Source organism: Janthinobacterium sp. GW823-FHT03B06, from assembly GCF_058796955.1.
This window is the reverse complement of sequence record NZ_JBXAJE010000005.1, coordinates 57672-113499: the sequence shown is the minus strand read 5'-3', so window position 1 is coordinate 113499 and position 55828 is coordinate 57672. Positions and strand designations below refer to the sequence as shown.

Below are 55828 nucleotides of genomic sequence, written 5' to 3'. Positions count from 1 at the left end.
GATGCCTTCGATATTGTCGACCCGGGGCAAGCCGGTCTTTTCCAGGTCCAGCAGCAATCGCTTGCGCGCCGGCACATAAGCCGCGCCCGCCAGGGCCGGGATGGCCTGGATATCGGTGGCGCCATCCGTCTCCATTTCGTAGATGCGCACGTGATTCGTGTACAGGCCGTTCGCGTTGGCCACGCCGGCCCGCTCCACCACGAGCACCTGATGGCCGTTCACGGCGAGGATTTCCGACACGCCATTGTCCGCCTCGCGCCCCGGCGCGGGCCGCGACGCCACGGGCTCAATCGGATACGCATACTGGCCCAGCACCTTGCCGGCGCGGTCCAGGCGCGTGATGCGCACCACGGAGCCGTTGTCGGGCGTGGCCAGCGGGCCGTCCTGGTACAGGGCCGCTTCCATGCCCAGCCACAAGCTCTTGCCATCGCTGGCAAACGACAGCGCTTCAAACGTCATGTTGTTGCGCGAGCCGATTTCTTCCTTCGAGACATTGAACATGGCGGGCGTGGGCAAGGTGGCCAGGAATTTTCCATCGCGGTCCGCGTGGCGCACGAACGGGTGCAGGCCCACCTTGCGGTTGCCTTCGCTGCCGTACCACAGGCTGCCGTCCCGCGGATCGACGCGGATGGTTTCGATGTCGGGCACCTGGTCGCCCCGGTCCAGCTTTGCATGGGCCAGGTTCGGGTAGCGGCTGCCATCGGGCTGCGTGAAGAAATGCACGCTGTTTAAGGTCACGCCAGAGAACGCCTTGCTGTCGTAATTCAAGGCAGCACGGTAGAAGCGGGCCGGATTGATTTCCGAGCGGTCATCGCTTTCCATCACCCAAGTATTGCTCGCCGCATCGTAGTCGATGCCCGACAAGCCGCCCACCGTGGTGCCCTCGAACGCGTACTTAAGCGCGATGCGCTGCTCGCCGATCAGGCGCAGGCCGGTAATCGGCGCGTCGTGGGGAAAGCTGGCGCAGGCGGAGAGGAGGATAGTGCTGGATGCCAGGACAAGCGCGGTACGGAAAATTCGATGCATGACAGGTATCAGTGAGTTGCGTAGGTCGGCTTAGCGCGAAGCGCGTAAGCCGACAACATTGTTGGCTTCGAAATTCAGGGGTCAGACCCGCCGGGTCTGACCCCAGCTTTAATTCTGTCGGCTAAGAATGAATCACACCACCCCATCGGCCTTCAGTTGCGCGATGGCGGCGGCGTCATAGCCGAGCGACGCCAGCACCTCGTCGTTATGCTGGCCCAGGGTCGGTCCCAGCCATTGCGTCTTGCCCGGCGTCGCCGACAGTTTCGGGCTGATGGCGGGCAGTTTCACAGGGGTACCGTCGGCGAAATGGTGCTGTTCGAACATGTCGCGGGCGAGAAATTGCGGATCGCTCATCATGTCGCGCACCGAGTAAATCTTCCCGGCCGGTACGTCGGCGGCCTTCAGCACGGCCAGCGCGCTGGCTATCGTGTGCGTGGCGCACCAGGCGCCGATGGCGTCGTCGATTTCCTGCGTGCGCGCCACCCGGCCGTCGTTGCGCGCCAGTTGCGGGTCGCCCGCCATGTCGATGCGGCCCATGGCCAGCATCAGGCGCTTGAAGATGGCGTCGCCGTTGCCCGCAATCACGATGTTTTCGCCGTCGCCCGTCGTGTAGGTATTCGAGGGCACGATGCCGGGCAGCGAGCCGCCCGTGCGCTCGCGCACCACGCCCGCCTGGTCGTATTCGGGCACCAGCGACTCCATCAGGTTGAACACGGATTCATATAGGGCCACGTCGACCATCTGCCCTTCCCCGCCGTCCCGCCCGCCCGTCACGTCGCGGTGGCGCAAGGCCATCATGGCGCCGATCACGCCGTGCAGGGCCGCCACCGAGTCGCCGATCGACACGCCGACCCGCACGGGCGGACGGTCGGCAAAGCCGGACACATAGCGCAAGCCGCCCATCGATTCGCCGATGGCGCCGAAACCGGGCAGATCCTTCATCGGTCCCGTCTGGCCAAAGCCGGACAGGCGCACCATAATGAGCGAAGGCTTGTCTTTCTTCAGTTGTTCGTATCCCAAGTCCCACTTTTCCAGCACGCCGGGGCGGTAGTTCTCAATGATGATGTCCGCTTCCAGGGCCAGCTGGCGCGCGATGGCCCGGCCCTCGGGCGTCTTCAGGTTCAGCGTTAAACTTTTCTTGTTGCGCGCCTGCACCGACCACCACAGCGAGGTGCCGTCCTTCAGCACGCGCCAGGTACGGATGGGGTCGCCGCCATCGGGCGACTCGATCTTGATCACGTCGGCGCCGAATTCGGCCAGCATGCGGGCGCAGAACGGCCCCGCGATCAGGGTGCCCAGTTCCAGCACTTTAATGCCTTGCAATGGACCAGTGGTCGCGGAGGATTCTGTCATGTTGTGCTCAGGTTGCCCTGCGGTCGAGCATCGCGCGGGCAATCGTGCCCGCATCGACGTATTCCAGTTCGCCACCCACGGGCACGCCGCGGGCCAGGCGGCTCACGCGCAAGCCCCGCGCCTTCAGCATTTCGCTGATGTAATGGGCCGTCGCTTCGCCTTCATTCGTGAAATTGGTGGCCAGCACCACTTCATTCACTACGCCATCGTTGGCGCGGTTCAGCAATTTTTCGAGGTGGATATCTTTCGGGCCGATGCCGTCCAGCGGAGAGAGCCGCCCCATGAGGACGAAATACAGGCCCTTGTAGGTGAGCGTCTGCTCGATCATCAGCTGGTCGGCGGGCGTTTCCACCACGCACAGCAAGCGCTTGTCGCGCTCTTCGTCGAGACAGGTCTCGCACACTTCATGTTCGGTAAAGGTGTTGCACAGGCCGCAGTGATGCACGGCATCGACGGCCTGGAACAAGGCGCGCGACAGCATGGCCGCGCCTTCCCTGTCGTGCTGCAACAAATGAAACGCCATCCGCTGCGCCGACTTGGGGCCGACGCCGGGCAGGCGCCGCAGCGCCTCGGTCAGGAATTCAAGCGACTTGGACATGGATCAACCTTGCCCTGTGCCACAGATCGAGCGCATGCGGCTGTGCATCAGAATGGCATTTTGAAGCCGGCTGGCAAGTTCATGCCGCCGGTCAAGCCTGCCATTTTTTCCGCGGACGTCGCTTCCGCCTTGCGCACGGCGTCGTTGAAGGCGGCAGCCACCAGGTCTTCCAGCATGTCCTTGTCGTCGGCCAGCAGCGACGGGTCGATGGACACGCGCTTGACGTCGTTCTTGCACGTCATGACGATTTTCACGAGGCCGGCGCCGGACTGGCCTTCCACTTCCACCAGCGCCAGTTGTTCCTGGGCCTTTTTCATGTTGTCTTGCATTGCTTGCGCCTGCTTCATCAGGCCAGCCAGTTGATTTTTCATCATAAGAATGCTCCGTTAATTCAGTTTGTGAGTGTGTTAATCATCAATGCAGGGTCGGCGCGGCGGAGCCGGCCGGTGCAGGGGTAATCGTTCCCGGCACGACAAAAGCGTCGAATGCACGCTTCATGTCGAGCACGAAGGGATCGCTGGCGATGGTTGCTTCCGCGGCAAGCTGACACGCCTCGCGGTGGGCCTGCGCTTCCGCGCTGGCCGTGTACCAGACGGCGCCCAGTTCCGTATCGACATTGACCTTGCGGCCGAAGCGCTCGCTCAGCGCGGCCGCCAGTTTTTCCACGTTGGCCGGGCTGCGCCACGTGTCGATCGGCACGCGCAGGCGGAACGTGGTGCTGTGGCCGTCGTGCAGGCATTCGATCAGCTCGGCCTGCACGGCCAGCTGCTGGGCCACGCCGCGCAGCGGCAGCACGGCGGCCACGGCCGGCCAGTTGCCGTCCCAGTCCAGGCCGGGAACGGGCGTGATCACATACGGCCCGCTGGGCGCGGCTTGCTTGGCGGCACGCTGCGGCATGACGACGGCCGGTTGCTCGCTGCCCTGCGCGGCGGGCGCCGACACGGCGGCCGAGGCGCTGTCGTCGGAAAATTCGGTGACCCACGGCGGCAAGTCGTCATCGGCTTGCTGCTGTGGCGGCGGCGCGGCGGGACGTGCCTGCTGCACGGGCGCAAGCGCGGGCGCTTCCATCACGGCCACTGGCGGAGCATCGTCCCACGGCGCCGGCGCTTGCGCGGCGGCCGGCGGCGGTGCTGCCTGGACGGGTGCTGCCGGGGCTGGCGTAGCGACTACGGCGGCCGGTGCGGGAGCGGCCGGCTTGGGCGCCGACGATGGCGCCGACGGTGCGCTGCCCGGACGGCCTTTCGAGGCGGCACGGGCCGCTTCCAGCGCCGCATTGATGGCGGCGCGGGCGGAACTGATCGGGGCGCCCGATGCTGCCGGGGCAGCCGCAGGAACAGGAGCGGCGGGCGCCGGCGCCGCTGGTACGGCTGCCGGGGCTGCTGCAGGTGCGGGTGCGGGTGCGGGTGCGGGTGCGGGTGCCGCTGCGCGTGGCGGCGGCGCTTCGCTGCGGGCCATGCTGGCGGCGGCTGCGGCCACAACGGCGGGCGGTGTCACGGCGGCATGGCTGGCCACGCTGTTCGTGGCGGCGCGGGCGGCCGGTGCGGATGCGCCAGCGGCGGCGCGCGCGGCGGCCACGGCGGCGGGACGATTGCCAGGAGCCGACGCAGGTGCGGCAGCCGGCACGCCTTCGGCGCCGCCTATGCCGGGCCGAAAGGCCAGCATGCGCAGCAAGGTCATGGTAAAGCCTGCGTATTCATCGGGCGCCAGGCCCAGTTCATTGCGGCCATGCACGGCGATCTGGTAAAACAGCTGCACTTCTTCCGCGTCAAACGCGGCGGCCAAACGCACGATGTCCGCGTATTCGGGCAAATCCTGCGGCAAGGCGGCGGGCACGGTTTGCGCCAGCGCAATGCGGTGCAGCAAGGTGCCCAGGTCTTGCAGGGCGCCGTTATACGACAGGCTGCGCGAGGCCATCTCGTCGGCCACGGCCAGCAAGTCGGCGCCATCCTGCTGCGCCAGCGCGTCGAGCAGGCGCACCAGGTACGATTGGTCGAGCGCGCCCAGCATGCCTTGCACGGCGTCGAGCGTGACTTCGCCGGCCGCATACGCGATGGCCTGGTCCGTCAAGGACAGCGCATCGCGCATGGAACCGTGGGCGCCCTGGGCCAGCAGGCGCAAGGCCGGCTGTTCGAAGGCGATGCCTTCCTGCCCCAGGATATTGTCCAGGTGGCTGATGATGTGGCCGGGCGGCATCTGCTTGAGGTTGAACTGCAGGCAGCGCGACAGCACGGTCACGGGTATCTTTTGCGGGTCCGTCGTGGCCAGGATGAACTTGACGTGCTCGGGCGGCTCTTCCAGCGTCTTCAGCATGGAATTGAAGGCGTGATTGGTCAGCATGTGCACCTCATCGATCATATAGACCTTGAAGCGCGCATTGCTGGGCGCGTAGACCGCCTGCTCCAGCAGTTGCGCCATTTCATCGACGCCGCGGTTCGACGCCGCATCCATCTCTATATAGTCGACAAAGCGTCCCGCATCGATCGCCGTGCACGCTTCGCAGACGCCGCAAGGCTGGGCCGTGATGCCGCCCGTGCCGTCGGGGCCGATGCAATTGAGCGATTTGGCCAGGATGCGCGACAGGGTCGTCTTGCCGACGCCGCGCGTGCCCGTGAACAGGTAGGCGTGATGCAAGCGGCCGCTGTGCAAGGCATGCGTGAGCGCGCGCACGACGTGCTCCTGGCCGACGAGCGTCTCGAAATTCTTGGGGCGGTATTTACGGGCGAGGACTTGATAGGACATGCTGAGATTTTACCATGCGATTTTGCGGGTGATCCTGCGCGGCGGGCGCAAGCCTCATGGCCGGGCCAGGCAAACCTGGCAAACGCGGCAAAGCAGCAATTGTATAACATGGCCAGCTGGAAATATGGAAAACACGGCAAGCCCGGCAATGTCGCGACCCAGCAAGAAAATGGCGCCGCAAAAGCAAAAAAGCTGCCCATGGCAGCTTGATTGTTGATCCTGATAAAACATTCCCGAAGGAGGCGAGCCTGATCTGCGGCACTCATGGTTAATAGCCGTGGCTGCTTCGTTCCCGACCTGACCAGGTTAGCCATGCCACGATGCGCAGGGGCCCGCCGGGGACAATTATAACCGGTCTGCGCCAGATTGGGAAATTGCCGTGTCAATGCTGTGTGCGTCGGCGCAGGTCGGCGCAGGTCGGCGTAGGTCGGCGTAGGTCGGCTTAGGCCGCAGGCCGTAAGCCGACACTGCTAAGTACGCGGCCGACACTGCCGAGCCACAACGTCGGGTTACGCGCCAGCGCTAACCCGACCTAGCCCGACCTACCCAATACCTACAAACCCAGCTCTTGCCAGATGCCATCCACCTTGGCCTTCACTTCCGGCGTCATGGCGATCGTCGTGCCCCACTCGCGCGTCGTTTCGCCCGGCCATTTATTTGTCGCATCGATGCCCATCTTGCTGCCCAGGCCACTGACGGGCGAGGCGAAGTCCAGGTAATCGATGGGCGTATTGTCGACCAGGGTGGTGTCGCGAATCGGGTCGACCCGCGTGGTGATGGCCCAGATGACTTCTTTCCAGTCGCGGATATTCACGTCTTCGTCGACGACGACGATGAACTTGGTATACATGAACTGGCGCAAAAAGCTCCATACACCGAACATCACGCGCTTGGCGTGGCCCGCGTACTGTTTCTTGATCTGCACCACGGCCATGCGGTAGCTGCAGCCTTCGGGCGGCAGATAGAAATCCGTGATTTCGCTGAACTGCTTTTGCAGCAGCGGCACGAACACTTCGTTCAGGGCCAGGCCCAGCACGGCCGGCTCGTCCGGCGGTTTGCCTGTATACGTGGAGTGGTAGATCGGGTCGCGGCGCATCGTGATGCGGTCGATCGTGAACACAGGGAAACTGTCCTGCTCATTATAGTAGCCCGTGTGGTCGCCATACGGCCCTTCCAGCGCGTGCTCGTAGCCGCTCGGATGGTTTTCGTCCGGGTAGATATGGCCTTCGAGCACGATTTCGGCCGAGGCGGGCACGCGCAGCTCGCTGCCGATGGCTTTCACCAGCTCCGTGCGGCTGCCGCGCAGCAAGCCGGCGAACTGGTATTCGGACAGGCTGTCCGGCACCGGCGTGACGGCCCCTAATATAGTAGCGGGATCGGCACCGAGGGCGACGGCGATCGGATACGGCTTGCCCTTGCTCTGGATCGCATGCTCGCGGAAGTCCAGCGCCCCGCCCCGGTGCGCCAGCCAGCGCATGATGACCTTGTTGCGTCCCAGCACTTGCTGGCGGTAGATGCCCAGGTTTTGCCGCTTCTTGTTCGGGCCCTTGGTGATCACCAGGCCCCAGGTGATCAGGGGAGCGACGTCGCCGGGCCAGCAATGCTGGATCGGCAGGCGCGCCAGGTCGACGTCATTGCCCTCCCAGACGATTTCCTGGCATTTGGCGCCGCGCAATTCCTTCGGCGACATGTCCCACACGGATTTCACCAAGGAACCCAGGCCCAGCAGATCCTTGAAATCCTTCGGCGGTTCCGGTTCCTTCAGGCGCGCCAGCACATGGCCGATCTTGCGCAATTCGCTGACGTCTTCCGCGCCCATGCCCAGTGCCACGCGGCGCGTGGTGCCGAACAGATTGCCCAGCACCGGCATGTCGTATCCCGTCGGATTGTTGAACAGCAAGGCCGGTCCGCCCGCGCGCAGGGTGCGGTCGCACACTTCCGTCATCTCTAAAATCGGTGAAATGGGGGTCGAAATGGGCTTAAGTTCACCCATTTGTTGCAGTTGAGAAATAAAATCTCGTAAATCTGAATATTTCATGTGTTTTTAATTTTTTTTGACGTCGGACGCCGTTGCTGAAGGATCTATGCCAAGTAATTGATTTTATTGGCTTTTGGCACAATGCAAGTCAAAAAATAAGACATAAAAGTAATAAAGAAACGATTCGTTAGTATTGACTTGATATAAAACGGCTTCTACAATTCGCCCAACTTGAAAGAGCACGCCGGCCCAGAGCTTGATTTTAGCGTTTCTCTTTCATTCACGGAGTCGGGGCTCCACATGACATTTTAAGGAGTGTTTTCAAAAGGCGTCTGCCTTACCCCCGGTAAAAGTTGTATTGCGACTGATCCAATACCAGCATGGGACCGATCAGCTCAAGCAAGCAATGACGGCGTTTCTCGCACGCATCCATACGCGGCGGAAACGATGATATTTCTGATGCACGGCATTGGCAGTACCCACAACACCGCGACACCGCGGAGGGACTGCCTGTTGACGCGACATTTCGGGGAACTCTATGACTCATCGTAGCACTGAAGCAGCATTGCCTGCTTCAACCGTGGCTGGCCAGCCAGCGTTGGCGCGTTTGCGCGCCCGCGCACAAGCCATTTCGGCACGTGGTGTTTTGACCACCGCGCAACACACACTGACAGTCTTCGGCATTTCCGCCCTGGCACTGATCGCCCTGCTGATGTTCCGCCCGGACCTGGGCAAGCAACTGACGCACAGCCTGTTCCCGCTGCCGATGACAGAAGCGCAAGCCGTCGAAGCGCCGGCCCTGTCGGCACTGATGGAAGCGCCTGCATCCGTGCAAACGGCCGCCGCCAGCGAAGCACCTTTGACCAAGGAAGAAAAAGCCTTGCTGGGCACGCAAAAGCAGCAGCAATGGGTCACCAACTGGCTCTCCAAGCGCTATCGCGTGGCCAACGACGCGACCAATATGCTCGTCTCGACGGCCTACCTGACGGCCCGCGAAATCAAACTGGACCCGCTGCTGATCCTGGCCGTGATGGCCATCGAATCGGGTTTGAACCCGTTCGCGGAAAGCCCCGTCGGCGCGCAAGGCTTGATGCAAGTCATGTCGAAAGTGCACCATGAGCGCTTCCAGGAAATGGGCGGCGTGCAGGCAGCGCTGAATCCCGTCGCCAACATCCGCGTCGGCTCCCTGATTCTGAAAGACTACGTCACGCGTGGCGGTTCCGTCGAAGCGGGCTTGAAAACCTATGTAGGCGCCGCCAACTTCGCCACCGACTCGGGCTACGGCTCGCGCGTGCTGGCCGAATACCGCCGCCTGAAACAAGTATCGGCCGGCCAGCGCGTGCCGACCACGACGCCAGTGATGGCATCGAACACGCCGGCGCCAGCCAAGGCGCCTGCAGCGGAAAGCGGCAACATTACCATCAAGATTGCACCGCACAACGAGATCGCCGGCCTGTGACCCTTTAAAAGCCCTCACAGGGGCATCCGAAAAGCAGCATCCAATGAAAAAGCCACCGCACGCAAGTGCCGGTGGCTTTTTTATTGCCCTGCGGCATCAGCCGCAGGATCTCCTACGTTATTACTTGCGCTTGTTGGCGTTGACTTCTTCCTCACGGAATTTCACTGCCAGCTTGTCCAGCACGCCGTTCACATATTTGTGACCGTCGATGCCGCCAAACGACTTGGCCAGCTCGACCGCTTCGTTGATGACGACGCGGTACGGAATTTCCATGTTGTTCTTCAGCTCGAACGCGCCGATCAGCAGGATGCCGTGTTCGATGGGCGACAGTTCCGCGATATTGCGGTCGATCAAGGGTGCCATGCTGTCGCGCAGCGCCAGCGAATCCTTGATGGTGCCGTACAGCAGCACCGTGAAATGATCGCCATCGGCCTTGTCGAAGCCGTGGGCCGCGCGAATATTGTTCACGACGGTGGTCGCGTCTTCATTGTTCAGCAGCCACTGGTACAAGCCCTGCAGCGCGAACTCGCGCGCGCGGTGACGCGGCGTGCGGTTTTTGCTGGGGTTGGCGAGCAAATTTTTCTCAGTCATGATTGTTACCTGTTCTTAAGTACGTGTTCACTACAAATTCCGGCGAGACAGCACGGCGCGCTTTTCAACGCGCCGCAGCCAACCGCGTGTCAGAACGTTCGAGAAAATGCTCAGAGCAAGGCGCGAGCCCGAAGACAGTACGAATGTACGGCGAGGGCTTGCAACGCAGCTATGGGCGTTTTATCGGACGTTCACTACACGGCTAGTCCTCCTCGGATTCTTGCAACTCTTCTAGCGCTTGCGCTAAATTAGCCATTTCCACTGCCACGCGTGCCGCTTCAGCCCCTTTGACCAGCATGCGCACTTCCGCCTGCTCGTCGTTTTCCGTCGTCAACACTGCGTTGGCGATGGGGATGCCGTAATCGAGACCGACGCGCGTGATGCCTGCGCCCGATTCATTCGATACCAGCTCGAAGTGGTAGGTTTCACCGCGAATCACGGCGCCCAGTGCGATCAGGGCGTCGAATTGCTCGGTTTCTGCCATTTTTTGCAGAATCAGCGGGATTTCCAGGGCGCCCGGCACGGTCACGTGCAGGATATCTTCATCGGCCACGCCCAGCTTGCTCAACTCTTCCAGGCATGCCGACAGCAAGCCACCGCCGACGATTTCATTGAATCGTGCCTGGACGATACCGACGCGCAAACCTTCGCCGGCAAAATTGGTTTCATAGGTTCCTACGGTCATCATATGCCTCTTTAATCTGGTGGTTCAGGGCGGCATGCACATGCCGCCATCGTTTACTCTTACATCGACGTCTGGCCTGGATGGCACTGAAAACCCGTGACTTCCAGGTCGAAACCGACCATCGACGGCATCTTGCGGGGGCTGGCCAGCAATTGCATCTTGCTCACGCCCAGGTCGCGCAGGATTTGCGCGCCGATACCGTAGCTGCGCAAGTCCATGCTGGCGGCACGGCCTTTCGGCTTGGCTTGCGGCGTATCGAGCGCGGCGAACTGGGCAAACAGCTCGCTCGAGGTCTCGCCGCAGTTCAGCAAGACCATCACGCCCCGCTCGGACTGCTTGATGGCGGCCATCGAGGCGGCCACCGTCCACGAGTGGGTGGTCGCTTCGCTTTCCAGCACGTCCAGCAGGGAAACGGGCTGGTGCACGCGCACCAGCGCTTCCAGGCCGGGCGCCAGGTCGCCATGCACGAGGGCCAGGTGGGCCGACGCGCTAGGCTTGTCGCGGAAGGCGATCAGGCGGAATTCGCCATGCGCCGTGTGCAGGGTACGCTCCGCAACGCGCTCGACCAGGGACTCCGTCTGGCTGCGGTAATGGATCAGGTCGGCAATCGTGCCGATCTTCAGGCCATGCTGCTCGGCAAACACCAGCAAGTCCGGCAGGCGCGCCATGGTGCCGTCGTCCTTCATGATTTCGCAAATCACGGACGCGGGCGTCAGGCCGGCCATGGCCGTCAGGTCGCAACCGGCTTCCGTATGGCCTGCGCGCATCAGCACACCGCCTTTTTGCGCTTTCAGGGGAAAGATATGGCCAGGCTGGACGATATCGCTGGGCTGCGTGCCCTTGGCCACGGCTACCTGGATGGTCTTGGCGCGGTCGGCAGCGGAAATGCCCGTCGTCACGCCTTCGGCCGCTTCGATCGACACGGTGAAGTTGGTGCCATACGCGGTGCCGTTGCGCGACGTCATCATCGACAGGTTCAGCTCGTCGCAACGCTCTTCCGTCAGGGTCAGGCAGACCAGGCCACGCGCATGCGTGATCATGAAATTGATGGCTTCAGGCGTCACGAAATCGGCGGCAAGCACCAGATCGCCCTCATTTTCCCGGTCTTCTTCATCGACCAGTATCACCATGCGGCCGGCGCGCAATTCAGCGACGATCTCTTCGGTGCTCGATATAGACATTCTTCATCCTCGTATGACGCCAGTCAAAACCTGCTGCGCGACGGTTTTGCCGGGCGTTGTTAATGTAACTAAAAACTGAAACTAAAACTGAACGTCGAGCGCGAATATTCCTCGGATTTCCGGGAATTTTCTTATAACCCGCTATTTTAAAGGATTTAGCGCTTGCAGACCTGAAATAAGACAGGTTTGCGGCATGGGTGCCGCAGCCTGCCTCGCAAAGCGCCGATTCCGCGATCCAGCGCACACGGCGGCGGCAAGGCGCGCGCCGCCGGCCTTGCAAAGAGCATAAGATCAGCCAGTCACCGCCACGGCGCTGACACCCATTCGCAGCGACACCCCACACAGGAGCGGCAACATGAAAACCAACGGATCGGCCATCTGGTCAGGCGGCATCAAGGACGGCAAGGGCGCCATCAGCACGCGCAGCGGCGCCTTGCAGGAATATCCCTACGGCTTTGCCAGCCGCTTCGAAGGCAAGCCCGGCACCAACCCAGAGGAACTGATCGGCGCCGCCCACGCGGGCTGCTTCACCATGGCCCTGTCGCTGATCCTCGGCGAAGCGGGCCTGACGGCGGAAAAGATGGAAACGACGGCCGAAGTGACCCTGGACAAGGTGGACGACGGCTTTGCCATCACGGCCGTCCACCTGATCCTGAAAGCGAAAATTCCCGGCGCAGACCAGGCGAAATTCGAGGAATTGACGGGCAAGGCCAAGGCCGGCTGTCCCGTGTCGAAGCTGCTTAAAGCCAACATTACCCTCGACGCCACCCTGCTGCCCTAGATTTTCGTCACGGGGTTGACGGGTTCCACGGGGGCCACCGGCGCCACCAGCGGCAGGCGCGAGTCGCTGGCCGGCAATGGCCGGTTCATCAAGCCGGGATTCAGGGCCGCATTGTTCAGGTTATACGCGGCGATGGCGGCCGCCACGGACGGGTCTTGCGATGACGGTGGCGGCACGGCCTGGCCCGCCGCTTGCGCCGCCATCTCTTGCGCCTGCGCATTTTGCTGGGCCAGTTGGGCTTGCGCCGTCGCCAGGCCCGCATCGGCTTGTCCCTGCGCGGCGCGCGCCAGCAATTGCGCCCGCTCGCTGGCCGCCTGGGCCGCCATTTGCGCATCGCTGGCGGCCAGCTGCGCCCGCGCCGCATCGTCCGCCGCCGCTTGCGCCTGCTGCTGCAAGCCCTGCTGCTGTACTTGCCCCTGGCGCAGCTCGTCCAACCGCGCGGTTTCCTGCTGCTGTGTCTGCTGACTGGTATTAATACGTTCGCTGTCGAGGCGTTCTTCGTCAACACGCTGGGCATCCACGCGCTGGCTGTCCGTGCGCTGCACCTGCAGCAAGTCCGCGGTATTGTCGGCTTGTTGCGCCGTCGACGGGGGCCGCAATTCCTGCAAATCCACGTTCAGCTCTTGCGCTTCCAGTTGCTGCTGCAATTCCAGCTGTCGCTGTGCAATCGCGGCCGTTTGCGGCGGCGCCTCGTCGATGGCTTGCGGCTGCGCGGCCTGCGAGTCCTGCGCGGCGCTGGCCGGCAGTGCGTCGCCCGTCAAATCCGCCTCGACAGCGGCAGCCAGCGGCACGCCCTGCTGCTGGGCCAGCACGGCACCCACCTGCGCCAGCACGTCCGTTCCCTGTTGCAGGGCATCCAGGGTGGCGTTGCTGTCGGCCGCATACGCGGCCTGCAAAGTGATGGGATCGACATCTTCATTGCGCAAGTCGATGCCGATGCGGGCCAGTTGCGCTTGGGTGAGCAGGCTGCCGTCCTGCGCCAGTGCGGCCGCCGCATCCGTCGTACCGTCGCCCGACAGCAAATCGTAACGCTGCGCCAGGCTGCCCGGGGTGTCGCCGGCCGTCGCCAGCTGGCTCGCGTCGATGCCGCTCGTTTGCAGCTGGGCGAACGATTCCGTCAACTGCCGCGCCAGCGCCAGCAAGTCGTCATTGACATTCACGGGGGTATTGGCCGCCCTGGCCTCGTCCGTGGCGCCCTGCAAGGCCAGCAGTTGCCGGCGCGACAAGGCCACGCCGGACAGGAACTGGCCCAGCGGAGAGATGTCGACCTGGGTCGATGACAAAGCGGCAAGGGCCGCCGCCGCGCTGGACGGCGGCACGGGCAGCGGGGGCGCCAGCGGCGCCGTCTGATCCACGCGGGACGTGGCCGGAATGGTATTGGGCACGGTTGCGCGCGAAATCGGGTCCATGGCTAGCCTCCACTGCGGAAAGCTTCATAGTATGCGCGTCTGAAAGAAAAGCAACACACGCTTGGCAAGGCGAGAATGTGTTGCGGTGTTCTTGTATCAGGCGGCAGCCTTGTCCAGCGACAACATGCGCTCGACATAGCGGGCGATCAGGTCGATTTCCAGGTTGACCTTGCCATCGACCGTCAAGTGTTTCAGGGTCGTCATGGCGATGGTGTGCGGAATCAAATTGATCGAGAAACGGCAGCCGTTGACGGCGCCCGCGCCCAGGTCTTCCACTCTGTTGACGGTCAGCGACACGCCATTGACGACGACGGAACCTTTGAAGGCCAGGTATTTCGCCAGTTCGTGCGGTGCTTCGATCACCAGTTCCCACGATTCGCCCACGGCTTCGAACTTGCGCACGATGCCCAGGCCATCGACGTGGCCGGACACCAGGTGGCCGCCCAGGCGCTCGGCCAGGGTCAGGGCTTTTTCCAGGTTCACTTCCGTCGTCGTATCGAGGCCCACGGTGCAATTGAGGCTTTCGCGCGAGACATCGACGGCAAAACCCGTGTCCGACTTTTCCACCACCGTCATGCAGGCGCCATTGATGGCGATCGAATCGCCGAGGGCCACGTCGGCCAGCGGCAAGCCGCCCGCGTGGATGGTCAGGCGCACGCCTGCGTCGAGGCCGCCTTCGAGTGCTTGCACGGTTTCAATCTTGCCGATGGCGGCAACAATTCCTGTAAACATGAACTAACCCTATAAAATGTGAGTATTAATTATTGCGCTGGGCGAATCTTGCAAGGATACGCAAATCTTCGCCCACTTGCTGAACCTGGTGAAATTGCAAGGTGCGCTGCTGTTTGATATCCGTCAATGCGGGCAAGGCAAACATCCCTTGCGCGTCGCCCAGCAAGGTGGGCGCCAGGTAGACCAGCAACTCGTCGACGCAGCCTTCGCGGATCAGCGAGCCGTTCAGCTTGGAGCCGGCCTCGACGTGGACTTCATTGATTTGCCGGCGCCCCAGTTCCAGCATCAGCGCGGCCAGGTCGACCTTGCCGGCCGCGTTCGGCAACATGATGACTTCCGCGCCCAGGGCGCGCAGCTGCGCTTCCTTTTCCGGGTTGGCCACGGCCGCCACGATCCACGTGCCGCCGCCCTGCAAGATGCGCGCGTCGAGGCTGATGTCGAGCCGGCTGTCGACGACGATGCGGCGCGGCTGGCGCGGCGTCTCGACGGCGCGCACGTTCAATTGCGGGTCGTCGGCCTTGACGGTGCCGATGCCCGTCAGGATGGCGCAGGCGCGCGCGCGCCACGCATGGCCGTCGGCGCGCGCCTGCGGCCCCGTGATCCACTGGCTTTGCCCGTTGTGCAAGGCCGTCATGCCATCCAGGCTGGCCGCCGTTTTCATGCGCACCCACGGCTTGCCGCGCTGCATGCGCGAAAAGAAGCCGATATTCATTTCATACGCCTCGTCCGCCAGCACGCCCGTGGTGACGGCGATGCCGGCCGCTTCCAGCTTGGCCAGCCCCTGCCCCGCCACCAGCGGATTCGGGTCCGTCATGGCGGCCACGACGCGCCCCAGCCCCGCACGCACGAGCGCATCGGAGCACGGCGGCGTGCGGCCATGGTGGTTGCACGGCTCCAGCGTGACATAGGCGGTGGCACCGCGCACGTCGTTGCCGCGCGCCGCAGCATTGGCCAGCGCTTGCACTTCGGCATGATCCTGCCCGGCCGCCTGCGTCACGCCGGCACCGATCACCTGGCCATCCCGGACGATCACGCAACCGATGCGGGGATTGGGCGAGGTCGTGTATAAACCGCGCGCCGCCCATTCCAGCGCCAGGCGCATGCCATCGATATCGTTGAGTATTTCCACGGGCTTCTTTGAGAGTGAGTAATAGATAAGTCGGGTTACGAACTGTCGGCCACGCCGCTGCAATTGACCGCCTGCTGCTGCGGGTCGCACACGCGCACCCTGCCCAGCATATTGATTTTAATATGGCGCACCTGCTTTCCCAAAGCCAGGGACAAGGTACCCCAGCGCGCCGCCAGGCTATTGGTCGCGCTGCAACTGCGTCCTGCGCCATTGTAGGCGATATAAAACGGCGCCGTGGCAGACGAAAACGCAAACTGGGCCGTGATGCCCGGTGGCAGCGGCCCCTGGCGGAACAGCAATTCGTCGCCGTCGTCAAACGCCAGGCTGGCATTACGGTCGATAAACACCAGCCAGCCCGTGCGCCAATCCGTGCCGCCAGGCCCGGCCGGCATCAACAGCACGCGCTGTCCGCGCGCCATCGCCTGCGCCCGCGTCAATTCGATGGCCGAGAACAAGTCCGTGGCCGCCGCGCGCACCTGCTGACGCGCCAGCACCTGCTGCAAGCTGGGCATGGCGGCGGCCGCCAGCAGCGCGGCAATCGTCAGCACGGCCAGCAATTCGAGCATGGTGTGCCCGAAGGCCCGCCCAAAGGTGCGCCCGGTCCGCGGTGGCCGCTTGCGCGTGGCCATGGCCTAAGTAATCCTCAGGAAATTATTGTGAATTTATGACGAACAGAACCGGATGCTATGCAAGGCGCCCGCTGCGACGCAGTGCGAGCACTGCTAGCAGCGGGCAACGCCGCAGAGGGCCGGTTATGGAAGTCAGAAATCACAATAATTTATTGGGGGTTACTTAGCGCCAGCAATGGCTGGCGGGGCCGCTGCTACAGCGCTGGCCCGTACTGCTCAAGGACAGCACGCCGCAATCGGCATCCTGGAACTGCGCATCAACCTTGGACGTGCCCGGCGCGGCGCGCAACAGCACGCATTGCCCGATCGCCAGGCCGGGACAGGCCAGCGCCTCGATTTCATACGCACTGCCGGCCGCGCCCCCTTCGCCAGACCACCATGGAAACGCTTGCGCCTGCGGCGCCGGCGAGGCTGAGGAAAACGCCAGATAGCGGTTGTTTTGCGAGTAATAGCGCTCCTGCTGCTGCATCAGCCGCAGCAGGGCCGCCTGCCCCTGCACCCGCTTGGCGCGCACGACATGGCCGTGATAAGCGGGCACGGCCAGCGCCAGCAGCAGGCTCATGATCGCCAGCGCGGCCAGCAGTTCGATCAGGCTGAAGCCCGGGACGGCGGCAGGGGCGCGACCGTTTGCAGCGGCCCAGTTCCGGCTTGCCAGCATTTCCATCTGACCTCCCTTCTTCTCAAAAACCGCCAGCCGATGCGCGGCGCCGGTCTGCACGCCGGTCACTTGCGACACGCCAGCCATGCCCCTCTCTTATTTCTTCTTGGCCGCCTCGTGCAATTCGCGCCAGTTCGCCACTTCGCGCCAGCTGAGGCGTCGTGCGGGCAGCGGCGCGCTGACGACCTTGAGTCCCGCCACGCTGGCCGCGCCGGGCAAGCCCGGTTGCAGCACGGCCAGCTCCTTGCGGCCCTCGGCCCGCCCTGTCGCCGTTGCTGCGCCCACCGTGCTGTTCAATTCCAGCGCCAGCGGCGGCGCGCGCGCCAGGCCGTCGAACAAGCGTCCCGTCTGCTCGCCCGCCTGCACCACACCGGCGCCATCGGCGGCAAAGCCGCTGAGCACATCGAGCACGTACAGGCGCGTGACCGGCTTGGCGCAAGCGTCGCGCCCCGGCAGGACGGTATTGAACAGCACCTTGCCGGCGGCCAGTACGGGAATGCTGATGCTGCGCTCGCCCGTCTGCGCGGTATCGAGAAAGTCGAGATACCAGCCGCGCATGGCGTCGCTACCCGTGTAGCGCAGTTCGGCGCCGTCGACGCGCACGCCGCCCGTCGTCTCGCCCAGGCTGCGCTGTTCCAGGTCGGCGCGGCTGCGCGTGGGAGATGTCTCCCGCACATCGTCGTGCACGGCATAAAACGACTGCGACAGAAAGGCGGATGGCCAGGTATCGCCCGCTTCGACCAGCTTGCCCGTGCCGAACAGCAGCAGATAGCCGCCACCGGGCGCATACGCCACGCTCAGCTGCTGCGTCACGGGCTGGCGCCGGCCCTGCGCATCGCGCGCGACAAACACGAGCTTGCGCCCCTGGCCCTCCTTCCAAGGCGGGCCGCCAGTCATGTCGAGGCGCCAGATATTGCCCTGCAAATCGCCCGCATAGATATACGCGAGCGCGCCCTCGCCGCCCGGCACCACGGCGGGCGGGCCCAGCGCCTGGGGCATGGCATCCGCGCCCGCATCAGCGTCATGGCCGCCATCGCCACCACCGTTGGCGTCGGCCACAGGCACCTTGAACCGGAAGTAATTACTTCCTATCACCCATGGCGTGCCAGGCGCCTTGTCCAGGGCCAGCAGGAAGATGGCGGCGGCCGATGCGGGCGCCGTCGTGTCCTTGCCGTCATTCACATGGTTGTTATAGCCGCTGGAGACGATGGCAAAATCACGGTAGGCCGACGTGCCCTCCTTGCCGCCCATGTTGATGCGGGCAAAGGCGGGCGGCGCGCGCACATTGCCCATGAGCCTGTCGTCGCGGTCCGTGAATTCCCACAACGCACCGTCTTGCGCAAAACGCATCGGGTCGGTGATGTCGAGCGCAAACACGCCTTGCGCCCCGCCGCCCATGCCCGACACCAGCACCGTCTTCCAATGTCCCAGCGCCAGTACTTCCGCCGTGGCCGCCGCGCCATCGAGCAGCGGGCCGGCGCTGTAGTGAGTGCTCGCAGCGGCTGGCGCCGCGCGCAGCAGCGCCTGCGGCAGATAGGCAAACAATTCGCTGCCCGTGCGCGCATCGAACGCATGCAGCAAGCCATCGTTGGCGCCCAGGTACAGCATTTTCCGCCGCTGCAGCAGCGCCTGGCGATGCACGCCATAGCCGGCCCCCGGCATGCCCAGACCCAGCGCGCCCACGTACAGCAGGTTGCCGTGCGGCGCCGCGCCCAGGCTGCCGGACCTGCGCCGCAGGAAGCCGCCGGGCTGGCCCACCTCGTGCGTACGCTGGCCCAGCAAATATGCCAAACGCGCCTCGCCTCTGCCATCGCCGCCGTCGAATGCGCCGCGCTGTGCTGCATCGAGCGCCTTCCAGGCCAGCGGCATCAGGGCGCCCTTGGCGTCAAGCGTGTAGACGGGACGCAAGGCCGTGGATGGTCCATCCGGCATGGTCTTGGACTGTCCGCCAGCAGTCCACAATGGCTTGCCGGGAAGCAGTGCGCCATCGGCGCCCACGGCAAACGCGCTGCGCGACAAGATCATGCCGCCATCGGCCAGGCGCATCCGCGTGTGAAACCAGTAAGCCTCTTCCGTACCGCTGGCCAGCGCCATCAGGGCCGGCCCCGGCAGCGTCGCCGCCAGCGTGCCCTTGTCGGCGGAGACAAAAGCCGCGCGCAGTCCCGCGATCAGGGCGGCCGGATCGCTTCCGGGCAAGTAATGGGTGGGCCAGCGGCCGTCCAGGCTCCATTCATCGAACGCGCTGCCAGTTGCGCTCTTGAATGGGTTGGCGTCGCCGTTCGCATCAAGAAAACCGCCATACTTGGCCGCCAGCAGCAAGGGAGTAGCGGCGGGAGTGGCTGCAGATTCGCCGGCCGGGTCGCCCTGGCGCAAGTCGCCCGCGTAGTGCTCGACCTTGGCAAGGCCGTCGTTCTTGCCGCCGGAACGCAGCGCCTGCACATGCGACCAGTAGGCCAGCCCTGCCGCATGGTAGCTGGCGCCGCCCGCGCCGTCTGCCAGCAATTCCAGTCCCGCCAGGTCGGGCCGTGGCGCTGGATTGCCCTGCGCGCCGCCGCTTTCCAGGCTGCCCACCGCATGCGTCCAGGCCATCGCATCGAACGGCGGCGGCGCAAAGCCATCGGCGGCGCGTGCGCGGTCACCGGCCGAGGCAGGCACAACAGGGACGTTGCCGGGCACGTAGCGGTCCCCCGCCATGCCCGCATCGCCGAGGCTGACGACGACGTGGCGCTGGCAATTGGCCGTTTGCGGGTCGCTCCATGGGGTCACGACCGGCAAGCCGTCGTCAATGGCAGGCGGAGCCGTGGCGGGCGGCACGGCGGCGCTCGCTTGCCGCCCCTGCAGGTAGCGCAGCGATTCGTACAGCAATTCAGCCAGCGGCGCGGCCCTCGCGTACGCGCCGGGATGCCCGGCATTGCTGCGGCCCAGGCCGTTGATGTAAGCGGTCACCCCGCCGCCAGGGCCTGCGCCCTGGTCAGCGCCTTGGACGGCAAACACGCCATTGACGGGATTCCACTCGGCGCCGGTATTGTCTTGCGGCAAAAAGTCGGGCGCCGTCCAGCATTGCCTGCCCATGTGGGCCAGCGGCGCGCGCAGCACGCCGCCATACACGGGGCCGGCACTGGCAGAGACGCCGTTCAAATGGCCAAACACGCCCACGCGTACCCTGCCGCCAAGGCGCTGCACGGCGCCCACCGGTTTGTAGTTCTTGCCGTACGCGAGGCACAGGTCGTCGCGCAGCGGCCCCTCATCGGCATCGCAAACGCGCACGCGCGCGAGGAACACGCCGTGCGTGGCGGCGATGCCGGGCGCGTCGCAACTGCCGCCCGGAGGCAAGCTGGCGTCGCCGAACAGCAGGCGATTACGGCAGGAAACGATGGCCAGTTGCGCCAGCGCAAATGGCGTCGCCGCCGCCACGCCTGTCTGCAAGACCTTACGCGGGAAAAAGACGGGGTGGGCATAGAAGTCGACGGGACCGTCGGCATCGGGCAGCCAGGCGCGCTGCAGCACCGTCTTGCGCACTTCGTCGATGACGCGGTCGCCGCCCGTGAGGGCATAGCGGACGATGTCGAGCATGCTGGCGCTGGCCCAGTTCAGAAAGTTGCCGCTAAAACTATCACCGCCGCAGCCGTGCAGCGCGTCCGCCGGTTTCAGCACGGAGAAGTAAGCGGTCGCTACGCGCAGGTCCGGCAGCATGACGCCGTCCTTGCTGCGGTAGGGATAGCTGTAGCACATGCGCGCATGGAAGTAACCGAGGTACTCGCGCTGCGGCGCATACTCGCCGCCATGCGCGGCGGCCGCCGCCGCATGCGTGAGCGACAGATTGAGCAGCAGGTTCGGCGGCACTCTGGCGCCGTGCAAGCCAGCGTCGGCCCGCGCCAGCGCCACGGGAGGTGCGGCCGCAACAGCGACACCGCAAACCAGGCAAACCAGGCTGATCAGCAGCAGCCATGCGGACCACCAAGCGGATGGCAAAGCAAACGACCAAGCCCTCATGGTCCCGCTCCCGCCGCCTGCTTGCGGTAATAACTTTGCAACACGACTTGCGTGCTTTCCTGCGCGCCAAAACCGATGGCCGTGATGCGGTACACATAACTTTCCGTGGCCAGGCCGCCGGCCACTGCCGCCGCCTGCGCGCCGGGCGGGTGAAACGGCAGCAATTCGATCAGGTAACGGGGCCGGCGCGACGGCAGGAAACCCTGCCCCGTCTGTATGACGGCGCCCGTAAACTGGCCATACGGCACGGTGTGGCTGCTGCCTTCAGGACCGTCGAGGTCCATGCTCAGCCAGAGCGCCTCCGCCTCCGGGGCTGCGGGCAGGCACAGGCCCAGTGCGCCTGCCTCGCCGCAGCCGTCCGCGAACCCGGCCGCACTGCCTGGTGCGAAGAGGCTGCTGCGTCCCGGCGCGCCGGGCAAGCCTTCGATATCGTTCTGCGCATCCATCAATGCTTCCTCCGCCGCCTGAAACGCGATCTGCCGGTCGCGCTCGCCGCGTGCCGCCTTTTCGCCCTGCAAGGCTATCTGCGCCGCCGATATGCCCAGCAGCAAGATGATCACCAACAGGCACAGCACATACACGAGGGTGGCGCCACTGTGGCGCGCGCAAGGTGAACAAGGCACGCAACGAGGTAGGCAGCAGCGGACGCCCGCGCCAGCCATCGTGCCGCCCGCCTAGGCCGGCCCGTTGCGCAGCATGATGCTCGTCTGCACCAATTGCCGCAGCCGGGAGCGCGTCGCGGCGGGCAAGGACGCGCGCGCGATGCGCACGCCCGTGTCGCCGGCGCCGTGCGCCTCGGCATATGCCTTGCCGAACAGGTCGAACTGCGCCGGCCCCAGCTCCGCCATCTTGTCCGCCTGGTCCGCCTCGCCATGCAGCAGCAAGGCCACGCGCACGCTGGCCACGCGCTTCCAATGCGTGCGGCGCCGCAAATCGCGCTGGCGCGCGGCCGCATCCGCGCCCTGCAGCACCAGCGCCGCATCGTAGGCGTCGAGCGCGCTGGCGTTGACATAGCGGTTCGCCACGCCGTCGGGCGGCGTATCCGTGTCGAGGCCATACAGCACCTGGAAACCGTCGACGCCACGAATGACGGCATCCGCGCCCCAGCCGTTCGCGCCACGGTATTTGCAGCGCAGTTCGCCTTCACCATCGGCGCCCTGTGCCACATAGAAAATGCTCCAACCCCGCTGCGCCTCCGTTTGCGCGGCGCCCACGCCAAAACCCGCGCAATTGAGCACGGAACCGTCGCCCCCCTCCTCCTTGCCGGCACCGTAATAGCGCAAGGCCAGCACATCGCTGCCATGCAGGGCGCCGGGCAAGGCGCCGCTGATGCCTTCGCTGCTCTTGCCCAGGCTGCGCGCGTCGAGTCCGGCGATATTCGCGCTGTCGTCATCGGCATGGGCGACGGGCGCGGCGCTGCTATCCCAATTCACGTACGCCGTCTGGCGCACGGCGCGGGCGATGGTGTCGAGCGCATAGCGGCCATTGTCGTCCAGCCGCGCGCTGGCGGACTGGTCGCCATAGCTGCCGCTGGCCGCCAGCAGCACGCCACTGGCGGCCAGCATCAGCAGCGCGCCCAGCGACAGGGCCACCAGCAATTCGACGAGGCTCATGCCGCGCCGCCAGCGCCACGCGGCATGCACGCCGTTCATGCGCCGCCTCCGCCCAGCTGGAATACCAGCCTGGGCAGCGACTCGCCTGCCGCATTCACGGCGGGCGAGCCATCGGGCAAGCGGCCGCGCCAGCCCAGCTTGATGACGATGGGCGCGCCCTTGCCGCCGCTGCACGCCCAGTGCAAGCCTTGCGCGGCGGTATCCCAGACAGAGGCATCGCGGCAGATATGCAGGCGCGCGCCGGGCAAGGCCGCATGCAGCGATTGCTTCCATTCGGCGATGTCGAATTGCGCCAGTTCGGCCGCGCTGCAGGCGCTAGCGCCAAAGCAGTCCGGCGCGGTGCCGCCTGCTTCGGCGTCGTCCGCCGCCGCGTAGGCCACGTTCAAGTAGGGATTGCCCGCATCGGGTCCATTCATGAGCACGCCGTTTGCGCGCATGCGCTCGGCCATGCCGGCCGCCAGCTGCGCGCCCGCCGACAACAGCGCCGACTCATGGCGCGCGCGCAGGGAGTGCAGTTGCAAAATGCTGGCACCGAGCAGGCCCAGCGCCAACAGCAGCAGCGACACGAGCACCTCGACGAGGCTGCTGCCACCCGCTGGAAACATAGTGCGACCGCCCTTGCGCATGCCTTGCTCCCTTCCGCAGAAAGAGTCGCAAGAACAGGCGGCCCAGCTACACGATAGGCGCGCGCAAAAACCAGGATCTGCGCTAGCGCAAACAGCGCAGCGATAAGGGGAGAAGAACGGCGTAGTTATTGATCAGGCCGATTGCCAGGCGAGCGCTGGCGTGGTGGAAACGGGGCGCAAAACGGGGCACATGAGCAGCCCCGTCGTCGAACAAGAGGCTTCGAGCAGGCGTCAGGGCTTGCGCGCCTGCCCCACTTCGGCGATCGCATCCTGGAACTCGGCCAGGTCTTCGAAATTTTTATACACTGAGGCAAAGCGGATGTAGGCGATCTTGTCGAGGCGCTTGAGTTCCTGCATGACGAGCTCGCCGATATAGCCGGAATCGACTTCGCGCAAGCCGCTGGTCAGCAGTTTTTCCTGGATGGACGCGATGGCCGTATCCACCGAGGCGGCCGCGACGGGACGCTTGCGCAAGGCCAGCATCAAACTGCCGCGCAACTTATCCGCAGCGAACTCCGTCCGGCTGCCATTCTTTTTGACGACGGCCGGCATGATAAGTTCAATGCGCTCGTACGTGGTAAACCGCTTGTCGCATTTGCCGCAGCGGCGGCGGCGCCGAATGGCATCCCCTTCCTCCGATACGCGCGTATCGAGAACCTGGGTGTCGCCGTGCTGGCAAAATGGACATTTCATGGGCTGGTTACAACTTTATAGTAATAATTACGGGAAATCGCCGCCCTTGTACAAAGGGCGCCCGAATCACTCCGGGCGCCCTTGGGCACGAAGGAATGTGTCATACGGAATCTTACTCCGTATGACACATTCTGGACAAATAATTATGCTGCGTACACAGGGTGCGCGTCGGCCAGCACTTTCACGGCCGCTTTGACGCGCTCGATGGTGGCGGCGTCATGCGGGTTGTCCAGCACGTCGGCGATCAGGTTGCCCACTTCTTCCGCTTGCGCTTCCTTGAAACCGCGCGTCGTCATTGCCGGGCTGCCCAGGCGGATGCCCGAGGTGACGAAGGGTTTTTGCGGGTCGTTCGGGATGCCGTTCTTGTTGCAGGTGATGTGCGCGGAACCGAGGATGGCTTCGGCTTCCTTGCCCGTCAGGTTCTTGGCGCGCAGGTCGACCAGCATGACGTGCGATTCGGTGCCGCCGGACACGATGCGCAGGCCGCGCTTGATCAGGGTTTTCGCCAGCACGTCGGCGTTCTTGATCACTTGCTTCTGGTATTCGACGAATTCAGGGCTCAGCGCTTCCTTGAAGGCGACGGCCTTGCCGGCGATCACGTGCATCAGCGGACCGCCCTGGATACCAGGGAAGATGGCCGAGTTGATGGCTTTTTCGTGCTCGGCCTTCATCAGGATGATGCCGCCGCGCGGACCGCGCAGCGATTTGTGCGTGGTCGAGGTGACGAAGTCGGCGAACGGCACCGGATTCGGGTACAGGCCGGCGGCGATCAGGCCGGCGTAGTGGGCCATGTCCACCATGAAGTAGGCGCCCACTTCCTTGGCGATCTTGCCGAAGCGTTCGAAGTCGATTTTTTTCGAGAACGCGGATGCGCCGGCGATGATCAGTTTTGGCTTGCGTTCGCGGGCCAGGCGCTCCATCGCCTCGTAGTCGATGTCTTCTTCCGCCGTCAAGCCATACGACACGACGTCAAACCATTTGCCGGACATGTTCAGCGGCATGCCGTGGGTCAGGTGACCGCCTTCGGCCAGCGACATGCCCATGATCAGGTCGCCTGGTTTCAGCATGGCGAAGAACACGCCCTGGTTCGCCTGCGAGCCGGAATTCGGCTGCACGTTCGCGCATTCGGCGCCGAACAGTTTCTTGACGCGGTCGATGGCCAGTTGCTCGGCCACGTCGACGTATTCGCAGCCGCCGTAGTAGCGCTTGCCCGGGTAGCCTTCGGCGTACTTGTTCGTCAGCTGCGAGCCTTGCGCTTCCATTACGGCTGGCGACGTGTAGTTCTCCGAGGCGATCAGTTCGATATGATCGTGCTGGCGCGTGTTTTCTTTTTGAATGACGGCGAACAATTCAGGATCGACGTTGGCGAGGGTGTGATCTTTTGCAAACATGTAAAAACTCCAAGTATGAGGGTGCTTGTACTGGCAGGTTGGATCGAATGAGGGGAGCCGGCGTTAAGTGAATAACAACATTGGACGGGCAGCCTCTTCGTGCTTTTCCATAGTGGCTACCCAGGCGAACGGCTGATGAAAAATCTCACGTTTCCCGGTGGGTGCCCACCTTTCGCCGGTTTGCCGATCGCCACTCAGGGAGATCGCCCGACTTTTCGCCAGTCACGTGAGACGTAATGGAAGTCAAATTGTAAGTTAAGTGCCCAAATTGAGCAAGGAATGCAACCGTGCAGCTATAATCGCCGCGCGCCGCCGCAGCCAGGACAAGGCCGCGGCGCTTAAGCTGGACTTAAACCTGGCCATGGCATGTAAGCGTATGTTACGAAGCTTGCCATTGCCCGCCCCGGATTTACAATGCTGCGGTGCAACTTATATGCAGCTTTTGCATGGCTTTCCAGCAAGCGCCCACAGTCACAAGAAGAAAAATCGCGTAAAATGTTGCTCAATCTCACTACTGGCGCAATAAACATGCCTTCAGTCTTTACCTGGAACGTACGTGTCTACTATGAAGACACCGACGCCGGCGGCATCGTCTATTACGCTAACTACCTCAAATTCTTCGAGCGCGCACGCACGGAATGGCTGCGCGCCATCGACGTGGGCCAGCAGGAATTGCTGGAACAGCATGACGCGATGTTCGTTGTCAAAAGCGTCAACGCCGACTATCATGCGCCAGCCAGGCTCGATGACACGGTAAGATTAACCTTAAGCATAGAAAAAATGGGGCGCGCCTCCATCGTTTTCCTGCAACAAGCCTGGTGCGGCGACCGCCTGCTCAACACGGCCCGCGTCAAGATCGGCTGCGTCGACTCAAGCATGCGGCCGCGCGCCGTGCCTGATGCAGTCGCGGCCCGCATGCGCGCCACCTGAGCCCTACCGCCACCCCCGGATAATTCACCCAACAGACTGCCTGCCAATGAACGTTACACAAGATCTTTCTTTCCTCGCGCTCATCACCAATGCCCACCTGATCGTGCAACTGATCATGGCCCTGCTGCTGCTGATTTCCCTGACCAGCTGGACCTACATTTTCCGCAAGATGTTTGCCGTGCGCCAGGCGCGCAAGCAAACCATCGAATTCGAACGCAGCTTCTGGGCCGGCGGCAACCTGCATGCGCTGCACCAGAACGCCAGCGGCAACCGCGACCAGAGCGGCGCGCTGGCCCGTATCTTCGACGCCGGCATGGGCGAATTCATCAAGGGCAAGGCTTCCTACGGTTCGCGCGAAGCGCTGGACGTGGGCGCCGTGCTCGACGGCGCACGCCGCGCCATGCGCGCCGCCTTCCAGCGTGAAATGGACGTGCTCGAATCGCACCTGGCCTTCCTCGCTTCCGTCGGCTCCGTCTCGCCGTACATCGGCCTGCTCGGTACCGTCTGGGGCATCATGAACGCCTTCCGCGGCCTGGCCAACGTGCAGCAAGCAACCCTGGCCGCCGTCGCGCCCGGCATTGCCGAAGCGCTGATCGCCACCGCCATCGGCCTGTTCGCGGCCATTCCCGCCGTCGTCGCCTACAACCGTTTTTCGCATGACATCGACCGCCTGGCGATCCGCTTCGAGAGCTTCGTCGAGGAATTCTCCAACATCTTGCAGCGCCAGTCGCGCTAAGAGGGAGCAGCGTCCATGGGTTCCTCATTCAATAGCGGCGGCATGCGCGGCGGCCGCGGCCGCAAGTTCAAGTCCGAGATCAACGTCGTGCCGTACATCGACGTGATGCTGGTGCTGCTGATCATTTTCATGGTGATGCCGTCGTCGAACAATCCCAGCGTGGTGAACCTGCCCAACGCGGAAAAGTCGGCGAAACCGCCCGATGACTATATTCAGATCGTGCTGAAACCGAATGGTTCGCTGTCGATCGGCGTCATCGGCAAGGAACAGCTGTCGCCGGAAACGGAACCGAACCGCGACGCCCTGCTGCGCAAGCTGCGCGGTTTACATGAAAGCAATCCCGACTATCCCGTGATGATCGCGGGCGACAAGGAAAGCAAGTACGACGATGTGATCCAGCTCATTTCGGAAGCGAAAAAGATGGGCATTACCCGTGTCGGCCTGGCCACCAAGTAAGCGCAGCATCCTGTTTCCAGACTTGACCGTTTTTAGATAGACTAGACTTTGCAGAACAAACAAATCGACCATGTACTCGGCAAGCCCTACAGCGTGCCGCGCGAACGCAGCCGCTGGCCCTCGCTGGGCCTGGCGCTGGCGATGCACCTTGGCCTGCTGTTTTTCCTGTGGGTGGGCGTACACTGGCAAAATACGGAACCTGTCGCCGTCGAAGCGGAAGTGTGGGACATGAAAGTACAGACGGCCGCGCCGCCGCCCGAAGTGGCGACGGAACCGGAGCCGACACCCGCCCCGCCGCCGGAACCGCAAGTGGAACAGCCGGCCCCGCCGCCGCCACCGCCCGTGGCCGCGCCCGAGCCGAAGGTCGACCTGCGCGAGGCGGAGATCGCCCTGGAACGCAAGAAGGCCAAGCTGAAGGAAGAAAAAGAGAAAGCGGCAGAGCAAGAACGCCGCAAGCAGGAACAGAAGGAACGCGAGGAAGAAAAGCGCGAACTGGAAAAACAGAAGCAGAAAGAAAAAGACAAGGCTGAAAAGCTGGAAAAAGAAAAGGCCGACAAGCTGGAGAAAGCCAAGCTGGCCAAAGAGAAAGAAAAAGCGGCGGAAGAAAAAGCCGAGAAAGAACTGTCCGAGAAAAAAGCGGCGGCGGAAAAAGCCGCCAAGGCGAAAAAAGCGGCGGAAGAGAAAAAAGCCGCCGACAAGGCGCGTGAAGCGGAAATGCGCCGCATCACGGGCGCGGCAGGCGCCGGCACGACGGGCACGGCCGCGAAAGCGACCGCGCCACGCAAGGACAGCGGCTATGTCGCTGCCCTGACGAGCAAGATCAAGAGCAATATCGCGTACAGCGGTAGCACGGAGGTGCCGGGCAACCCGCGCGCCGTGTTCAAGATCGAGCAACTGCCAACTGGGGAAATTATTTCGGTCCGAAAGATTAAAAGCAGCGGCCTGCCGGCGTATGACAGCTCGGTGGAAAACGCCATTAATAAATCGTCGCCACTGCCGAAGAAAAAAGACGGCACCGTGGAACGCGAGATTGAACTCATATTCGAGATGAAGGATTTGCCTAAATGATGACCATGAAAAAAATGAGCTATGTCGTGCTCTGCGCCAGCCTGATGCTGGGAGCGTCAAGCGCCCAGGCGCAGCTGCGCGTGGAGATTACGGGGATCGGCAGCAACCAGATCCCGGTGGCTGTGGCCAGCTTCGTCAATGAATCGGCGGCGCCGCAATCGCTGTCGGGCATTATCAAGGCCGACCTGGCGCGTAGCGGCGTGTTCAAGCTGATCGACGCCGATGCGCCCGTGGCGGAAACGGCGCCCGTCAGCTACGAGCAGTGGAAATCGCGCGGCGCCGACGCGCTGGCGGCCGGCAGCGTGCAAAGCATGGCCGATGGCCGCCTGGACGTGCGCTACAAACTGTTCGACACCATCAAGGGCGCGCAGATTTCCAGCATGAACAATGCGGCCGCGCCGCAGTTCAACCGCCTGCTGGCGCACAAGATCGCCGACGACATCTATGAAAAGCTGACGGGCGTCAAGGGCGCGTTCGCCACCCGCATCGCCTACGTCACGCAATCGGGCCGCGAATACCGCCTGGAAATCGCCGACGCCGATGGCGAAGGCATCCAGGTCGCCCTGCGCTCGAACGAGCCGATCATTTCGCCGTCATGGTCGCCGGACGGCACCAAGGTCGCATATGTGTCGTTTGAAAAGAAAAAGCCCATCGTCTACGTGCAAAACCTGGTGACGCGCCAGCGCACCATCGTGTCGAATGAAAAAGGCAGCAATTCCGCGCCGAGCTGGAGCCCGGACGGCTCGCGCCTGGCCGTGGCCCTGTCGCGCGACGGCCATACCCAGGTCTACACCGTCAATGCCGACGGCAGCGGCTTGCGCCGCGTCAGCACCAGCAGCGGCATCGATACGGAACCCCAATTCTCGGCCGATGGCCAAAGTATTTACTTCACCAGCGATCGCAGCGGCGGACCACAAATCTACCGCATGTCGACCAGCGGTGGCGAAGCCAAGCGCGTGACGTTTGGCGGCTCCTACAACATCAGCCCGCGGATTTCGTCCGACGGGAAGACACTCGCTTATATTTCCCGTCGCGACGGCAATTTCCAGCTCTACGCGCTCGACCTGGCTAGTGGCCAGGAACTGCGCCTGTCGGACACCGCCAACGACGAATCACCGAGCTTTTCGCCCAACGGGAAATATATCATGTACGCGACCGAATCCGGACGACGCAAGTCGCTGGCAGTGGTATCGGTGGATGGCCGCGTCAAACAGCGTTTGACTACGCAAGCTGGCAATATCAAGGAGCCCACCTGGGGTCCTTTTATGAAGTAAATGCTGTACAGTTTCACCTTTAACCATGACCCGGAGAATAAAAATGAGTAACTTTAAAAGTTTGGCTTTCATCGCCGCTACCGCAGCCCTGCTGTCCGCCTGCAGCACCCCAGTCAAAGTTGCAGAGACCCCAGTGGTTGAGCGCGCTCCTGAAAAAGTCGCAGCTCCAGTTGACACCCGTCAAGTTCAGCCAGTAACGACCGCATCGGTCGATCCACTGGACGATCCAAAAGGCGTGCTGGCTAACCGCAGCATCTACTTCGACTTCGACAAATACGTCGTGCGCGAAGCGGACACCCCAGTCGTGCAAAACCACGCTGCTTACCTGGTGAAAACCCCATCGCGCAAGATCCTGATCCAAGGTAACACCGATGAACGCGGTGGCGCTGAGTACAACCTGGCCCTGGGCCAGAAACGTGCTGAAGCCGTGCGCAAGTCGATGGCTGCCCTGGGCGTGCCAGAAGGCCAAATGGAAGCCGTGTCGCTGGGCAAAGAAAAGCCTAAAGCACAAGGCAGCAACGAAGCAGCATGGGCTGAAAACCGCCGCGCTGACATCGTTTATTGATGTTGACGGGTGAGCGCGGCAGCATTGGCGCTTACCTAACTGGCCAGTCATAGGCATAATAATGGGGCGCAGCGCGGTGATTCACCGCCCGGCGCCCCGTTTGCATGTTTTGCGTAACCTTAGAAAGCCCGACCCATGATGACATTCTCGAAAGCCGGCGTCGCCGCCGCCTTGATGGCCGCGTTTGCCTACCTGCCCCTGCACGCCAACGCCGCCCTGTTCGACGACGACGAAGCACGCAAAGCCATCCTCGAGCTGCGCGCCAAGGTCGACGCGATGGCGCGCGACCTGAACGGCCGCATCGACGCCAAGGCGGACAAGACCAGCACCCTGAGCCTGCTCAACCAGCACGACCAGACCATGCAAGAGATCGCCCGCCTGCGCGGCCAGATCGAAGTGCTGGGCAACGACCTGGCGAATGTGCAAAAGCGCCAGAAGGATTTCTACACCGACATCGACGCGCGCCTGCGCAAGCTCGAACCGCGCCAGGTCACCATCGACGGCCAGGAAGCGGCCGTGGGCGTGTCCGAACAAAGCGCGTACGAGTCCGCGTTCGGCCTGTTCAAGTCGGGCGACTACAAGGGCGCCGTCACGGCCCTGGACGCCTTCGTCAAGCGCTATCCGGAATCGGCGTACGCAGCCAACGCGCAATACTGGCTGGGCAACGCCTATTACGCCCAGCGCGACTGCAAAAACGCCATCACGGCCCAGCAGGCAGTGCTGAAACACTACGCGGACAGCCCGAAGGCGCCCGACGCCATGCTCAACATCGCCAGCTGCTACACGGAGCTGAAAGACAAGCCGAACGCCACCAAGACGCTGAACGCGCTGATCTCGCGCTACCCGGACTCCAGCGCGGCGCAAGCGGCCAAGGAACGGGCCGGTAAAAAGTAAAAGCGGGGAAAAAGTTGCCCGTTAGGTTTGACAGAATCCCGGGCACCCCCTATAATCTTTCTTCTTCGGGTCGTTAGCTCAGCTGGTAGAGCAGCGGACTTTTAATCCGTTGGTCGCAGGTTCGAATCCCGCACGGCCTACCACGAATACGCAGTACTGATCTGCTTGCGAGTTGTTATAGCAAGCATTTTTTTACGGCACAGTGTTACCGAAGTTGTTGTAAAAAGTTTTTGGGTCGTTAGCTCAGCTGGTAGAGCAGCGGACTTTTAATCCGTTGGTCGCAGGTTCGAATCCCGCACGGCCTACCAAATACTACAGAGAAGCCAACCGTTCGCGGTTGGCTTTTTTGTTTTGGGCAGCCACAATCACGCCCGATTTCAGCCTATCATTAATTCCACGCGGCGTGTGATCTCCTCCCAATCGACGCCAAAACGCTCCCTATTTTCCGGGAAAACATCAATCATGAACATATGATCCCAAACCTCTTGCTGCCACTCCCGAGGGGACACAATGGGAAGCCGCGCCAATTGCGCCTCTATTTTTGAATCACTTAATTCATCACGCTCCGCTGCAAATCGTACCCGCAATCTCTCGAGCCGCTTTGACCGCTCGTCAGGGCGAATCGACTTAATTAAGTTTTCTGCCATTACTTCATAGCAAAATGTGGCAAAAGGCTCCAATACAAAATGAGTAGAACCAGTTTCGCGAGATGCGCTTAACACGATATCAGTCAGTGAAAGATTACCGGCCATCCAGCCACGATAAAATTCCTTAGTCCCCTCAAGTAGCCGCCCCGGCAATATCTCAGCATCAGGCCCAACGATTGCAATAGCCGGGGCGCGTGGCCCCTTGTTAAGTGCGCGAATGACAGCAAAACCAGTGCATGCAGCAACAACCACAAGCAAATTACATTTGGTTGCCCTATTCAGGCTCTGAAGAGGAACAGTCAACTCTTCCCAACGCAGTCCCTCCGCATCAACTTCCGAACTTGGAAACAAGCCATCATCGCCACCATGAGCCTCTAAATGAAGTACCGGAATCATTCCAACCGTCTTCGCTAAATGCTCTGCACGAGCAATCGACGCAAGTACTTCGGCCTTGGTTTGACAAGGACAATAAATGGACCATCCAGCACGCCTCCCCTCCATCCATTCGTGCAGGTCACGCCCAGTACGCTTCTCGTCCACCGATAGCCATTCGATAATCCACACATTTGTGGTGCGGACAGCAGCGATACTTGGCGGATGCGGGAAAGACTCAAATTGACCGAGTTCATCGTCTGTAAGTTCGTGAGCACTCATTTCCGCCCTTTAGCGACGATAGCTTTGGAATAAATTAATGAATACCTTGCTGCTTGCACATGCGCCGCGAACAAAACCACAAAAAACAGACGCAATTGCCTAGCTGCGACTCATATTGCGGCATACGCTATCACGTCCGCCGCGCCCGCAACCACTCCTTCAGCGCATCATTCATGCGCGTTTGCCAGCCATCACCGGTGGCCTTGAAGGCATCGAGGATCTCGGCGTCGAAGCGTATGGTCGTGCTGACTTTGCCACCAGTGCCGGCGGGCCTGCCGCGGCGGCGCGCCACTTCCTGTTGCGCCTCGGGACGGGAAACGGGCTTGTCGCCCACTTGCCAGACGCCCTGCTCGAAAAAACCGTCCGTCAATTCGGGCGCATCGTCGGGATCAACCCAGGCTTTGCCAGTATTTTGCGATTTCGCGTTCATTTGCTTTCCTCATGCTGATGATTCTGCGCGCCAGTCCACGCGGCGTCCAGACCAGTACTACCAGGCGCTCGTCGAGCCAGCCGGCAGTGATGAAACGGGGTTCGCCATAGTCCTGGCGCTGGTCCGGCAGCGTCATGGTGAGTCCGCCAAACACTTCGCGCGCACGCGCAAAGTCGAGACCCCGCTCGCTGAGCGTCTTTTCACGCTTGACAGCATCAAAAGTGATTCTCATTATTTATTGTAGTAACAAATAATGGAAACAACCAGCCTATTTTCGAGCCAAGGGCAGTATCGGAACAGCTAGATCGCCGATTTTAACGCGACACCAACGCCGGCCTCCCGGCCAGATGCGCCACCACACTGCCTACCACCCGCCCCAGCGGCACCTCCACCCAGCGGTAAAACGCGGCGCCGGCCGCCAGGCTGGCGCCCCAGGCCGTCAGCATGCCCAGCGCCTGCCACTCCGGTTCGAGCGGGACATAGCTGATAAACAGCGCATTCACCAGCAGGCTGACGGGGAAGTGCACGAGGAAGACGGCATACGAGATGCGGCCCAGAGTGTTGACGATATTCCAGGCACGGCCCTGCGACGGGGTGCGGGCGCGGCCGAACAGGAACAGGGCGCAGGCGACGATCAGGGCCAGGGCGATCCGGCTGCGGTAGTCGACGGCCAGAGCCAGCAGGACGGGCACGGCGGCCATGGCCATGAGCGCGGTCATGGCGCCGGGCTTGCGGGCCGGGTCGCTGGCCCACCAGGCCATGAGCCCCAGGCCATAGCTGCCGAAGAAATACGGCGCCCAATTGTCCCAGTCCGCGTCCAGATTGAAATACAGCAGCGAAAAAGTGATGCCCACGGTGACGGCCAGCGGCATCAGCCAGTGCCCGTGCCGCTGGCCGGCCAGACGGCCGCCCAGCCACAGCAGCAATACCGTCAGCAGGTACAGCTGGAAATCGATGGCCACGTACCAGGCGCCGGCCGACAGCGACTCATAGCCGAGCACGCCGTGCAGCAGCAAGGCATGGGCGCTCAGCTGGCCCAGGGTAACGGCGGCCGACATGGAGTCGTGCATCATCCAGATGCCGGCCACAGGCGTGATCACGGCGGCGAGCAAGGTGGCGGCCAGGAAAGGCGGCGCCAGCTTGGCATAGCGGCGCCAGACGGCCTGCAAGGGGGTGGCGATGCCGGGACGGCCTGCGGGAGAGAGGGACTTGGCGACGAGAAAGCCGCCGATGACGAGAAACACTTGCACGGCGATGCGCGCGCTGCCGCCCAGCCAGCCCAGCAACTCGGGCCACAGGGGCTGCACGTAGTCGGACATGGGCCCGTAAAACGCCAGATGGTGCAACACGATCAACTGCGCCGCGCCCGCCTTCAAACCATTGATCCAGCCAAACTGCGGACGATTTGCCAGGTCCGCCTGTGATACCACTGCTGCTGCCGTCATTCCCAATCCTTGCCGTGCCAGGTAGTGTCGCCAGCCCATCGCGCAACAGGCGCGCGGCCGAGGATTTACCGAAAGGCCGACATCATAGCCGAGCCTGGCACTTTGGTGACGCGCGGCAGATGAGCGGCATCAGTCCTTGCGCGACAAATCGGCGCGCAACAGGGTCTGGACCACGCTGCCGCCCTGCGCGTTCGCGCGCACCGCGACCACCATCGACGGCATGACGAACAGCACGCCATCCCGCTCCTCCCAGGTGTCGAGCAACTGCTCCAGCTCGCGCCCCAGCGATTCCGGCCGCTTGAGCTGCTGCGCCAGTTGCGCCGCGCACTTGCCGTCATTGCCAGTGCGGCGCGGACACTCGTCGACGCGCACGAAAGGCGTCTTGCTCTCGCGCAAGCGCGCGGACAATTGCGCCGTCACCGCTGCCGGCGCGCCATCCAGATACAGATGGTAGGACGGCACACGGCAGCATTCCCTGGACAGCAACAGCACACCGACCGCGGAGCCAAAAGCGGCCGTTGGGGCTGATGGCACGTAGGCAAACGGCGGCGCGGCGCCGTCCCGCACAAAAGTCCTGGCCTGCTCGGCGGCGTTTGCGGCGCGCCAGCCCGGCAGACAGGCGGCATTGGCGGCGGCAAAACAGGTCCGGTAGCCGGTTTGATCGCTGATAAACAATTGCTCAACCGCATTGCGCGCGCCGGCAGCGCCCGGCGCAATACCGTCCGGACGGACCTCCCAGTTGCCCGTGCCGTTCCTGTGCCATGCAAACGCCGTGCGCGACCAGGCCCACAGCCGCTCGTAGGGGTTGAATTGATAGCTGGGTGCGTCCGCCAGGTAGATTCTCGGCAAGGGAATGGGATCGCGCCGCTTGCCGCCCGCATCGACCACCAGCACCACGGACGGCGCATATTCGCTGTCGACATAGGCAAACGATGCCCCGTCAGGCGAGATGGCCGCCAGAACATAGGCTTGCAGGTGGCCGTCGCCTTCGGGCGGACTGGGCAGCACGGTGGTTTTCAGCGGCAAGCCACGCAACAGGAAACCGGGACGCTGGTCGACGGGAAAATAGCGCACGCCGGGAGACAGGGGGAAGCCATGCATGTACGTCTCGTTACCACGGTAGCCGTATTCCGACGCCGCAATCTTCTCGACCACGGCCTTGCCCGCCTGCTCGTGGACCAGCGCCAGCATGCCGTCGTCTTCCTGCCGCTTGACGAAATACACGGGCTGGGCGAAATCGGTCCAGCGTTCGATGCCATCGGTGGTCTTGACGACGATTTTGTCGTTATGTATCAGCCGCATGGAGTGATTCTCGGCGGACATCAGGGAGCCGCCGCCCTGGCGGTACTCGACCGACAAGGCGGCAAACCGCCCGCAGGTATCGGCCTTGGTCACCTTTTCGCCGCGCCGCAGCACGGCGGCATATTCGCCCGTGGCCGGCTCCGTGTAAGGCCAGCAGCCAGTCAGCAATACGAAAGCGGCGGCGCACCACCAGCGGTACAGTGCGAAAATTTTCATGCGTCGTCAGCCCTTCAGGTCAGGACTGCCCGTCCATACTGCAAACTCGGCAATCTTGCAGGCATTCTACGGCAGATTCAGGACTGGCTCAGGACTGATTCGTTTGCGGCTGCTGCGCGAGGATGGCGTCGAGCAAGCCGGGGAAACGGCTCTCGATATCGGCGCGGCGCAGGGTGTTCATGTGCGTCGTGCCCGCGTTTTCCGTGTAGACGAGGCCCGCTTCGCGCAAGACCTTGAAATGGTGGGAAACGGTCGATTTCGGCCGCCCGCCGTCGAGGTCGCCGCAAGCAGCCGCGTCGACTCTAGCCAGGTGGCGCACGATGTCGAGGCGGATCGAATCGCTCAAGGCGTAGAGCACGCGCTCGAGGACGAATTCGCTGGCGGGAGGATGTTTGTGTGGACGCATGTGCAGAATCATACAGCATGCGCTATACTAATTCCATTCTTCGAATATTTACGAACTACCGAATCAGCATCTCCCCATTTTCCTACCAACAAACACAAAGGCCACCATGTCCGCCCTCTTCCAGCCCTACACCCTCAAAAACGTCACCTTGCGCAACCGCATCGCCGTGCCGCCCATGTGCCAGTACATGGCCGTCGATGGCCAGGCCAACGACTGGCATCTGTCGCATTACGCGGGCATGGCCCGTGGCGGCGCCGGGCTGGTGATCGTCGAAGCGACGGCCGTGGCGCCCGAAGGCCGCATCACGCCCGGCTGCACGGGCATCTGGAACGATGACCTGGCGCAAGCCTTCGTGCCCGTCGTGAAAGCCATCAAGGCGGCCGGCTCCGTGCCCGGCATCCAGATCGCCCACGCGGGCCGCAAGGCCAGCGCCAACCGCCCATGGGAAGGCGACGACCACATTGCTGAAGGCGACGCGCGCGGCTGGCAAACCATCGCCCCGTCCGCCATCGCCTTCGGCGGCGGCCTGGGCAAGGTGCCGCGCGCCATGGACCTCGACGATATCGCCCGCGTGAAACAGAACTTCGTCGACGCGGCCATCCGCGCCCGCGAAGTGGGCTTCGAATGGCTGGAACTGCACTTCGCCCACGGCTACCTGGCACAAAGCTTCTTTTCCGCCCATTCGAACCAGCGCGACGACATCTATGGCGGCAGCGTGGAAAACCGCAGCCGCTTCCTGCTGGAAACCTTGAAAGCCGTGCGTGAAGTGTGGCCCGAGCACCTGCCGCTGACCATCCGTTTCGGCGTGCTGGAATTCGACGGCCGCGACGAGCAAACCCTGCTCGAATCAATCGGCCTCGTGCGCCAGTTCAAGGATGCGGGCATGGACATGATCAGCGTCAGCATGGGCTTTACCATTCCCGACGTGTCGATTCCGTGGGGCCCGGCCTTCATGGGACCGATTGCCGAGCGCGTGCGCACGGAGGCGGGCGTACCTGTCTCGTCCGCCTGGGGCTTCGGCACGCCGGCCATCGCCGAGCGCGTCGTCAAGGAAGAACAGCTGGACGTGGTGATGGTCGGCAAGGCGCACCTGGCCAATCCGCACTGGGCATACTTTGCCGCCAAAGAACTCGGCGTGGAACGCGCCTCGTGGACCTTGCCGGCACCGTACGCGCACTGGCTCGAGCGCTACTGATCGGTCTTGGGCTTTAACGTTGCCGGATGCCCCTCCAGGGGCAGTTCCGGCAGGAACAGCAGGAAGACCAGTCCCACCAGCAGCAGCACGGCGCCGGCGCCAAACACGCTGGCGATCGCATGGCGGTACACCTCGACCGTCTGCACCGCCGCCTGCGCGCCCAGCGCCGACACGGCTTCCACGCCATGCTTGTGCAGCTGGTGCGCGAGGATGGCGCCGGACGCCGTCACGCCGAGCAAGCCGCCCAGCGAACGGAAAAAGGCCAGCATGGCCGTGCCCACGCCGCGGCGCGCCAGGGGCAAGGCATTTTGCACGGCGATCGTCATGTTCGGCATCACCAGTCCCAGTCCCGTACCGAGCAGGAAGATGGCCGGCTCGATGATCCAGTAACCGCGCGACGTTTCCATGGCCCAGGCCAGCACGGCAAACGCCAGCAGCGCCACGGCCAGCCCCGCCACCTGTACCATCTTGTACTTGCCCGAGCGCGACAGCACCCGGCCGTTGAACATCGACGACGCCACCAGCCCCACCATCATCGCCACCGTCATCACGCCCGATTCGGCGGGACTCGTACCCATCACCAGCTGGAAGAACAGGGGGAAGAAGACGCTGGCGCCCATCAGACCCATGAAAGTCATGGCCATCACCAGGCTGGCGATATTGAAGGTGCGGTTCTCGAACAGGTCGGGCGGCAGCACGGGTTCGTCCACCCTGCTCACGTGGAAGGCCAGCCAGGCGCCCAGCAACAGGGCGACGCCGCCGCACACCTTGACGGCGAGAGAGTCCCACGGCCACTCCGTGCCGCCCAGCGCCAGCACCAGCAGGGCCGCCGTGACGGCGCCCGTCAGCAAGGCGGAACCCAGGTAATCGATCTTGTGCGCATGCGTGCGCGCCGGTTTGCGCATGGCGCGCGCGATGATGACAAAAGCGGCCGCACCGATGGGCAGGTTGACATAGAAAATCCAGTGCCACGACAAGGCATCCGTGATGACGCCGCCCAGCACGGGACCCAGCACGCTGGTGACGGCAAACACGATGGGCACCATGCCCTGCCGCTTGCCCCGTTCGGCCGGCGGCACGATGTCGCCGATGATGATTTGCGCCAGCGGCATGAAACCGCCCGCGCCGAGGCCCTGGATGGCGCGGAAAATGATCAATTCCGTCATGTTCTGCGCCAGCCCGCACAGCACGGAGCCGAGCAAAAAGGTCAGCAGCGCCGTGAAGATCATGGGGCGGCGGCCGTACTGGTCGGCCAGCTTGCCGTACAGGGGCATGGTGGCCGTCGACGCCAGCACATACGCTGTCACCACCCACGACAGATGCGCCATGCCGCCCAGATCGTCGACGATGCGCGGCAAGGCCGTGGCGACGATGCTCTGGTCCAGCGCACCCAGGCCCAGCACGGCCATCAGACCCAGGTAGATGGCGCGCACTTCGCGCTCGGTGACGGGTTTCGCTGCGCCTTTGTCTGCGCCTGCGGCGTGATCGTGGCCGCTCATGCTTGGCCGATCTCAAGCAGCGGCTGCATGGCGGCTTCCAGCGCATCGACCTGCTGCGGCGTCAGACGGGCGATGCGGCGCGCCAGCGCATCGCGGCGCCGCGCACGCAGGGCCTCGAGCATGGTCAAGCCTTGCGCCGACACCTGCAGGCCCGAACGCCGGCGGTCCTGCGGATCGGGCGCGCTGCGCTCGACCAGCCCCGCCTCTTCGAGCGACTTGACCTGCGCGCTGACGGTAGGCCCGCGCACATTCTGCAGCCGCGCCAGCGCGGCCACGCCGATGCCCGGTTGCTCGTGGATCAGCGCCAGCAGCATGTACTGCATCATCGACACATGGGCGTCCAGCTCGCCCCCTTCGCGCTGCATGGAGCGCAACAGGCGTTTGAACGCCACGCGCAAGTCATCGGACAGCGCCAGCGCGCGCTCGGGGATGGGAAGGTCTTCGGTAGAGGGCATGGGATCACATAAATAGGTAGGCTATCTACCTATATTAGACCGTGCATGAATGCCACGCAAGGCTTTTTTTCCGTCCTTGCCCCGTCCAGCCCTTCCCAAAACCGCCGTTGGCCGTCATAATAGCCGCCCTTGGGTCGTTAGCTCAGCTGGTAGAGCAGCGGACTTTTAATCCGTTGGTCGCAGGTTCGAATCCCGCACGGCCTACCAAGATTCAGCCGTCATCATGGCAAGCATGCTGATACGGCACAGCGTTACCGCAGTGCAGTTGTAAAAGTTTTTGGGTCGTTAGCTCAGCTGGTAGAGCAGCGGACTTTTAATCCGTTGGTCGCAGGTTCGAATCCCGCACGGCCTACCAAATACTTCAAAGAAGCCCACGAACCCAGTTCGTGGGCTTTTTCGTTTCCGCCGCATCTGCGCTAGCACACGACAGTCCTACATGCCCCCCCCTGGCATCTCAAGCCATATCAGACTTGGCGCCGCGTCGCCTTCTTGCCTGCAACCCAATCGCAACAATTCCGACAAGCAACATTCCATAGGTACTTGGCTCAGGAACGGGCGATACCAACGATCCATTCAAGACAATCTCACCAATGGAATACAGTGGGATACTATTATCTATATGTTTAAAGCCACTAATTGTTATCACATCCGTGGCAATTCCTTCCAGAACCGTTCCAGCAAAATTGAATCCATTATTACACAGGTGATTGCTGCATTTCGGCCCCCAGTTAGTCGCATTCATGTATAGCGACTTCTCGCCAAAACTGATTTTCGCACCCGACAAATTTCCGGCAGAGGCATTCCCCCCATACAACATACTATAGAAATTCATCTCATCAATAATACTTGCCCCTGACAAGTGCAAAGTAATTATCGGATCTTCATAACCATAAATAAACTGGGTACTCTCAACGCCGTTTGGGACGATTCCATCATTCAACGATCCTTTGCCGCCACTGTAATCATAAATCCAATCCCATGTGGGATGACCTCGCGTTATCGTTCCGTCGTAATTATTATTCCAGTGCCCTGCATCCTGTGCACGCCCGTTTTTTATATCATATGTGACAATTGTTTGAGCATTGACAGAAGCGCATGTCAGTCCCAGAAAAATCGCAGCAACTCTCAAAAAATTCATATTTCACACTTCCTTATATTTACATTAATAAATATATGCTAACTGAAACAAAACACACTATCAATTATGATTTCAATACTACCAATTTTTAAAAATACAACCTCATTTAATAGCTTCCACACAATCACTATCCTATCGCCACAGGAAAATACTTCACTGAGCTCAATTAAATACGATAATTTTCCAAAAAATATGAATTAACCAAATAAAAACCAAACCTGGATTGAGACTTACCCTCTCTCAAACGATCAAAAGACAGGCCGTCAAGCGCAAACATCAGAAGAGCACAAAATCAGGAAGGACGATGGATAGAGTCAAGTCCGGCATTCGCACACAACTTCAGCCTTGGCCGCCTCTATCAACAGCCAGTTGCGCTTTATCCAATACCGATATTTCCCGATTCATTGCCATCCCCATACCTCCCCGGCGTCACGCCCATCACCCGCTTGAACATGGCAATAAAGGCGCTCACCGTGTCGTAGCCCAGGTCCAGCGCAATCGTCGTGACGGGCTGGCCGGCGGCCAATCGTTCCAGCGCGCGCAGGATGCGGGCGCGCTGGCGCCAGGCGGAGGGCGTAAAGCCCGTCTCGATCGTGAATCGGCGCGCCAGGGTGCGCGGCGAGACGCCGGCCCAGGCGGCCAGTGCTTCCACGCCACGCTCGTCGGCCAGTTCGTCAAGCACGGCGCGCGCCACGCGCAGCAGGCGCGGGTCCGTGGGCAGGGGCAAGCCGAAGGATTCGTGCGGCGCGGCGGCGATCTCGTCGAGGATCACGCCCGCCACCCGGGCTTGCCGCGCGTCCAGTGCGCCCTCGTCCCAGGTGCCGGCGCGGCCCACCGCCTCGCGCAGCAAGCCCGAGACGCGCATCACGCACGGCGCGGCGGGCAAGCCGGCGCAGCTGGCCTCGTCCACATATACGCTCCAGCCCGCAAACGGGCCGTGCGAACGCAGCGCGTGGACGTGATGGGGCGGCACCCACACGCAGTGGCTGGCCGGCACCACCCAATGTCCGCTGTCGGCCGTAACGGAGAGCAAGCCCCGCATGGCGCCGAACAGCTGGCCGCTGGCATGGCGGTGCGCCGCCGTCACCCTTTCCTGCGGCTGGACAATGCGCATGGCGCGCAGCAACAGCGGCGATGCCGGAGAAATTGGCGGATTTGACGTATCGAATGACATAAACAAGGCAGGCAAGACAATCCGGCCATCATACAGTGAAGTCTTTCCAACCTTCAGGAGTTCACCATGCGTGCAGAAGACGTCTTACCGGATCAACAAAACCAGGGCCAGTTCAATGGCGTCACCGTGCGCAAGGGCACGGTGGGCGCTTTTCTCGCCAATGCCCGGCTGTGGCTGGACGACGGCAGCAGCAGCGACGACAAGGCCATCGCCGAGCGCGACATTGTGGACGCCTTGCCCGCCCTGCATGCGCTGGGACTGTTCGACATCCTGCAGGTGCGCGATGCGGCGCTGCGCGAACTGGTGGCCGTCGCGGCCGCGTGAGCGGGCTGACTCGTCCCCGGCGCGCATTTCCTCTATCATGCTGCTTTGCCCGCCTTCGCACCCGCCATGCCGTTTACCATTGCCGCCCCCGTCCACAGCGAACTGATCATCAAGAAAAGCCGTTTCATCGGTTGCGTGCAGCCGATGACCGACCGCGCCAGCGCGCAGCAGGTGGTCAATGACTTGAAGGCGCAGCATCCGGGCGCCTGCCATGTGTGCTGGGCGCTGCTGGCGGGCGGGCAATCGGCGGCCGTCGACGATGGCGAACCGAGCGGCACGGCCGGGCGGCCCATGCTCGACGTGCTGCGCCACCAGGACCTCGAAGGCGTGCTGGCGACTGTCGTGCGCTATTTTGGCGGCATCAAGCTCGGTGCGGGCGGCCTCGTGCGCGCCTACACGGACAGCGTGGCGCAAGCGTTATTGCAGGCGGAAAAGACGGCCATCGTGCGCCAGCGCACCCTGCGCTGCACGGTACCGTATGCGATGGAAGGCATGCTGCGCCGCGAACTCGATGGCGCCGGCGCCACCCTGTTGAACGTGGCGCATGGGGAAGACGTGCTGTTCGACTTCAGCCTGCCTGAAACGGCGGCCACCGCCCTGCTCGCCCATCTGCATGAGGCGGGCAATGGGCGGATAGCCTGGCTGAAGGCAGAAGCCGAAGAGGAAGAATAAACCCTACAGGTCGCCCGGCCGCTTGATCTGCAGCAAGATGAAATGCGTCCACGCCAGCGCCGGCAGCACCAGCAACAACAGCATCAGTCCGGCCGGCATGTCCGGCACGAAACGCACGAAGCAGGGAAGGAAGCCGGCGATGGCCAGCCAGAAGCGCCAGTTGAATGCATAGGCCTTGCGCGCCACTGTCGCCAGCGCGATGCGCCAGAATTCCAGCAAGGCCCACAGGCCGCCCGTCAGCAGCAGCGCGGCCAGCGCATTGGCGCCGGGGGCGTCGGTCCAGGTACGCACCAGGTTGTACAGCAGCAGAGGATAGCCGGCCGTGACGGCCAGGGTGGCCGGGCCGGCGGCGATGACAGCTTCAAACAGCTGCCCTTTGGAACGATGATCCACTAAACCGTGCTCCTCAAGCCACGACGCCCGAATGGGCGGCGATCACTTGCAGCGTGCCGGCCGCATCCTGCGCCCACACGCGCGTAAAACGGAAGTCGCCATGCGTTTCCACGTCGTGATACTTGCCCGTCAGCTGCATGCGCACGGAGACCACGGCCACGTTGCCGTTGATGCGCACATGGCGCTCGGACGCGCGCAAGTCTGTGATGGCCAGCAGGCGCTGCTCGTGCGCGGCCAGGTCCGCATGCTTGCTCAGCAGATGACCCAGGTGATTGGTAAACAGTAACTCGTCGGCCAGCAAGACATTCAGCGCGGCCACGTCGGACGCCATCATGGCAAGGCGCAAGCGCTCTTCCGCATCCAGCACTTGTACTTCCGTTAAAGCATTCATTTTTTTCCTTATTAAAATCACGCGCGCATATTAACAAACGGGAAAACCATGCTGGCACGAAATAGCCAATTTCACAATCATCCTGAAGGCTTATGCCTGTGGAGCATATTTATATAGCGTAATATTCGCAGCAGTATCGCGTAAAACACCCCCATAGTACTGTACAGTGCTTGCCCTTTCGCCCCAGGCTGGGGCAGCAATGACTTGTAGTAAAGTGCTCTCCGCAGTCTCGAATAAAACCAAGATAAGGCCCCTTCATGGCAATTAACATCATTCTGAACCTGCTCGTTGCGCTGATCGTCTTCGCCTTCATGTTCCACCAGCAACGCAAACACGCGACGTTCACCGTGCGCGTCTTCACGGGCCTGGGCCTGGGCGTGCTGCTGGGCGCGGCCGTGCAGTGGCTGTACGGCGCCGGTTCGCCCGTCATCGCGGGCACCAATGAATACATCGACATCGTGGGCAGCGGCTACGTCAAACTGCTGCAGATGATCATCATGCCGCTGATCATGGTCTCCATCATCTCCGCCATTTTAAAGCTCAAGGATGCGAGTTCCCTGGGCAAGATCAGCGCGCTGACCATCGGCACCCTGCTCATTACCACCACGATCGCTGCCGCGCTGGGCATTTTGATGGCCAAGCTGTTCGGCCTGACGGCAGTCGGCCTGACCTCGAGCGCGGCCGAAGTGGCGCGCGGCATGCAGCTGCAAGGCTCGCTGGAAACGGCGAAAGCCCTGTCGCTGCCGAAACTGCTGGTCAGCTTCGTGCCGACCAACCCCTTCCTCGACATGACGGGCGCGCGCAAGACGTCGACCATCGCCGTGGTCGTGTTCTCGATCTTCATCGGCATCTCGGCCACAGGCATCGCGGCGAAAAAGCCGGAAATTTTCGCGTCCTTCGAGCACTTCATGAAAGTGGCGCACGCCATCGTCATGCGCATGGTCACCCTGGTGCTGCGCCTGACGCCGTACGGCGTGTTCGCGCTGATGTTTGAAGTGGTGGCGTCGTCGAGCTACACGGACATCTTGAAATTGATCAACTTCGTCGTCGCCTCGTACAGCGCGCTGATATTGATGTTCCTCGTGCATCTGGCCATCATCGCCGGTGTGGGCTTGAACCCGCTGCGCTTCGTGAAAAAAGTCTTCCCCGTGCTGGCCTTCGCCTTTACCTCGCGCACCAGCGCCGGTTCCATCCCGATGAGCGTACAGACACAAACCCAGCGTCTGGGCACGCCGGAAGGCATCGCCAACTTCGCCGCCTCGTTCGGCTCGACCATCGGCCAGAATGGCTGCGCCGGCATCTATCCGGCCATGCTCGCCGTCATGATCGCCCCCACCGTCGGCGTCGATCCGTTCACCATCAGCTTCCTGCTGCCCTTGCTGGCCATCATCACCATCGGTTCCGTCGGCGTGGCCGGCGTGGGCGGCGGCGCCACGTTTGCCGCCCTGATCGTGCTGTCGGCGATGGACTTGCCCGTCGCGCTGGCCGGCTTGCTGATCTCCGTCGAACCGCTGATCGACATGGGCCGCACGGCCCTGAACGTGAGCGGCTCGATCACGGCCGGCACCGTCACCAGCAGGGTCATGGGCGAGACCGACCTGGCCGTCTACAACAGCGACGACGCGCCTGACTTGGACGAGGCGGAACACGCCGCCTAAAAGCCCATCGAGTTGCGCGCCGCGCCTTGCCGCTTTCGTCTATATTGGATCGCAATCAATACGGAGGAAGGCGCAAGGCGATGGAACAGAAATGGCCGCAGCAAATCTGGATCGTGCGTCACGGCCAAAGTGCCGGCAACGTGGCGCGCGATGCCGCCGAAGCGGAAAAACAGTTATTAATCGCCATCGCCGAGCGCGATGTCGACGTCCCCCTCTCCGAGCTTGGCGCGCGCCAGGCGCAAGCCCTCGGCGACTGGTTCGCCACCCTCCCCCCTGAACAACAACCGACCGTCGTGCTGTATTCGCCCTACGTGCGGGCCCAGCAGACGGCGCAAGCCGTGCTGGCGCGCATCGATGCCGACAGCTTGGGCGCCGTGGTGGCCGACGAGCGCCTGCGCGAAAAGGAATTCGGCATCCTCGACCGCCTGACCGTGCACGGCATCGCCAGCAAGTACCCGGAATTGCACGAACAGCGCCAGCACGTCGGCAAGTTTTATTTCCGCCCGCCGGGCGGCGAAAGCTGGTGCGACGTCATCCTGCGCCTGCGCAGCGTGCTCGACACCATCACCCGCGAATACCGGGGCGAACGGGTGCTGATCGTCGGCCACCAGGTCATCGTCAATTGCTTCCGCTACCTGCTCGAGCGCTGCGACGAGCACGCCATCCTGGCCATCGACAAGGCGGCCGACGTGCCCAATTGCGGCGTCACCTCGTATGCCTTCAATCCCGCCCTGGGCAGACACGGCAAGCTGCAGCTCGACCTGTGCAACTTCGTCGCGCCGCTGGAAGCGGCCGGCACACCCGTCACGGCACAGCCCGACATGCCGGCTGCGCCGAAATCCTGATCCTTCGGAGCTCATCCATGGACGCCACCGCCATCACCCCTTCCCTGCTGCGCTCCTGGCCCCTGCCCATGCCCCAGCCCGACGGCGACAAGGAAGTGCGCGGCCATCTGCTGATCGTCGCCGGCTCCGAGGAAATGCCGGGCGCCATTGTGCTGGCGGCCACGGCCGCCCTGCGCGCCGGCGCGGGCAAGCTGACCCTGGCGACGGGCGCGTCGGTGGCGGCGCAAGTGGCCGTCGCCATGCCCGAGGCGCGGGTCATCGGCCTGGACGAAACGGCGCAGGGCGGCTTCCGCCACGAGGCGCGCCACCAGCTGGCGCCGCTGGCCGGCAAGGTCGATGCCGTGCTCGTCGGGCCAGGCATGTGCGACACAGCCGCCAGTTGCGAGCTGATGCGCCACCTGCTGCCCCTGTTTGCCGGCAGCCGCCTGATCCTCGACGCCTGCGCCATGCAGGTCGTGCGCCAGCCGCCGCAGTTCCATTTTGAGCAGCCCGTGCTGCTGACGCCGCACGCGGGCGAGCTGGCCCAGCTGATGGGCCTGTCGAAAGACGCCGTGCTGGCCGACCCGCATGCCTGCGCCGTGGACGCGGCGCGGCGCTGGCACGCCATCGTCGCTCTGAAAGGTGCGCTGACCGTCATCGCCATGCCCGATGGCAGCACCTGGACGCATGCGGGCGGCAATATCGGCCTGGCCATTTCCGGTTCCGGCGACACCCTGGCCGGCATCATCACGGGCCTGGCCGCGCGCGGCGCACCGTTGGAGCAAGCGTGCGCCTGGGGCATCGCCCTGCATGCGCTGGCGGGCGAACAGCTGGCCTTGCGCTTCGGCATCCTCGGCTACCTGGCGCGCGAAATCCCGGCCGAGATTCCCGCCCTGCTGCGCAATCTGGCGGCATAAAAACAACAGCATAAGCATATCCAGAAAGAATCGTTAGCCTGGGCAACGGTCTCCCTTAAGCTCATTCAACTGTTTCCAGATGACTAAGTTTAAAGGACACCGCCTTGCATCCGCGCCATTCATACGCCTCCCCATCCATTCCCGCCACGCCGCTGCGTACCATCGTACTGGCCTGTGCCATGCTGGGCGCCGTGCCCGCGTGGGCCCAGACTGACGACACCGCCACCGGCGCCGCCACGCCAGCGAGCGCCAGCATCGACCAGGTCACCGTCGTCGGTTCGCGCGCGCGCAACCGCACCGTGTTCGACAGCAGCGTGCCCATCGACCGCTTCGGCGCGCGCGAAGTGAGCAATGCGCTGTCGACGGGCGACGTGGGCGCGGCCCTGCAAAACCTGTCGCCCTCGATCAACTTCCCACGCATCGAATCGAGCGGCGCGTCGGACTCCGTGCGCGGCATCCAGTTGCGGGGGCTGGCGCCCGACCAGGTGCTGGTGCTGATCAACGGCAAGCGCCGCCACACGAGCGCCGTGCTCGACACGGAAAGCAGCTTTGCCGGCACCGTGCCGGTCGACATCAACGCGATTCCGCCGAACGCCATCGACCACATCGAAATCCTGCGCGACGGCGCGGGCGCCCAGTACGGCAGCGACGCCGTGGCGGGCGTCATCAACATCGTGCTGAAAAAGGCGCGCACGGGCGGCGCCGCCTCCGTCAGCTACGGCGCCAACCACACGCATTTCGAGCCCACCGATCAAACCCTGACGGATGGCCAGACCGTCATCGTCAACGCCGAGTACGGCGTGCCGCTGGGCGAGGCGGGATTCTTCCGCTTCGGCGCGGAAACCCGGCGCCGCTCGCCCACGGAACGGGCCGGCCCCAGCGACGCCGGCTGGACGTCCTACAACTTCACGCCGGCCGACCAGGCGCTCGACGGCAAGGTGGTGTTCAAGTCGGGCGACTCGCGCCAGCGCAACAACTACCTGTTCTACAACACCCAGCTCACCCTGGCCAACGGCCTGGACCTGTACTCGTTTGCCACGCTCAACGAGCGCAAGTCCGACGGCAGCGCCTACTTCCGCTATCCGGGCGACCCGTCGAATGTACCGGCCCTGTATCCGAACGGCTACCGCCCCGTCACCAACGGCGACAAGCGCGACCTCAGCATCGTTGCCGGCGTGCGCGGCAGCGCGGGCGCGTGGAACTGGGACGCCAGCGCGCGCCACGGCAGCGACCGCTTTGACTACGGCGTAAGCCACTCCGTCAACGCTTCGCTGGGCGCGGCCAGCCCCACGCGTTTCAATCTGGCCGGTTTCGACTTCCGCCAGAATGCCTTGAATATCGATGCCACGCGCAGCATCGACATCGGCTTGCCCGCTCCGCTCAGCGTGGCCGTGGGCGCCGAGTGGATGCGCGAAACCTACACCAGCTCGGCCGGCGATGCTGCCTCGTATGCGGCCGGCAGCTTCACCGATGCGCCACCGGGCGCGCAGGCGGGACCGGGCCTGCGTCCATCGGACGCCTACGACGGCAGCCGGCAAATCCGCTCCGTGTATGCGGACGTGGAAAGCGACCTCACGCCGCGCCTGCTGGTGGGCGCCGCCGCCCGCTATTCCGACTACAGCGACTTCGGCAGCGCCAGCACGGGCAAGTTGTCCACGCGCTATAAAGTCACGGACAATTTTCTTGTGCGCGGCTCGCTGTCGAACAGCTTCCGCGCACCGGCCCTTGTGCAAACGGGTTTCCGCTTCGCCACCTTGAACTTCAACGCCGATGGCACGGCCCTGCAAACGGCGGCCCTGCTGCCGGCCAGCGACCCGCTGGCGCGCAACTTCGGTGCACAACAGCTGAAACCGGAAAAATCGACCAACGTCTCGCTGGGCATGGCCTGGAAACCGGCGGCCGCCACCAGCGTGACGGTGGACGCCTACGTGATCCGCATCCGCGACCGCATCACGCGTTCGAGCGACTTGCAAAGCGACGCCGTCACGGCCTACCTAGCCGCGAATGGCCGCGGCGATATCCAGTCCGTGGCCTACCTGGCCAACTTGCTCGACACGCGTACCAAAGGACTGGACGTGGTGCTGAACCACGATCTGGCCTTCACGTCAGGCAAGCTGAACCTGAACGCGGCGCTGAATCTGAACAAGACCAGTCTCGACAAGGTGCGCCAAAGTTCCGCTGCATTGAGCAGCATCGATCCGAGTCTGACCCTGCTGACGGAGACGAGTTTGTTCCGTATCAAACATGCGTCGCCCACCAGCAAAGTGATCCTCGGTGCCGACTGGCAGGCGGCAGGCTGGGGCGTACAGGCGCGCGTCACGCGCTTTGGCGAACTGAAAGATTTTTCCTACGACAGCGATGCGCCCCTGATCGACGGCATTCCCGCGCAGCGCTTCGGCGCCGTGTGGTCGCTGGACCTGGAAGGGCAATTGAAACTGAGCAAGCAACTGACGGTGAGCGTGGGCGGCAACAACATCCTCGACCGCTATCCGCAGCGCGTGCGGGAAACGAACAACGCCACGTATGGCGGCGCCCTGCCCTACAATTTCATCAACCCCATCGGCGTCAATGGCGCCTACTTTTACGCTAAATTAAGCTACACGTTCTGACACGGACAAGGATAAATCATGATCATCAAACGAATCTCCCATCTCGTCGCCGGTGCCTGCCTGAGCGCCCTCCTGTTGTCCAGTGCCCAGGCTGCCGCGCCGCTGGTGCTGATGACGGACTTCGGCACGGCCGACGGCGCCGTGTCCGCCATGCATGGTGTCGCCTATGGCGTCGATCCCCAGCTCACCATTTCGGACCTGACCCACCAGATTCCCGACTACGACATCTGGCTGGGCGCCTACCGTTTGTACCAGACGGCCAATTACTGGCCGCAAGGCACGGTGTTTGTTTCCGTCATCGACCCGGGCGTGGGCACGGCGCGCAAGTCGGTGGTGCTGAAAACCAAGAGCGGACGCTACTTCGTGGGTCCGGACAACGGCCTGTTCACCCTGATCGCCGAGCGCGACGGCGTGGCCGAACTGCGTGAAATCGATGAAAAGGTCAACCGCCTGGCGGGCTCCGCCGAGTCCTACACTTTCCATGGCCGCGACGTGTACGCGTACGTGGGCGCGCGCCTGGCCTCGGGCGCCATCACCTACGAACAGGTGGGCCCGTCATTGCCCAGCGCATCCGTGGTCAAGATCGCGTATCAAAAACCCGTGCGCGACGGCAATACCATCCGCGGTATCGTGCCCGTGCTCGATGTGAAATATGGCAATGTCTGGACGAATATCCCGAAATCGCTGCTCGACGAATTGCAGGTGAAACTGCACGATCCGCTGCAAGTACGCATCCTGCACAAGGGCAAGCAAGTGGCCAAGGTAATCGCGCCGTTCGAGCACACGTTTGGCGGCGTCGCCAAAGGCAAGCCGCTGGTTTACCTGAACAGCCTGCTCGACGTGGCCGTGGCCATCAGCCAGGGCGACTTCGCCGCCAAACACCACGTCGCGTCAGGCGTGGATTGGGAAGTGGAAGTGAGCAAGGCCCCTGCCGTCAAATAAAGCCCTCGCCCGCGGCCGGGACGTCCTGTCCTGGCCCTTTCTTGCCCATTCACGTGGCGCGTTTGCGCCATATCAAAACGGATCGCCGATCCTGCTGCCGATAGCCGTTGATTTGTAAATCCGGTGAACCTGCGCGCACCTGCCCACTCTAATTTTTTGCAAGCGATGCCAGCCTTGCTACGACGGCCTGCCCGCACCGTGGCAGGCAGTTGGCAAGGTATGACTACCCACGACAGCTTTCCAACGAGAAAGGAACAATCATGACGGCCCCACTCCCTAGCACCAGCAAGCTTGTCCTCGGCACCGCCATCGTCTGCGCGCTGCTGGGCGGCTGCAACAAGCATAACGAAACCACGACCGCCCCGGCCACGCCAGCTACGCCCGCCACCACGCCCGGCACGGGCGGCAGCGGCACCTCGGGCACCAGCGGCACCACCACGCCGGACACCACCACGCCCGCCACCCCATCCGTTGCACCGGGTACGACCACCAATCCCGACGGCACGACCACGCCGCCGACCACTCCGCCCAACACGACGCCGGGTACCGGCACGGGCACCGGTAACGGGACGGGTACAGGGACCGGAACTGGCACAGGGGGCGGGACGGGCACAGGGACCGGCACCACCCCACCACGCGGCAGCTAAATACCGCCTGCGCTCCGCCCCGACGGCCGGCCGGGCTGCAAGCCCGTAGCAGAATACGCAACAAAGAGCCTTCCGATGAAGGCTCTTTTTATTGCAGAGCGCAATATCTCGCAGCCACCGCGCGTCAGTGGGCCGGAACCGCCTTGCCAGCCGCCCGAGCGCTCAGCGCCTGGTGGTCCGCCGCCAGGAACAGATACATGGCGGGCACCACGAACAGGGTAAACAAGGTGCCAATGGACAGGCCCGTGAAAATCACCAGCCCCATCGCGTGGCGCCCGGCCGCGCCAGCGCCCGAAGCGATCACCAGGGGCAGCACGCCAAACACCATGGCCGCCGTCGTCATCAGGATGGGGCGCAGGCGCACGGCGGCCGCCTCCTCGACGGCCTGGCGCTTGCTCTTGCCTGTCTTTTGCAGCTGATTGGCCACTTCCACGATCAGGATGCCATGCTTGCTGATCAGGCCCATCAGGGTCACCAGGCCCACCTCCGTGTAGATGTTGATCGATGCAAAGCCGAGGAAGATGAACATGGTGGCGCCAAACAGGGCCAGCGGCACGGAAACGAGGATCACGACGGGGTCGCGGAAACTCTCGAACTGCGCCGCCAGCGCCAGGAAGACGATCACCACGGCAAACAGCATGGTGACGACAAAACCGCCCGATTCCTGCACGAACTGGCGCGACTGCCCCGCATAATCAGCCGTGTAGCCGCTGGGCGCCACCTGGGCCAGCGTGTCGCGCATGAAGCCCAGCACCTCGCCCTGCGAGGCGCCGGACACGCCGGCAAGCGTCACGGAATTGAGTTGCTGGAAGCGGTTGATCGACTCGGGAACGACGTCGTACTGGATATGCGCGACGGTACTGGCCGGTATCATCGTGCCGCTGGGCGTCTTGATGTGGAAATCCAGTACTGCCGACGGGTTCAGGCGGTCCACCTGCAGCACCTGCGGGATCACTTTATACGAACGCCCGGCGATGGAAAAGTAATTGACGTAGTTGCCGCCCAGAGCAGCGCCCAGCGCCTGCCCCACATCCTGCTGCGTCATGCCGAGCGCGGCGACACTATCGCGGTCGATCACGACGGTCGCTTGCGGCTTGTCGATTTTCAAGTCCGTATCGATGAAATAGAACTTGCCCGATGAACGCGCCTTCTCCAGCACCTGCTGCGCAATGGTGTCGAGATTTTCAAACGGCTCCGTGGTAGAGATAACGAACTGCACGGGCAAGCCCGAAGAGCCCGGCAAGGCGGGAAACTGGAAGGCGGCCACGCGGGCGCCGGCGATCTTGTTCCAGCCCGCCTGCAAGTCTTGCTGCACTTCCTTGGCGCTGCGCGTGCGCTCGTTCCACGGCGTCATCAGCATGCCGCCAAAACCCGAGTTGACCGTCGGCACGCCCGTGATCTGGAACATCTGGCTGTATTCGGGCATGGCCTTGGCCACCTGGTAGATTTGCTCCGCATACACTTGCATCTGGTCCGACGTGGCCGTCGGGTCGCCCACCACCTGCGACAGCACGACGCCCTGGTCTTCCTCGGGAGCCAGCTCGGACTGCGACATCTTGAACATCAGCCCCAACACCACCATCAATAGCGCCGCCATGACGATGAGCACCACCCAGGTGTCGAGCAGCGCATGCAGCAGGCGCTGGTACGTGTCGTGCACCTTGCCGAAGACGCGGTCGATGGCTTGCACGAAGCGGCCGCTATCCTGTTCCGGACGGAAAAAGCGCGAACACATCATGGGCGACAGGGTCAGGGCCACGATGCCTGACACCGCCACGGCGCCGGCCAGGGTGAAGGCGAATTCCGTAAACAGCGCACCCGTCAGGCCCCCCTGGAAACCGATGGGCACGTACACGGCGATGAGCACCACCGTCATGGCCAGAATCGGACTGCCCAGTTCGCGCGCCGCCAGCAGGCTCGCTTCCAGCGGCGGCTGGCCCTGCTTCATGTGGCGGTCCACGTTTTCCACCACGATGATGGCGTCGTCGACCACCAGGCCGATGGCCAGCACGATGGCCAGCAAGGTCAGCAAGTTGATGGAATAGCCGAGCGCCAGCATGGCCGTAAACGTGCCGATCAGCGATAGCGGCATGGCAATCACGGGCACGATCACGGCCCGCAGGCTGCCCAGGAACAGATAGATGACGATGGTGACGATCAGCAGCGCCTCGACCAGGGTCTTGATGACCTCCCTGATGGAGGTATTGATGAAGAACGTCGAGTCGTACACGATCTCCCCCGTCAGCCCGGCCGGCAGCTGGGACTGGATATCGGGAAAGCTGGCGCGCACGCGCTTGGCCACGTCGAGGATATTGGCTTCCGGCGCCACCTTGATGCCGATGAAGACGGAACGCACGCCGCTGAAGGCCACGTTGAAATCATAGTTTTCCGAACCCAGCACGACGGTGGCCAGGTCTTCCAGCCGCACGATGGAGTCGCCGCTGCGCTTGACGACGAGCTTCCTGAATTCCTCGACCGAATGCAGGTCCGTGCCCGCCGTCAGGGGAACGGTCACCATCTGCCCCTTGCTGGACCCGAGCGCGGCCAGATAATTGTTATTGCCCAGGGCAGTGCTGACCTCGGCCGCCGTCACGCCGAACGCGGCCATCTTGTCCGCATCGAGCCAGGCGCGCAGCGCGAACAGGCGTGCGCCCAGCAGTTCCGCCGTCTGCACGCCGCTGATGGAATCGAGCTTGGGCTTGACCACGCGGCTCAGGTAATCCGTCACATTATTCGTCGGCAAGGTCTTGCTGTAAAAGCCCAGGTACATCGCGTCCGTCGTCTGCCCCATCTGCACCGTCAGCACGGGCGTCTGCGCCTGGGCGGGCAGCTGGTTCTTCACGGAACTGACCTGGGTGTTAATTTCCGTCAAAGCCCGGTTCGCGTCGTAATTGAGGCGCAGGGTGGCCGTGATGGTGGACACGCCGCTGCTGCTCGACGAGGACAGGTAATCGATGCCCTGCGCCTGGGCGATGGCCGATTCCAGCGGCTGCGTGATGAAACCGGCCACCGTCTGCGCGTCGGCGCCGTAATAGGTGGTCGAGATCGTCACGACGGCGTTCTGCGTCTTCGGATACTGGTTGATGGGCAGGCTGAACAGGGAGCGCAAGCCCAGCACCACCAGCAGCAGGCTCACCACCATCGCCAGCACGGGCCGGCGGATAAAGAGATCGGTGAAGTTCATGGCGGCGCCTCAATGTTCTTGCGGCGTGGGCTGCGGATTATTGCGCGGCTCGACGACGTTGCTGATCACCACGGGACTACCGTTCTTGAGCTTGATCTGCCCGCTGGTGACGACTTGCTGCCCCTCGGTGAGCCCGGTCAGCACGGCCACCTGGTCGCCGCGCGTTTCGCCCGTCGTGACGAACACTTGCCGCACCACCAGCTCGCCCGCCTTCGGCGGTGGGGCGGCGGGAGCGGCGCTGCCCGGCGCGGCGGCCTTGGGCGCCTGCTGCGCCGGCTGCACGACGAAGACGGTGGAACCATACGGGTTGTAGGTGATCGCCGTCTGCGGCAAAGTCAGGTACTGTTTCTTTTCTCCCACCTCCACCTTGACGTTGGCAAACATGCCCGGCAACAACTGCCGCTGGGGATTGGCCACCGTGGCCTCCACCTGCACATTGCGCGTGGCCGGGTCGACCTTGGAACTGATGGCGCTGACCTTGCCCGCAAACGCCGTGTTCGCATGCGCATCGCTGGACAGGTTCAGCACCTGTCCCACCTGCAGCCCGCCCAGCTGCTTTTGCGGAATATAAAAGTCCACATAGATGGGATCGATGGTTTGCAAGGTGACGATCTTGTCGCCGGGATTCAAATACTGGCCCGGGTTGACCGTGGTGATGCCGAGCTTGCCCGCGAACGGCGCGCGGATGGTTTTCTTGTCCACCAGCGCCGCCTGCTGGGCCGCCAGCGCCTTGCGGCTTTTCAGGTCGGCCACGTCGTTGTCGACCTGCGCCTGGCTGATCGCCTGCACGGCAAATTGCTGGCGGTCGCGCGCCAGCACGGATGCGGCCAGTTCAGCCGCCGCCTCCAGGGCGCGCAGCTGCGCCAGGTCGGCGTCCGCATTCAGCTGCAGCAGCACTTGCCCCGCCTTCACTTCCTGGCCGGACTTGAAATGGATGGACCTGACGAGACCGGCGATTTCGCTCGTCACGTCGACGCCGCGCACGGCCACCAGGGTGCCCACGGATGCCAGGTGCGGCTGCCACTCGACCTTGCGGATGACGGTCGCCGACACCGTTTCCGGCGCGGGCTTGGGCGAACTGGCCATGAGCTGGCGGATGTGCAGGAAAAATCCCAGCGCCAGCAGGGCAATCAACAGCACCACCGCCCCCAGCATGATGAGCATGCGTTTCGTGCGTTTCGTCATGGATACGCTCCTTGTTGTTGCTTGCGGCTGCCATTGCGCGTGTCGTGTTGCAAGACCTTGCCTTGCCAGCCCGTCAGTCTGCCGCCATGGAAACGGCCTGCAACGCAGGACGGTTCCACCAGCCGCCGCCCAGCGCCTGGAACAGCGCGGCACTATCGGCATAGCGGGCCGCCTGCGCCTGCACCAGCCCCACCCTGGCCTGCTGGTAGGTGCGCTGGGCGTCCAGCAGGCTCAGGTAGCTGATGGCGCCCAGCTTGAATTGCTGCGTACTCAGCGCCAGCGATTCGCTGGCCAGCGCCTCCACCTCGGCTTGCTGCTGCAAGGCGGCGGCATC

The 55828-nt window shown here is 63.2% G+C and carries 53 protein-coding genes, 4 tRNA genes, 1 other RNA gene and 1 riboswitch (2 of these 59 only partly in view); of the genes, 22 read left to right on the top strand and 36 right to left on the bottom strand.

Features of this window, described 5'->3' with window-relative positions:
• From AC1RBA_RS17895 to ubiD, 7 genes are all read right to left on the bottom strand, one after another.
• On the bottom strand, nt 1–1026 hold the 5' portion of the coding sequence (locus AC1RBA_RS17895; protein ID WP_492419403.1) for an esterase-like activity of phytase family protein. Its footprint begins 108 nt before the window's first position; 1026 of the gene's 1134 nt are visible here — the first part of the coding sequence; its start codon is at nt 1024–1026; its stop codon lies beyond the left edge, outside the window.
• A 132-nt stretch (nt 1027–1158) separates the two neighbouring features.
• Nucleotides 1159–2379, bottom strand: a complete 1221-nt coding sequence (locus tag AC1RBA_RS17890; RefSeq protein ID WP_492419401.1) for a CaiB/BaiF CoA transferase family protein — start codon at nt 2377–2379, stop codon at nt 1159–1161.
• Nucleotides 2380–2386: 7 nt separating this feature from the next.
• The gene (gene recR / locus AC1RBA_RS17885; protein ID WP_076570564.1) at nt 2387–2977 is read right to left on the bottom strand and encodes a recombination mediator RecR; all 591 of its coding nucleotides are present in this window, start codon (nt 2975–2977) and stop codon (nt 2387–2389) included.
• Between the two features lie 47 nt (nt 2978–3024).
• A complete protein-coding gene (locus AC1RBA_RS17880) occupies nt 3025–3351 on the bottom strand; it encodes a YbaB/EbfC family nucleoid-associated protein (RefSeq protein ID WP_034759121.1) in 327 nt (108 codons plus the stop codon).
• A 40-nt stretch (nt 3352–3391) separates the two neighbouring features.
• Complete coding sequence (gene dnaX / locus AC1RBA_RS17875; protein WP_492419398.1) at nt 3392–5716, bottom strand: DNA polymerase III subunit gamma/tau; 2325 nt, start codon at nt 5714–5716, stop codon at nt 3392–3394.
• Between the two features lie 238 nt (nt 5717–5954).
• Nucleotides 5955–6053: signal recognition particle sRNA small type (ffs, locus tag AC1RBA_RS17870), an RNA gene on the bottom strand.
• 216 nt (nt 6054–6269) lie between these two features.
• On the bottom strand, nt 6270–7754 hold the full coding sequence (gene ubiD / locus AC1RBA_RS17865) for a 4-hydroxy-3-polyprenylbenzoate decarboxylase (protein ID WP_071650179.1): 1485 nt from the start codon (nt 7752–7754) through the stop codon (nt 6270–6272).
• A 478-nt stretch (nt 7755–8232) separates the two neighbouring features.
• On the opposite strand from ubiD, the gene AC1RBA_RS17860 reads away from it, so the two are divergent.
• A complete protein-coding gene (locus AC1RBA_RS17860; protein WP_162995589.1) occupies nt 8233–9153 on the top strand; it encodes a transglycosylase SLT domain-containing protein in 921 nt (306 codons plus the stop codon).
• A gap of 120 nt (nt 9154–9273) precedes the next feature.
• Here the strand turns inward: AC1RBA_RS17860 and nusB are convergent, their stop codons facing one another.
• The 3 genes from nusB to ribBA all read right to left on the bottom strand — a co-directional run bounded on the left by nusB (nt 9274) and on the right by ribBA (nt 11610).
• Complete coding sequence (nusB, locus tag AC1RBA_RS17855; RefSeq protein ID WP_071324693.1) at nt 9274–9744, bottom strand: transcription antitermination factor NusB; 471 nt, start codon at nt 9742–9744, stop codon at nt 9274–9276.
• 202 nt (nt 9745–9946) lie between these two features.
• Nucleotides 9947–10429 (bottom strand): 6,7-dimethyl-8-ribityllumazine synthase, encoded by a 483-nt coding sequence (gene ribH, locus AC1RBA_RS17850; protein ID WP_070219579.1) that lies wholly within the window; start codon nt 10427–10429, stop codon nt 9947–9949.
• Between the two features lie 59 nt (nt 10430–10488).
• Nucleotides 10489–11610 carry a bifunctional 3,4-dihydroxy-2-butanone-4-phosphate synthase/GTP cyclohydrolase II gene (ribBA, locus tag AC1RBA_RS17845; protein ID WP_070219577.1) on the bottom strand — a complete coding sequence of 374 codons (1122 nt, stop codon included), beginning with the start codon at nt 11608–11610 and terminating at the stop codon, nt 10489–10491.
• Between the two features lie 355 nt (nt 11611–11965).
• Here ribBA and AC1RBA_RS17840 point away from each other — a divergent pair, with 355 nt between their 5' ends.
• Complete coding sequence (locus AC1RBA_RS17840; protein ID WP_034759136.1) at nt 11966–12391, top strand: OsmC family protein; 426 nt, start codon at nt 11966–11968, stop codon at nt 12389–12391.
• Here the strand turns inward: AC1RBA_RS17840 and AC1RBA_RS17835 are convergent.
• From AC1RBA_RS17835 to glyA, 11 genes are all read right to left on the bottom strand, one after another.
• On the bottom strand, nt 12388–13800 hold the full coding sequence (locus AC1RBA_RS17835; RefSeq protein WP_492419395.1) for a hypothetical protein: 1413 nt from the start codon (nt 13798–13800) through the stop codon (nt 12388–12390). The genes AC1RBA_RS17840 and AC1RBA_RS17835 overlap by 4 nt on opposite strands.
• Nucleotides 13801–13896: 96 nt before the next feature.
• A complete protein-coding gene (locus tag AC1RBA_RS17830) occupies nt 13897–14532 on the bottom strand; it encodes a riboflavin synthase (protein WP_070219574.1) in 636 nt (211 codons plus the stop codon).
• Between the two features lie 25 nt (nt 14533–14557).
• Nucleotides 14558–15634 carry a bifunctional diaminohydroxyphosphoribosylaminopyrimidine deaminase/5-amino-6-(5-phosphoribosylamino)uracil reductase RibD gene (ribD, locus tag AC1RBA_RS17825; protein WP_268994142.1) on the bottom strand — a complete coding sequence of 359 codons (1077 nt, stop codon included), beginning with the start codon at nt 15632–15634 and terminating at the stop codon, nt 14558–14560.
• 62 nt (nt 15635–15696) lie between these two features.
• Nucleotides 15697–16227: a GspH/FimT family protein gene (locus tag AC1RBA_RS17820; protein ID WP_492419393.1), complete on the bottom strand. Its 531-nt coding sequence runs from the start codon at nt 16225–16227 to the stop codon at nt 15697–15699.
• Between the two features lie 226 nt (nt 16228–16453).
• Nucleotides 16454–16954: a type IV pilin protein gene (locus tag AC1RBA_RS17815; RefSeq protein ID WP_492419391.1), complete on the bottom strand. Its 501-nt coding sequence runs from the start codon at nt 16952–16954 to the stop codon at nt 16454–16456.
• A gap of 90 nt (nt 16955–17044) precedes the next feature.
• Nucleotides 17045–20941 (bottom strand): PilC/PilY family type IV pilus protein, encoded by a 3897-nt coding sequence (locus AC1RBA_RS17810; RefSeq protein WP_492419389.1) that lies wholly within the window; start codon nt 20939–20941, stop codon nt 17045–17047.
• On the bottom strand, nt 20938–21564 hold the full coding sequence (locus AC1RBA_RS17805) for a pilus assembly PilX family protein (RefSeq protein ID WP_492419387.1): 627 nt from the start codon (nt 21562–21564) through the stop codon (nt 20938–20940). The genes AC1RBA_RS17810 and AC1RBA_RS17805 overlap by 4 nt, the downstream gene beginning before the upstream one ends.
• A gap of 51 nt (nt 21565–21615) precedes the next feature.
• Nucleotides 21616–22593, bottom strand: a complete 978-nt coding sequence (locus tag AC1RBA_RS17800; protein ID WP_492419385.1) for a PilW family protein — start codon at nt 22591–22593, stop codon at nt 21616–21618.
• Nucleotides 22590–23159 carry a type IV pilus modification protein PilV gene (gene pilV, locus AC1RBA_RS17795; protein ID WP_492419383.1) on the bottom strand — a complete coding sequence of 190 codons (570 nt, stop codon included), beginning with the start codon at nt 23157–23159 and terminating at the stop codon, nt 22590–22592. Before pilV ends, AC1RBA_RS17800 begins: the two co-directional genes overlap by 4 nt.
• 252 nt (nt 23160–23411) lie before the next feature.
• Nucleotides 23412–23873 (bottom strand): transcriptional regulator NrdR, encoded by a 462-nt coding sequence (gene nrdR, locus AC1RBA_RS17790; RefSeq protein WP_034759169.1) that lies wholly within the window; start codon nt 23871–23873, stop codon nt 23412–23414.
• A 143-nt stretch (nt 23874–24016) separates the two neighbouring features.
• A complete protein-coding gene (gene glyA, locus AC1RBA_RS17785; protein ID WP_099409960.1) occupies nt 24017–25264 on the bottom strand; it encodes a serine hydroxymethyltransferase in 1248 nt (415 codons plus the stop codon).
• A 111-nt stretch (nt 25265–25375) separates the two neighbouring features.
• A riboswitch (ZMP/ZTP riboswitch) is annotated at nt 25376–25500 on the bottom strand.
• A 292-nt stretch (nt 25501–25792) separates the two neighbouring features.
• Between glyA and ybgC the strand changes: the two genes are divergently transcribed.
• The 9 genes from ybgC (at nt 25793) to AC1RBA_RS17740 (ending at nt 31495) form a co-directional block, all read left to right on the top strand.
• On the top strand, nt 25793–26194 hold the full coding sequence (ybgC, locus tag AC1RBA_RS17780) for a tol-pal system-associated acyl-CoA thioesterase (RefSeq protein ID WP_070219560.1): 402 nt from the start codon (nt 25793–25795) through the stop codon (nt 26192–26194).
• A gap of 46 nt (nt 26195–26240) precedes the next feature.
• The gene (gene tolQ, locus AC1RBA_RS17775; protein WP_046682323.1) at nt 26241–26930 is read left to right on the top strand and encodes a protein TolQ; all 690 of its coding nucleotides are present in this window, start codon (nt 26241–26243) and stop codon (nt 26928–26930) included.
• A 15-nt stretch (nt 26931–26945) separates the two neighbouring features.
• Nucleotides 26946–27386, top strand: a complete 441-nt coding sequence (locus AC1RBA_RS17770; protein ID WP_223278896.1) for an ExbD/TolR family protein — start codon at nt 26946–26948, stop codon at nt 27384–27386.
• A 48-nt stretch (nt 27387–27434) separates the two neighbouring features.
• A complete protein-coding gene (tolA, locus tag AC1RBA_RS17765) occupies nt 27435–28454 on the top strand; it encodes a cell envelope integrity protein TolA (protein ID WP_492419380.1) in 1020 nt (339 codons plus the stop codon).
• Between the two features lie 5 nt (nt 28455–28459).
• Nucleotides 28460–29728 carry a Tol-Pal system beta propeller repeat protein TolB gene (gene tolB, locus AC1RBA_RS17760; RefSeq protein WP_070219589.1) on the top strand — a complete coding sequence of 423 codons (1269 nt, stop codon included), beginning with the start codon at nt 28460–28462 and terminating at the stop codon, nt 29726–29728.
• 43 nt (nt 29729–29771) lie between these two features.
• The gene (pal, locus tag AC1RBA_RS17755) at nt 29772–30293 is read left to right on the top strand and encodes a peptidoglycan-associated lipoprotein Pal (protein WP_034759187.1); all 522 of its coding nucleotides are present in this window, start codon (nt 29772–29774) and stop codon (nt 30291–30293) included.
• Nucleotides 30294–30428: 135 nt separating this feature from the next.
• On the top strand, nt 30429–31187 hold the full coding sequence (gene ybgF, locus AC1RBA_RS17750) for a tol-pal system protein YbgF (RefSeq protein ID WP_070219558.1): 759 nt from the start codon (nt 30429–30431) through the stop codon (nt 31185–31187).
• A 67-nt stretch (nt 31188–31254) separates the two neighbouring features.
• Nucleotides 31255–31330: transfer RNA gene (locus AC1RBA_RS17745), tRNA-Lys, on the top strand.
• A gap of 89 nt (nt 31331–31419) precedes the next feature.
• A tRNA-Lys gene (locus tag AC1RBA_RS17740) sits at nt 31420–31495 on the top strand.
• Between the two features lie 69 nt (nt 31496–31564).
• On the opposite strand, the gene AC1RBA_RS17735 is transcribed toward AC1RBA_RS17740, so the two are convergent.
• The 6 genes from AC1RBA_RS17735 to AC1RBA_RS17710 form a co-directional block, all read right to left on the bottom strand.
• The gene (locus tag AC1RBA_RS17735; protein WP_492419377.1) at nt 31565–32488 is read right to left on the bottom strand and encodes a hypothetical protein; all 924 of its coding nucleotides are present in this window, start codon (nt 32486–32488) and stop codon (nt 31565–31567) included.
• Between the two features lie 130 nt (nt 32489–32618).
• Nucleotides 32619–32918 (bottom strand): BrnA antitoxin family protein, encoded by a 300-nt coding sequence (locus tag AC1RBA_RS17730; RefSeq protein ID WP_492419375.1) that lies wholly within the window; start codon nt 32916–32918, stop codon nt 32619–32621.
• The gene (locus AC1RBA_RS17725) at nt 32878–33150 is read right to left on the bottom strand and encodes a BrnT family toxin (protein ID WP_230505852.1); all 273 of its coding nucleotides are present in this window, start codon (nt 33148–33150) and stop codon (nt 32878–32880) included. The genes AC1RBA_RS17730 and AC1RBA_RS17725 overlap by 41 nt, the downstream gene beginning before the upstream one ends.
• Before the next feature lie 82 nt (nt 33151–33232).
• Nucleotides 33233–34363 carry an acyltransferase family protein gene (locus tag AC1RBA_RS17720; RefSeq protein WP_492419373.1) on the bottom strand — a complete coding sequence of 377 codons (1131 nt, stop codon included), beginning with the start codon at nt 34361–34363 and terminating at the stop codon, nt 33233–33235.
• A 129-nt stretch (nt 34364–34492) separates the two neighbouring features.
• The gene (locus tag AC1RBA_RS17715) at nt 34493–35881 is read right to left on the bottom strand and encodes a hypothetical protein (protein WP_492419371.1); all 1389 of its coding nucleotides are present in this window, start codon (nt 35879–35881) and stop codon (nt 34493–34495) included.
• An 88-nt stretch (nt 35882–35969) separates the two neighbouring features.
• On the bottom strand, nt 35970–36287 hold the full coding sequence (locus tag AC1RBA_RS17710) for an ArsR/SmtB family transcription factor (RefSeq protein WP_070224713.1): 318 nt from the start codon (nt 36285–36287) through the stop codon (nt 35970–35972).
• 106 nt (nt 36288–36393) lie between these two features.
• Here AC1RBA_RS17710 and AC1RBA_RS17705 point away from each other — a divergent pair, with 106 nt between their 5' ends.
• Complete coding sequence (locus AC1RBA_RS17705; protein WP_121668824.1) at nt 36394–37482, top strand: NADH:flavin oxidoreductase/NADH oxidase; 1089 nt, start codon at nt 36394–36396, stop codon at nt 37480–37482.
• On the opposite strand, the gene AC1RBA_RS17700 is transcribed toward AC1RBA_RS17705, so the two are convergent.
• Both AC1RBA_RS17700 and AC1RBA_RS17695 read right to left on the bottom strand, forming a co-directional pair.
• Entirely contained in the window at nt 37476–38981 is a 1506-nt protein-coding gene (locus AC1RBA_RS17700; RefSeq protein WP_492419368.1) for an MDR family MFS transporter, read from the bottom strand. The genes AC1RBA_RS17705 and AC1RBA_RS17700 overlap by 7 nt on opposite strands.
• Complete coding sequence (locus AC1RBA_RS17695) at nt 38978–39436, bottom strand: MarR family winged helix-turn-helix transcriptional regulator (protein WP_492419366.1); 459 nt, start codon at nt 39434–39436, stop codon at nt 38978–38980. The genes AC1RBA_RS17700 and AC1RBA_RS17695 overlap by 4 nt, the downstream gene beginning before the upstream one ends.
• Nucleotides 39437–39567: 131 nt before the next feature.
• On the opposite strand from AC1RBA_RS17695, the gene AC1RBA_RS17690 reads away from it, so the two are divergent.
• Nucleotides 39568–39643 (top strand) — tRNA-Lys (locus AC1RBA_RS17690).
• Nucleotides 39644–39715: 72 nt separating this feature from the next.
• Nucleotides 39716–39791, top strand: a tRNA-Lys gene (locus AC1RBA_RS17685).
• A gap of 99 nt (nt 39792–39890) precedes the next feature.
• Here the strand turns inward: AC1RBA_RS17685 and AC1RBA_RS17680 are convergent.
• Complete coding sequence (locus AC1RBA_RS17680; RefSeq protein ID WP_492419364.1) at nt 39891–40574, bottom strand: PEP-CTERM sorting domain-containing protein; 684 nt, start codon at nt 40572–40574, stop codon at nt 39891–39893.
• Nucleotides 40575–40950: 376 nt separating this feature from the next.
• Nucleotides 40951–41688: an AraC family transcriptional regulator gene (locus AC1RBA_RS17675; protein WP_492419362.1), complete on the bottom strand. Its 738-nt coding sequence runs from the start codon at nt 41686–41688 to the stop codon at nt 40951–40953.
• A 126-nt stretch (nt 41689–41814) separates the two neighbouring features.
• On the opposite strand from AC1RBA_RS17675, the gene AC1RBA_RS17670 reads away from it, so the two are divergent.
• Entirely contained in the window at nt 41815–42072 is a 258-nt protein-coding gene (locus tag AC1RBA_RS17670; RefSeq protein ID WP_492419360.1) for a hypothetical protein, read from the top strand.
• Nucleotides 42073–42138: 66 nt separating this feature from the next.
• Nucleotides 42139–42744 carry an IMPACT family protein gene (locus AC1RBA_RS17665; protein WP_070290668.1) on the top strand — a complete coding sequence of 202 codons (606 nt, stop codon included), beginning with the start codon at nt 42139–42141 and terminating at the stop codon, nt 42742–42744.
• Nucleotides 42745–42747: 3 nt separating this feature from the next.
• Here the strand turns inward: AC1RBA_RS17665 and AC1RBA_RS17660 are convergent, their stop codons facing one another.
• Nucleotides 42748–43137 (bottom strand): hypothetical protein, encoded by a 390-nt coding sequence (locus AC1RBA_RS17660; protein ID WP_492419358.1) that lies wholly within the window; start codon nt 43135–43137, stop codon nt 42748–42750.
• A 13-nt stretch (nt 43138–43150) separates the two neighbouring features.
• Nucleotides 43151–43528: a nuclear transport factor 2 family protein gene (locus AC1RBA_RS17655; RefSeq protein ID WP_492419356.1), complete on the bottom strand. Its 378-nt coding sequence runs from the start codon at nt 43526–43528 to the stop codon at nt 43151–43153.
• Between the two features lie 257 nt (nt 43529–43785).
• Here AC1RBA_RS17655 and AC1RBA_RS17650 point away from each other — a divergent pair, with 257 nt between their 5' ends.
• From AC1RBA_RS17650 to AC1RBA_RS17625, 6 genes are all read left to right on the top strand, one after another.
• Entirely contained in the window at nt 43786–45186 is a 1401-nt protein-coding gene (locus AC1RBA_RS17650) for an L-cystine transporter (RefSeq protein ID WP_492419354.1), read from the top strand.
• Between the two features lie 80 nt (nt 45187–45266).
• Nucleotides 45267–46031 (top strand): histidine phosphatase family protein, encoded by a 765-nt coding sequence (locus AC1RBA_RS17645; protein ID WP_070224694.1) that lies wholly within the window; start codon nt 45267–45269, stop codon nt 46029–46031.
• Between the two features lie 17 nt (nt 46032–46048).
• Nucleotides 46049–46927, top strand: a complete 879-nt coding sequence (locus tag AC1RBA_RS17640; protein WP_492419352.1) for an NAD(P)H-hydrate dehydratase — start codon at nt 46049–46051, stop codon at nt 46925–46927.
• Nucleotides 46928–47031: 104 nt separating this feature from the next.
• On the top strand, nt 47032–49536 hold the full coding sequence (locus AC1RBA_RS17635) for a TonB-dependent receptor plug domain-containing protein (RefSeq protein ID WP_492419350.1): 2505 nt from the start codon (nt 47032–47034) through the stop codon (nt 49534–49536).
• Between the two features lie 18 nt (nt 49537–49554).
• Nucleotides 49555–50478: an SAM hydrolase/SAM-dependent halogenase family protein gene (locus AC1RBA_RS17630; protein WP_492419348.1), complete on the top strand. Its 924-nt coding sequence runs from the start codon at nt 49555–49557 to the stop codon at nt 50476–50478.
• Nucleotides 50479–50738: 260 nt separating this feature from the next.
• Nucleotides 50739–51125: a hypothetical protein gene (locus AC1RBA_RS17625; protein ID WP_492419346.1), complete on the top strand. Its 387-nt coding sequence runs from the start codon at nt 50739–50741 to the stop codon at nt 51123–51125.
• Between the two features lie 124 nt (nt 51126–51249).
• Here AC1RBA_RS17625 and AC1RBA_RS17620 read toward each other — a convergent pair whose 3' ends face one another.
• From AC1RBA_RS17620 to AC1RBA_RS17610, 3 genes are all read right to left on the bottom strand, one after another.
• Nucleotides 51250–54309, bottom strand: coding sequence for an efflux RND transporter permease subunit (locus tag AC1RBA_RS17620; protein WP_492419344.1), 3060 nt, complete (start codon nt 54307–54309; stop codon nt 51250–51252).
• Between the two features lie 9 nt (nt 54310–54318).
• Complete coding sequence (locus AC1RBA_RS17615; protein WP_121668815.1) at nt 54319–55494, bottom strand: efflux RND transporter periplasmic adaptor subunit; 1176 nt, start codon at nt 55492–55494, stop codon at nt 54319–54321.
• A 73-nt stretch (nt 55495–55567) separates the two neighbouring features.
• Nucleotides 55568–55828, bottom strand: partial view of an efflux transporter outer membrane subunit gene (locus AC1RBA_RS17610; RefSeq protein WP_492419342.1) — the final stretch only. 1218 nt of this gene lie beyond the right edge of the window; 261 of the gene's 1479 nt are visible here — the last part of the coding sequence; its start codon lies beyond the right edge, outside the window; it ends in the stop codon at nt 55568–55570.

Excerpts from the sequence above, each read along its gene's own strand:
- AC1RBA_RS17890 (WP_492419401.1), bottom strand. The coding sequence starts at position 2,379 with ATGACAGAATCCTCCGCGACCACTGGTCCATTGCAAGGCATTAAAGTG.
- recR (WP_076570564.1), bottom strand. The coding sequence starts at position 2,977 with ATGTCCAAGTCGCTTGAATTCCTGACCGAGGCGCTGCGGCGCCTGCCC.
- AC1RBA_RS17880 (WP_034759121.1), bottom strand. The coding sequence starts at position 3,351 with ATGATGAAAAATCAACTGGCTGGCCTGATGAAGCAGGCGCAAGCAATG.
- dnaX (WP_492419398.1), bottom strand. The coding sequence starts at position 5,716 with ATGTCCTATCAAGTCCTCGCCCGTAAATACCGCCCCAAGAATTTCGAG.
- ubiD (WP_071650179.1), bottom strand. The coding sequence starts at position 7,754 with ATGAAATATTCAGATTTACGAGATTTTATTTCTCAACTGCAACAAATG.
- AC1RBA_RS17860 (WP_162995589.1), top strand. The coding sequence starts at position 8,233 with ATGACTCATCGTAGCACTGAAGCAGCATTGCCTGCTTCAACCGTGGCT.
- nusB (WP_071324693.1), bottom strand. The coding sequence starts at position 9,744 with ATGACTGAGAAAAATTTGCTCGCCAACCCCAGCAAAAACCGCACGCCG.
- ribH (WP_070219579.1), bottom strand. The coding sequence starts at position 10,429 with ATGACCGTAGGAACCTATGAAACCAATTTTGCCGGCGAAGGTTTGCGC.
- ribBA (WP_070219577.1), bottom strand. The coding sequence starts at position 11,610 with ATGTCTATATCGAGCACCGAAGAGATCGTCGCTGAATTGCGCGCCGGC.
- AC1RBA_RS17840 (WP_034759136.1), top strand. The coding sequence starts at position 11,966 with ATGAAAACCAACGGATCGGCCATCTGGTCAGGCGGCATCAAGGACGGC.
- AC1RBA_RS17835 (WP_492419395.1), bottom strand. The coding sequence starts at position 13,800 with ATGGACCCGATTTCGCGCGCAACCGTGCCCAATACCATTCCGGCCACG.
- AC1RBA_RS17830 (WP_070219574.1), bottom strand. The coding sequence starts at position 14,532 with ATGTTTACAGGAATTGTTGCCGCCATCGGCAAGATTGAAACCGTGCAA.
- ribD (WP_268994142.1), bottom strand. The coding sequence starts at position 15,634 with ATGCGCCTGGCGCTGGAATGGGCGGCGCGCGGTTTATACACGACCTCG.
- AC1RBA_RS17820 (WP_492419393.1), bottom strand. The coding sequence starts at position 16,227 with ATGCTCGAATTGCTGGCCGTGCTGACGATTGCCGCGCTGCTGGCGGCC.
- AC1RBA_RS17815 (WP_492419391.1), bottom strand. The coding sequence starts at position 16,954 with ATGGAAATGCTGGCAAGCCGGAACTGGGCCGCTGCAAACGGTCGCGCC.
- AC1RBA_RS17810 (WP_492419389.1), bottom strand. The coding sequence starts at position 20,941 with ATGAGGGCTTGGTCGTTTGCTTTGCCATCCGCTTGGTGGTCCGCATGG.
- AC1RBA_RS17800 (WP_492419385.1), bottom strand. The coding sequence starts at position 22,593 with ATGAACGGCGTGCATGCCGCGTGGCGCTGGCGGCGCGGCATGAGCCTC.
- pilV (WP_492419383.1), bottom strand. The coding sequence starts at position 23,159 with ATGTTTCCAGCGGGTGGCAGCAGCCTCGTCGAGGTGCTCGTGTCGCTG.
- nrdR (WP_034759169.1), bottom strand. The coding sequence starts at position 23,873 with ATGAAATGTCCATTTTGCCAGCACGGCGACACCCAGGTTCTCGATACG.
- glyA (WP_099409960.1), bottom strand. The coding sequence starts at position 25,264 with ATGTTTGCAAAAGATCACACCCTCGCCAACGTCGATCCTGAATTGTTC.
- ybgC (WP_070219560.1), top strand. The coding sequence starts at position 25,793 with ATGCCTTCAGTCTTTACCTGGAACGTACGTGTCTACTATGAAGACACC.
- tolQ (WP_046682323.1), top strand. The coding sequence starts at position 26,241 with ATGAACGTTACACAAGATCTTTCTTTCCTCGCGCTCATCACCAATGCC.
- AC1RBA_RS17770 (WP_223278896.1), top strand. The coding sequence starts at position 26,946 with ATGGGTTCCTCATTCAATAGCGGCGGCATGCGCGGCGGCCGCGGCCGC.
- tolB (WP_070219589.1), top strand. The coding sequence starts at position 28,460 with ATGAAAAAAATGAGCTATGTCGTGCTCTGCGCCAGCCTGATGCTGGGA.
- pal (WP_034759187.1), top strand. The coding sequence starts at position 29,772 with ATGAGTAACTTTAAAAGTTTGGCTTTCATCGCCGCTACCGCAGCCCTG.
- ybgF (WP_070219558.1), top strand. The coding sequence starts at position 30,429 with ATGATGACATTCTCGAAAGCCGGCGTCGCCGCCGCCTTGATGGCCGCG.
- AC1RBA_RS17735 (WP_492419377.1), bottom strand. The coding sequence starts at position 32,488 with ATGAGTGCTCACGAACTTACAGACGATGAACTCGGTCAATTTGAGTCT.
- AC1RBA_RS17730 (WP_492419375.1), bottom strand. The coding sequence starts at position 32,918 with ATGAACGCGAAATCGCAAAATACTGGCAAAGCCTGGGTTGATCCCGAC.
- AC1RBA_RS17725 (WP_230505852.1), bottom strand. The coding sequence starts at position 33,150 with ATGAGAATCACTTTTGATGCTGTCAAGCGTGAAAAGACGCTCAGCGAG.
- AC1RBA_RS17720 (WP_492419373.1), bottom strand. The coding sequence starts at position 34,363 with ATGACGGCAGCAGCAGTGGTATCACAGGCGGACCTGGCAAATCGTCCG.
- AC1RBA_RS17715 (WP_492419371.1), bottom strand. The coding sequence starts at position 35,881 with ATGAAAATTTTCGCACTGTACCGCTGGTGGTGCGCCGCCGCTTTCGTA.
- AC1RBA_RS17710 (WP_070224713.1), bottom strand. The coding sequence starts at position 36,287 with ATGCGTCCACACAAACATCCTCCCGCCAGCGAATTCGTCCTCGAGCGC.
- AC1RBA_RS17705 (WP_121668824.1), top strand. The coding sequence starts at position 36,394 with ATGTCCGCCCTCTTCCAGCCCTACACCCTCAAAAACGTCACCTTGCGC.
- AC1RBA_RS17700 (WP_492419368.1), bottom strand. The coding sequence starts at position 38,981 with ATGAGCGGCCACGATCACGCCGCAGGCGCAGACAAAGGCGCAGCGAAA.
- AC1RBA_RS17695 (WP_492419366.1), bottom strand. The coding sequence starts at position 39,436 with ATGCCCTCTACCGAAGACCTTCCCATCCCCGAGCGCGCGCTGGCGCTG.
- AC1RBA_RS17680 (WP_492419364.1), bottom strand. The coding sequence starts at position 40,574 with ATGAATTTTTTGAGAGTTGCTGCGATTTTTCTGGGACTGACATGCGCT.
- AC1RBA_RS17675 (WP_492419362.1), bottom strand. The coding sequence starts at position 41,688 with ATGCGCATTGTCCAGCCGCAGGAAAGGGTGACGGCGGCGCACCGCCAT.
- AC1RBA_RS17670 (WP_492419360.1), top strand. The coding sequence starts at position 41,815 with ATGCGTGCAGAAGACGTCTTACCGGATCAACAAAACCAGGGCCAGTTC.
- AC1RBA_RS17665 (WP_070290668.1), top strand. The coding sequence starts at position 42,139 with ATGCCGTTTACCATTGCCGCCCCCGTCCACAGCGAACTGATCATCAAG.
- AC1RBA_RS17655 (WP_492419356.1), bottom strand. The coding sequence starts at position 43,528 with ATGAATGCTTTAACGGAAGTACAAGTGCTGGATGCGGAAGAGCGCTTG.
- AC1RBA_RS17650 (WP_492419354.1), top strand. The coding sequence starts at position 43,786 with ATGGCAATTAACATCATTCTGAACCTGCTCGTTGCGCTGATCGTCTTC.
- AC1RBA_RS17645 (WP_070224694.1), top strand. The coding sequence starts at position 45,267 with ATGGAACAGAAATGGCCGCAGCAAATCTGGATCGTGCGTCACGGCCAA.
- AC1RBA_RS17640 (WP_492419352.1), top strand. The coding sequence starts at position 46,049 with ATGGACGCCACCGCCATCACCCCTTCCCTGCTGCGCTCCTGGCCCCTG.
- AC1RBA_RS17630 (WP_492419348.1), top strand. The coding sequence starts at position 49,555 with ATGATCATCAAACGAATCTCCCATCTCGTCGCCGGTGCCTGCCTGAGC.
- AC1RBA_RS17625 (WP_492419346.1), top strand. The coding sequence starts at position 50,739 with ATGACGGCCCCACTCCCTAGCACCAGCAAGCTTGTCCTCGGCACCGCC.
- AC1RBA_RS17620 (WP_492419344.1), bottom strand. The coding sequence starts at position 54,309 with ATGAACTTCACCGATCTCTTTATCCGCCGGCCCGTGCTGGCGATGGTG.
- AC1RBA_RS17615 (WP_121668815.1), bottom strand. The coding sequence starts at position 55,494 with ATGACGAAACGCACGAAACGCATGCTCATCATGCTGGGGGCGGTGGTG.